The organism is Nonomuraea sp. WAC 01424 (assembly GCF_003947315.1).
Classification (GTDB): domain Bacteria; phylum Actinomycetota; class Actinomycetes; order Streptosporangiales; family Streptosporangiaceae; genus Nonomuraea; species Nonomuraea spiralis.
This window is the reverse complement of record NZ_QHHZ01000019.1, coordinates 115344-173014: the sequence shown is the minus strand read 5'-3', so window position 1 is coordinate 173014 and position 57671 is coordinate 115344. Positions and strand designations below refer to the sequence as shown.

Below are 57671 nucleotides of genomic sequence, written 5' to 3'. Positions count from 1 at the left end.
TTGACTGGCTGCTGGACGCCTCCTGACGCGGTCCGCCGCTGGACGGCGAGATCCGTCGGCACCTGGCCCCGGCCCTGCTGGAGGCGAGCGGCGGACCGGACGGGTTCAACGCCGCACTTGCCGCGGTGGGCGCTGGGGTCATTTCTCCACCCCGGTGCTCATGATGCCGCGCACGAACGTGCGCTGGAAGCAGATGAAAAGGATCACCGGTACGGCGATCGTCATCATGGCGCCGGCCTGGATGTAGGCGGGTTTCGTCGAGTACAGGCCGTTGAAGGCGGCCAGGCCCACCTGCAGCGGCTGGAGTTCGGGCCGGCCGGACAGGTAGATGAGCGGGGTGAAGTAGTCGTTCCAGGTGTAGACGAAGTTGAACAGGGTGACGGCGGTGATCGCCGGCCACGCCTGCGGCACGATCACCGAACGCAACGTGCGCAGCGGTCCGGCACCGTCGATCGCGGCCGCTTCGTCCATCTCGCGCGGGATCGTCAGGAAGTACTGCCGTAGCAGAAAGACGCTGTAGGCGTTGGCGAAGAAGGTCGGTACGAGCAGCGGCAGCCAGGTGCCGACCCACCCGATCTGCGCGAAGATCGCGTAGGTCGGGATCATCGTCACCGCGGCGGGCAGGAAGATCGTGGTGATGAGCAGGGTGAACAGCGGTCCGCGGCCGGGGAAGCGGAAGCGGGCGAAGCCGTAGGCGACCAGCGTGCACGACAGAACGGTCCCGATCGTGCTGATCACCGCCAGTGCGATGGTGTTGAACAGCAGCCGGGGGAAGTCGATGAGTTTCCAGACCGCGGCGTAGTTCGACCATTGCGGCGCCAGGGTCCAGCTGGGTTCGAGGGTGCGCCAGGAGCCGCGCCAGGTGACGGTTCCCTGCTCGGGCGCCGCCGGGTCGACGAACTCGCTCTCGGCGCGCCCCTTCTTCACCAGGGCGAGTTCGCGGACCGCGCCGTCGAGCGGCACCTGGTACACGTCGTACCGCCGGCCCTCGTGGGTGAAGGTGCGCGGGTCGGACGGCAGCAGCGGCGCGTGCGCCTGGCTGACCTGCCGTTCGCTCTTCAGCGACGACAGCGTCATCTGGACGAGAGGCGACAGGAACGCCGCGACGATGCCGAACATCACGATCGTCATCAGCGCTGCCCGGATGCGGCGGGCCGCGTACGGGGTCACCGGGTCACCTTTCACTCGTGTAGTGGACCCAGCGCCTGGACAGCCGGAACAGCACCAGGGTCACGACGAGGGTGATGACGAACAGCAGCCACGCCAGCGTCGAGCCGTAGGACATCTCCTGATAGGTGAAGAAGGTCTGGTACAGGTAGAGGTTGAAGAAGCGGGTCGCGCCGCCGGGGTCGCCGCTGCCGTCGAAGAGCACCAGCGGGACGAGGAAGTACTGCATGACCTCGACGACCGCGAGGATCATCGTGTAGAAGATCACCGGTGACATCATCGGGATCGTCACGTGCCACAACTGGCGCCACCATCCGGCGCCGTCGAGGCGGGCGGCGTCGTACAACTCGGTGGGGATGCCGCGCAACCCCGCCAGGTTGATGATGATGCCCGAGCCCAACCCCCACAGGCCGATCATGACGAGCCCGGGGATCACCCAGGCGGGGTCGCTCAGCCAGCTCGGCGGGTCGCCCACGCCGAGCAGGCGCAGCGCGGTGTTGATCCATCCGTCGTCGACCAGCATGTTCTGCCAGATCAGCGCGCCGGCCACGAACGGCACCACGTACGGCATGAACAGCAGCACCCGCAACAGCCCGGCGCCGCGCACGTACTTGCTGTTGACCGCGACCGCGAGCAGGAACGGCAAGGCGATGACCAGCGGCAGCCAGAGCAGGGCGAAGCGGGCGGTCACCCACAGCGAGGCCCACGCCTGCTGGTCGGCGAAGAGCCGCTGGTAGTTCGCCAGGCCGACGAACATGAGCGGCTCCTGCTCGGCCAGCGAGATGTTGAGGAAGGTGAAGACGAACGTGGCCGCCATCGGAAGCGCCGTGAACGCGAGGAACCCGATGATCCACGGAAGGACGAACAGGAATCCGTACCGGGCCTCCCGGCGGGCCACCCGGGACATCGCCTCGCCTCTCATGAGCGGTTCCACGCCGCCTGGATCTCCTCGCGCATCTCCTTGAGCTGGGCGTTCATGTCGAGCCCGCCCTTGGTCATCCAGCGGCTCCGGTAGGTGCCGAGGATGGTGAGCGTCTGGTTGTACTTGGGCGTGTACGACTCCGAGTGCGGGTTGTCGGCGAACGCCACGCTGTCCTTGACGACCTGCCAGTCGACCTTGTTGGTGAACTGCCCGGCCAGCTTGGCGAAGAAGGCGTCCTGGTAGGCGGTACGGGCGGGCATCGCGCCGTACGCGGAGAGCAGTTCCTGGGCGGCCGGTCCGACCAGGTACGTCAGGAACTCGAAGGCCTCGGCGGGGTGCTTGCTGCCGGCCAGGATCCGGAAGGTGTCCGCGCTGGTGGGTGAGGTGGTCCTGCCGTCGTACGAGGGCATCGCGGCCAGGTCCCAGTCGTCGCCGGCGCCGGCCACGCCGTAGGTGGACCACAGGAAGTTGACGCTCATCGCGACGTGCCCGGAGAAGAAGGCGGCGCCGTCCCCGTTGAACTGCTCGGAGTCGAAGACGGGGCCGGTCATGATGAACCGGTCCTTCCACATGCCGTCGTAGAAGAAGCGCCAGGCGTCGGCCCAGGCGTCGGGGATCTTCACGGTCTTGCCGTCGCCCGTGTCCAGTGATCCGGCGGCGAAGGCGGCGCCCTGGTAGCGCAGGTCGTCGCGGGCCGGCTCGAAGCCGTACTGCACGATCTCGCCGGGGTTGAATCCCGCCTGGGTGGCGTCTTTCCCGTTCTTGTCGACGGTGAGCCTGAGGGCCAGTTCCCTGAGCGTGTCGTAGTTCCACTCGCTCTGGCGGCCGTCGGGCCAGGTGTACTTCTCGCCGTACTTGTGCGGCGGCTCGGCCAGACCGGCCTCCTCGAACATGTCGGCCTTGTAGTACAGGGTCGACGGGTAGATCGCGAACGGGATTCCCTCCTGCACGGAGCCGATCCGGTAGAGGTCGGCGCTGCCCTTGGCGTACGGGCTGAGGTCGAAGCCGCTGGACTTGATGAGGGGAGCCAGATCGAGCCACTGGCCGTGGAAGGCGGCGGCGCCGCCGACACCGACGGGACCGGCGAGGTCGGGCCCGTTGCCGGAGGCGATCTGGGTGGCGAGCGTGTCGCGGGCGGAGTTGTACGGGACGACCTCGAGCTTCACCCTGATCCTGCGCTGGCCGGCGTGGAACTTTTCGATCACCTTCTGCTGCGCCTTGACCTGTTCGGCCTGCTCGCCGGTGCCGAGACAGCAGTACCAGCGCAGCTCCACCGCCGCGGCGTCACCGCTCGGCGGGGAGGCGGATCCGCAGGCGGCCAGTGCCACGGCTAAGACGATCGCGACCAGGGCGCGCGACAACCGATTCACATGTCTCTCCCGATGCTGGGGTCTGGGGGGCGAGCGATGGAGAGTTCGAAGGAGAGGCGGGCGCGGTCGCCTCTCACGTAACTGCGGGTGAATTCGATGGGCTCGTCGCCGGGGCCGAAGGCGACCCCCTCGACGAGCATGGCGGGGCGTTCCACCGGCTGGTCGAGCAGGTGGGCCTCGTGGGCGCGCAGCCGTACCGGCTCGATGACCTCGCGGGCGCGTACGATCCTGGCCCCGTAGTGCTCGGCCAGCAGGCTGTAGAGGGAGTTGCGTTCGAGGTCATGGTCGAGCAGCCCGGCGAAGCGGTCGGCCGGCAGGTAGACCTGCTCCAGAATCAGCGGCTCGCCGTTGGCGATGCGCAGGCGCTCAAGGTAGATGACCTGCGCGCCGGCGGCCAGGGCCAGTGCGGCGGCGACCATCTCCCCCGGCCTCTCGATCCCGGACCCGACCAGCCTGGTGTCCGGGTCCATGCCGTGCATGTGCATGAGGTCGGCGAAGCTCTGGCTGGTGCCCATGTCGACCTCCAGCCGGGAATGCAGGACGAACGTGCCACGTCCGCGGGTGCGCTCCAGGCGGCCTTCGCGGGCCAGTTCGGCCAGGGCCCGCCGTACGGGGATGAGGCTGCATCCGTAGCGGCGGGCCAGCTCTCTTTCCGGTGGCAAGCGGTCTCCCGCCTGCCATTCCCCCTGGTCGAGCGCGGTGCTCAGGTCCAGGTAGACCTGGTGGTGGAGGGGAATCGGACCGGCCTCAAGCCGATAGCGCGCCATCGGGTGTTCGCTTTCTTCCGGAATCTGCCAAGCAGTTGTTTGATGACAATGTTGTCAGCAACACTGATCACAGCCGCTACCTCTGTCAAGCTCCGTCAAGGCGGCACCCCCCGAAGCAGAGGCAGGTACAAGGCGTGACGAAGTCGCCCCGAACCCGACCGGCGCCCTGGCGAGTGGCGCTGACCTTCGACGTCGAGCACGGCGACCGGCCCGCCCACCCGGACGGCACCCGGCACGTGCTCGAAACGCTCACCGAGCGCGAGGCCGTGGGGACCATGTTCGTCCAAGGGCGCTGGGCCCAGGCGAACCCCTCGCTGGCCGAGGACCTGGCCGCCCGCGGGCACCTGATCGGCAACCACTCCCATCACCACGCGCCGATGAGCTGGCTGTCGCCCAAGGCCTTCAAGCAGGACGTACAGCTCGCCCAACGCGCCATCCGCCGCGCCACCGGCCACGACCCGCGTCCCTGGTTCCGCTGCCCGTTCGGCGACGGCAGCGAGGATCCGGCCGTCCGGTCCGCACTGGACCGGCTCGGCTACCAGGAGACGAGCTGGCACGTGGACCCGTTCGACTGGCGCGGAAAGGCCACCGGACCGAGCGTCGCCCGCCTGGTCATCGAGCAGGCCACCGCGCACGGCGACGGCACCGTGGTGCTGCTCCATCCATGGACCAAGGCCACCGGCCGTGCTCTGCCGCTGGTCATCGACGGGCTGCGCGCGGCCGGCGCCCGCTTCGTTCGCATGGACGAACTCGCATGAACCGCCCACGCGCGAGCGCGGGCCGCGGGCAGACCGGACACTTTGGGAGGGACCAATGAGGTCGTTGTTCGTGGAGTTCCCGAAACCGGGCGAGGTGCGAGTGGCGCGCGAGGACGTCACCCCTCCGGGCTTCGGCGAAGTGTTGTGCCGCACCACGCTGTCACTGATCAGCCCCGGCACCGAGCTGGCCTGCCTGCGCGGCGAGTTCGACCCGGACACCAACTGGGAGGAGTGGGTGCGTTACCCGTTCCGGCCCGGGTACAGCATGGCCGGGATCGTGGAGGCGGTCGGCGAAGGCGTCACGTCGTTGCGGCCCGGTGACCGCGTGCAGAGTTACGCGCCCCACCAGGAACTGGTCACACTCACCGAGCGCGAGGTCCGGCTGCTGCCCGGCGGCGTGACGGACGAGGAGGCGGTGTGGGTCCCCCTCGTCGTCACCGCGGCGGCGGGCACCGCCAGAGCCGCGATCACCCTGGGCGAGACCGTCGTGGTCCTGGGACTCGGCCCGGTGGGTCAGCTGGTCGTCCAGTACGCGGTCGCGCATGGAGCCGCCCGCGTCGTCGCCGTCGACACCGATGCCAGGCGGCTCGACCTGGCGCGAGCGAGCGGGGCGAGCGACCTGCTCGCGGCCACCGCCGCCGACGCCCGCGCCGCCGTCGCCGACCTGACCGGCGGCCGACTCGCCGAGGTGGTCTTCGACGTCACCGGCAACCCCGCCGTACTCTCCCAGGCGGTACGGCTGGCCCGCACGCTGGGCCGTGTCGTCCTTCTCGGCGACACGCCCACGCCGTCCCGGCAGATGCTCGGCCCCGGCGTGGTCAGCAACTCGCTGACCATCCTCGGGGCGCACGCCGACCTCGTCTCCGACGACCCGTCAGCCGGCCCGCTCAACCGCGACGCGGTGACCGGGTTGTACTTCCGCCGCCTCGCCTCCGGCACGTTCCGAACCGCCGGAATGATCTCCGAACGGGTGTCCCCCAAGGACGCGGCAGCCGTCTACGCACGCCTGCGGGACGGCGGCGCACCGGCCGGAGCGCTCTGCTTCGACTGGACCGACACGAAGGGAGAACAGTAACCGTCAAGATCCTGGTTGTCGCCGGCGCCGGCAGCAGTCATCGACCGCACCACCGGGGCGCGGCTGACCGGCGATCCGCAGAGTGTCGAGGCCGTGGGCTACACGGGGTCGGGACCGAGGTCGAGTGCCGGTTCGAGGCCGGGGAAGTCCCGGACGGCGGTGGCGAACTCCTGGAACAACAACCACTGGTCCCTGGTGATGATCCAGTCCTTGGTGATGCTGCCCGTAACCGTGCCCATCGCGCGGACCTGGGCGTCGCCGCCGGTCAGCTCGAAGACCGGGCCTCCGCTGTCGCCGCTGTTGGAGCTGTCGACCCGCTGCTTGGCCGAGACCATGTTGCTGTAGCACTCCTGGTTGCCGTAAGTAGGTGAATCCCCATCCGACCACCGGCTTGGTGAAGTCATTGACGCCGGGGGTGCCGTCCCACATCCTGCCCTTGCCCTTGCCCGTGCCCACGAGGCCGGTGATGCGGATGAGCAGGAGGTCGTGGGCGACGTTCTCCTGCTCGGCGACGCCGATGACCTGGCCCGCGCCGTCACTGAACACGTCGCCGGGAGCGCCGCAGTGCCCGGCCGTCAGCAGGTAGCGGGTCGAGCCGATGTACACGGGGAAGCCGCCGGTGCAGTTGTAGCGCAGGACGGGGCTCCCGCCGCAGCCGGCGACGCCGCCGAAGGTGTCGTTGGCGATCGCCACGCCGCCGTACCAGGGGACGTTGTCGTCACAGCGGGACGTGAGCTGCAGCGGCTCCTGCGCGACCACCTGGACCGGGACCCCCACGTCCGGCAGCGCCTGCCGTACGAGGGACTTGTCCTTCTCCTCGACCGCCGCGGTGAGGCCGCTGCCGTCGAACGGCATCTGGACGGCGTGGACGCGGCCACCCTTCCCGGTGCCAGAGGCGGCCCAGAGCCGGTCGGAGGCCGCGCTCAGTTCGCTCTCCGAGTACGCGGCCGGGCGTACCTCCACCGGGGCGATCTTCTCGGCCCGGTGGATCGCGGCCCGGATCGGGCCGGGGACCTTGCCCTTCCACGGGTTGGGTGCCGGTCCGGACGTCTTCACCGACGGCCGCACGGCGGCGTGTGCTCATGCCCGGGTCAGCACCCGTCGGTCCGCGCTCCGGGGACGGCGGTGGCAGGGGCCGCGGGCAGGCCGGGCTGGGCCCAGAGCAGGTAGGAGACGGCACCGGCGTCCGCGGCGGAGCCGATCCAGAAGACGTCGGTCTGCTTCGGAACGGCGAGGCCGTAGTGCCCGGCGTTGGTCCTGACGCACCAGGAGCGGTCCTGGGTTCCCGACTGCCAGTCCTGGAACTCGTTCGTCCAGGCCGTGGAGGGCATGGACATGCAGGCGTGCAGCGTCGGCCGGCCGGGCCCGGCGAACCGGGCGGCCGCCGCCCCGTTGACCAGCTTCGGACCTACGTCGAAGCCGAACGTCTCGACCCGGATGTCCGCCGCTCGGGCTTCGGGCGAGTCGTCCGGCGAGGTGTGGCCCGTGTCGAGGTCGAGGGAGCCGTCCAGGTCGCCGGGGACGGTGCCGCGCACCGCGACCTCGTCGCCGTTCCCGGCGTCGGTGACGGTGACCTCCGCCGCGGTGCCGCGCGGGATGATCACCTTGATCTGCCGTTCCTTGACGTAGAGGTCCACGTGCTTGAGCTGCGCGCCGTTCACGCTGACCTTGAGCTCGTGATCGGTGCCGAGCTCGAACACGCTCGTCCGCCGCTGCCCGTGGAGTGTCTGCTCGATCAGCAGCCACGTCCTGTCCTTCGGTACCGCGTGCTCGATGAGGTATCGCGCCAGGGCGTCCGCCGCGAACAGGCCGAGACTGACCGCGATCCCCGGGATCGCCTTCGGCACCACCTCAGGCAGGACGGCGAGCACGATGGGCGAATAGGCCTCGTAGACGCCGGCGATCGCCTTCGAGGCGCAGTCGCTCTGGTCGCAGCCCGAGATCAGGCCGCCGATCAGCACACAGGTGACGGCTACGGATGCTGTGTGTCGAGACATAATTCGTCCCCCGCCGGTCGCGCGGCCCCGCTCCAGGATCGGCCTGCGTCCGCGCCCTGGCAAGAGCAGGCGGCTCCGCTGTCGCGCGAACCCTGGCGGCCGAACGTACGTGTCAGATCGACCGCGTGGACGACAGGCCTTGGAACCTCACCCGAATGCGAAGGACATGCCTCCATCAGACGTGAGGTACCCCTTCATGCTGACACAGCACGCGGAAGATCGTGAGAATGCAGGCATGAGTTCATCGCAGCCCCTCGCCGCCCCCGGGTCCGAGCCGGACCACCGCTATCTGCTCGACAACGCCCGGGTGGAGGCGGGCGAGCGGTTCACCTGGCTGGCCGAGTTGTTCGACGGTGTCACACGAGGGCACTTCGACCGGCTCGGAGTGAAGGCGGGCTGGCGCTGCTGGGAAGTCGGTGCCGGAGGCCCCGGCATCCCCGAGGCACTCGCCACGGCCGTCGGACCGACCGGTTACGTGCTGGCCACGGACATCAATCCGGCCTGGCTGGACCCGCACGGCCGGTACGAGGTGCGCCGGCACGACGTCGTCGGGGACCCGCCGCCGCAGCCAGGCACGTTCGACCTGGTACACGCCCGGCTCGTGCTCGTCCACGTACCCGACCGTGCCCGGGCGCTGGCGACGATGGTGGCGGCGCTGCGTCCCGGTGGCTGGCTCTTGGTCGAGGACGCCGACACCGAACTGCAGCCGCTGGCCTGCCTCGACGAGGTCGGCCCGGCGCAGCAGCGCGCCAACCGGCTGCGGCGCGCCGTGCGGGAGTTGCTGACCCGCCGCGGCGCCGACCTGCGCTACGGCCGTACGCTGCCGCGGGCGTTGCGTACGGCCGGCCTGGTCGATGTCACGGCGGCCGGCTGCTTCCCGGTCGGCGGGGTGGCCTGCGACCGGCTGGAGACCGCGACGGTGCGCATGGTCCGCGCCGAGCTGCTCGCCGCCGGGTTGGCCGACGACGCCGAGATCGACGCGCACCTGGCCGCCGTCGATGCCGGCGAGCTCGACCTCACCCTCGCGCCGCTGATCTCGGCATGGGGACGCCGCCCGGGACAGCCCGCGGCCTCCGGGCCGCGCTCAGCCACAGGCCGGTGAAAACGGACTCTGGACCGGCTGTTCATGCCCGCTCGCTGCCGAGCAGCCGTTCCAGCTCGGCCTGCGTCCGGTCCGGGTCGTAGCCGGGGACGGCCTCGCGCATGAGGTCGTGGGTGCGCCGCCGGCCGTCGGCGGCCGCCGCCCGTACCGCCGCGAGTGTCTCCTCGGCCAGGTCCTGGCCGCCCAGCCGCAGGGCGCGCTGGTCGTAGCGCACGTCGAGGACGCGTCCGTCCGCGTCGACGGTCACCCGTACGTGGCCCGACGGCCCCTCTCCGGTGCCGACGACGGCCCGCAACTCCTCCTGCGCCGACTCCAGCCAGGCCAGCATGCGCTCGCCTTGGCGGGCGGCCTCGTCCAGCTCACGTTCGCTGATGTTGGCGGGGTCGATCTCCGGCCCGAACACGCTCGGCCTCCTAGTAAAGGTCGTTGATTGCCTGCTCGACCCGCGCACGTACGAAGGTCTCGTCCAGAGGCGCCGGAACGGCGCCGGTGGCGTCCCGCACCCCGTCGGCGATCTCCCGCGCCTGCCGCCCGGCGTCGTCCTGCGCGGCCCGCAGCACCTCGGCGGTCTTCCTGCCGAGCGCGGCCTCGTCGAGCCGCAGCGCCCGGGGGTCGATGCGCAGGCGGGTGGGGACGCCGTGACCGTCGGCGGACGCCTCGACCAGCCCGTCGTCGCTCTGCGCGCGGCCCTCCACCTGATCGATGGACGACCGGGCGTCGTGCAGCGCCTGGATGGCACGGCGGCTCTGGGCGACGTACTGGTGCAGGTACTCGGCGTCGTCCTGCGGCGCTGGTGAACGCATGTCGACCTCCGGCAGCCAATCGAGTGAACGTTCAGTGTAGAGGTAAACGTCTGTGCCGGATTTGACTGGATATGCTTTCTGGACATGACGGGATTTGAGATCGCCACGGGGGCGCTGGGACGGGACGGCACGTACGTCACCGGACATGGGGCGAACTACGACGCCGCGGTCATGCGGCTGCAGCAACGAGGGAGCGGCGCCCGCACCTTCGGCGGCGAGGGACTGTTCGCCACCATCATCGCCTCCTACAACGAATGCCTGCAGACCTCGCTCGGCGCGCTGACGGGGATCGGCGGGCAGATCGCCGAGACCGGCGAAGGACTGCGTACGGTGGCGAGGAACACCCAGGCGGCGGAGAGCGCCACCATCGAGAGCTTCGAGAGCCCCGCATGGCGGTGACGCTCGACCCGCACGTGGCGGGCTTCCTCAACCTCATCGGTTTCCCCTGGCCGAACGACAACGAGGACGAGTGGCGCCTTGAGGCGGACGACTGGCGCGTCGTCCTCGCCGCGTCGTCGACCCAGGGGGCGTCGGCCGACGAGCGGATTCGCGGCGCGCAGCAGGTCTACCAGGGCGACTCGGCCACGCAACTGGCGAGCCATTGGAACCAGGTCGGCGACGGCGGCGGCCACATCTCCCAGGCCGCCTCCGCGGCGAAGGTCGCGCCGACCGTCCTCGACGGCACCGCGAACGTGGTCAGCGCGGTCAAGGTGGCCGTGGGCACGCAGGCCGCGTACGGACTGACCGCCGCCACCCAGGCGCTGCTGTTCGGCGGCGCGGCGGGCGGCCTGCTCGCCCTCGCACGCATGCAGATGACCCGCCACGCCGTGGGCAAGGTGGCGCTCGAAGGCGCCGAGGGCACCGCCAGGGGGCTGGCCCCGGTGCTGAGCGGCCGGGTGACCGAGACCATGCGCCGCATCATGAAGGAGATGGAGAAGCGGCCGCACGCCCGCGACGGCATGCTCCAGATCCGGCGCAGACGCGGAGGCGGCGGCGGTGGCAACAAGGGCGGGAAGGGCGGCGGCTACGACGCGAACGCCTCGGCGAGCTACGACTCCGCCGCGCAGCGCATGCACGGCAGGTTGCCCAACAGCAACGACGTCAGCAAGATGACACCGGAGCAGGCCAGACAGGCGGCGGCCGAGGTCAAGGACAGCATCCTGACGCGGAAGATGAACGAGGCCCGTCTCGGCCGGGACCCCGGACACGCCGCCCGGCTGGAGAACGAGCAGAAGCTCCTGAACGACCTTGAGCGCAAGGCCAACGAGGGGAAATAACGCGAGATGCAGACACAGACGGGCGACGACCTGATGGCGCGCGTCCTCGCCCGCCCCATCGACGACGAGGCTCTCGGCCAGGCCGCCAACGACCTGCTCGACGAGCTGCTCGGCGGGTATCCCGTCGAGAACCTGCGCATCCTGTTGCGCAGCGGCGACGACGACGCCGTGCAGACCGGGGCCTGGCTGCTTTCGGAGCTGGGTGAGCAGGCCGCGCCGCTGCTGGACGAGGTTCCCGGACTGCTGGCCCACGAGCGGCATCAGGTGCGGTTCCACGCCGTCGAGTTCGTGCTGCTGGCCGCGGACGAGCGGCACGCCGACCTCATCGCCCAAACCCTCACCCTGAGCCGGGCCTCCGACACCGCCATCCGGTGGAAGGTCCTGCACTTCCTGGCGATGGCCTCGACCGAACAACTCATGGCGGGGCTGTCACGGCTGGCCGACCCCGAGATCGGACGGCTCACGGCCGGGCTCGTCGCCTCCGACACCGAAGATCCCGACCCGGGCGAGGTCGTCGCCGCGCTGGAGGGCGACGACCCGGTGGCCCGCCTGTTCGCCGCGGCGATCGCGACGCGCATGGCCGAGGACGACGGGGCGCTGCTGCGGCTCGCCGCCAGGGTGGCTGACGAGGAGGTCAGCTCGTTCGCGCAGTGGCAGCTCATGAGGCTCCAGGAGTAGCGCCTAGACATGACCTGACATATGAGCATGGGCCTACTCATGCGCATATGCGCCCGTTCCCTGACCCTGAAGGCCGGTAGCAGCCGACGCAGGGAGCAAAAGATGGGAACCTGGGCGCGACGGGGCGGGCCGCTGGCCGCCGCCTGGCTGGTGGTGGCGGGCCTGGCGGCCCTGCCGGTCGAGCACGCCGAAGCGGCGGCGGCCACGCAACCCGTGACGATCCGCATCATGTCGGTCGAGTGCGCGTCCGCCTGCGACGGCACCGGCATCGAATCGGCCGGCATGGGCCCGCCGGACTTCTACGGGGTCCTGTCCATCGGCTCGCAATCGATGACGACGCCGGTCGTGCCCGACAAGGCCCAGGTGTTCGCCCCGCAGGGCTGGACGCTGACCGCCGACGTCCCCACCTCCCTGCCGGAGGTCGAGCTCGTCGTACAGATCAAGGACGAGGACCCGGGCGTGGACCCCAACGGCGACGACGTGGCCGACATCTCGGCCAGGAGCGGCGACACCTCCGCCCGCATCAAACTGAACCTGGTGAACGGCAAGCTGTCCGGCGACCTCACCGACCCGACCGGCTGCACCAGAGGTGGCGGCGACGGCCACCCCGTCCAGGTCTGCTACGACATCCGCCCCTACAGCTTCGAGGACGGCGACGGCGACAGCTTCACCGACTACGCCGAGTACCGGGGCCTCGACTTCGACAACGACGGCACCATCGACCTGCACCTGGAGCAGTGGGCCGACCCGCGGCGGCGCGACCTGTTCGTGGAGATCGACTGGATGACGGGGTTCGCACCGCAGAACGGCGTGCTGCCCGCCGTCGAGCAGGTCTTCGCCCGTGCCCCCGTCACCAACCCCACGACCCGCCAGCAGGGCCTGGCACTGCACCTGATCCCCGACGAGGAGGTCCCCTACAGCGAGGCGCTGCGCCTGGAGAACGACCGCGACCCCAACGTGACCGACTTCGACGATCTGAAGTGGGGCAGCCCCGACCTGACCTGCGCGCACGGCGGCGAGGACGGCCACTTCGGCACGTCCGCCGACCGCTCCAGCCCGCTGTGCGAGCAGATCCTGCTGTTCAAGCGGCTGCACTTCCGCTACGGCATCTTCGCCAACGGCCTCTACCCGCCCACCGTGCCGGGGCCGAACAACACCCCGGTGCCCAACACCTCCTCCGGCCGGGCCGAGCTGGACGACCGCGGCGCCAACCTCTTCACCGTCACGCTCGGCCGGCTCGCCGCGCAGATGAACCTGGCCGACTTCGGCGGCCGCGCCGCCACGGAGGAGGCCACCCTGCTGCACGAACTCGGCCACACCTTCGGCCTCGGGCACGGCGGCCGTACCGACAACGGACGCGTGGACCTGATCAACTGCAAGCCCAACTATCTGAGCGTGATGAACTACCCCCTGCAGTTCGCCACGGCGGCGTCCCTGCCGGCCAGACAGCAGCTCGACCCCAACCGGCCGCTGGACTACCAGCGCCTCGACAACGTCCAGACGCTGAACGAGGCGGCGCTGGACGAGACGGCCCTGCCGGGCGTGGCGGGCGCGGGCTCGCGGCTCATCATCTGGGGCGGCAACGGGGCGAACCTCTGGTTCCACGACCCGGCCAACGGGCAGCTCAACTGGAAGGTCGACCTCCTGCCGAGCGGCGGCCCCCGGCTGGAGCGCTCGGTCGCCGTCGATCTCAACCACCTCACCATGTTCACCGGGTGCGACCAGCCCACGCCGGGACAGCAACTGGTCAGCCGTCCCGACTGGGACCGTCTCGTGTACGACTTCAGCAGCAGCCCGCTGTTCTCCGACGGCGTCCATGGCACGCCCCCCGACGAGATCGACGCCGTGGACCTGCGGCGGCTCACCGCGGCCGACCTCAACGTGACCAAGACCGTCGACAAGAGCGACGCCCTGCCCGGCGACGAGCTCACCTACACGATCACCGCGGGCAACGCCGGACCCGGCGCCGCCACCGCCGTCTCCGTCACCGACACCCCGCCCACCGGCCAGGACGTCACCCGTACCCTGCCCGACCTGCCCGCCGACGGGCACGCCGAGCAGAAGGTGACCTACACCGTGCCGTGCGCGGTCACCGACGGCCAGGTGCTGACCAACCGGGTGAAGGTCACCGGCAAGGACGCCGCCGGACAATCCGAACCCGACTGGATGCTGACCGACAACAGCGCCACCGCGGACACCACCGCCCACACCCCCCGCCTGTCGCTCGCAGTGGAGGGCACGCCGTCGGCCGGCGCGGGTGAGACGCTCACGTACACCGTCACCTACCGCAACACCGGCTCCGCCCCGGCGACCGGCGTGGTCCTCACCCTGGAGGCGCCCGACGGCGTCTCACCGCGTACCCTGCGCCAGGAGGTGGGCACGGTGGCGGCGGGCGCGTCGGGCACCGCGCGGTTCGCCGTCCGTACGAGCCTGCTGACGGCGGGCGGGAGCGCCGTCACGGTCGGGGCCTCGGCCGCGTACGGCGGGGCGGGCGGTTGCGCCTACCCGGCCGCGAACGCCACGGCCACCAGCACCGTCACCGAGCAGCCGCCCGGCCGCAACCCGCAGATCTCCGCACTGTGGCTGCTGCGCACCGGCAGCCTGCCGGCCGAACTGCTGGCCCGCGTCCAGGCCACCGACACCCGGTTCGACGGCGCCGACGGCTCTGCCGCCGACGGCGTGCTGACGCCCGCCGAGGTACGCCGGGTACTGCTGAACCCGGTGACCCCGCTGAGGGCCGAGCTCCTGACCGTCTACCTCAACCTGGGGGAACGGCGGGTCAACGCCTCCACCCGCGTCGAGTCCCTGATCGCGACCAAGCTGGGCACCGCGACGGTGGCCGCGGCCGCCAGGCACGCCCAGGCGACGCTGGCCCTGCCGGGCACGCCCGCCAACCTGCCCGCGTACGCGACGGCCGAGACCCTGCTGACCTCGATCAACCTCAACCTCAGCCCGCGCTACTGACCTGACGGGCAACGGCAGCCGCGACGGTGTCGCGGCTGCCGTTCCCCGTTGAACGCGCGCCACCGCCCGCTGCGCCGCCCTCAGCCGGTGAACTCGCTCGCCAGCAACCCCATCATCAGGTAGTCGTACAACTTGCCCCCGGTCAGGAAGGACTCCCGCTTGCGGCCCTCCTGGACGAAGCCCACGCGCTCGTAGGCTCGGATGGTGGCGGCGTTCTCCGCTTCTCAAGTGGAACAGGTTCTATTACGCTCCGCTTCTATGCGGTTCACCTATGCCGAGTCCATGACCGACCCGTCGTACTACGTCCCGCTGGCCCAGGCCGCCGAGGCGGCGGGATACGCGAGCGTCACCGTGGCGGACTCGATCGTCCACCCGAAGGAGTCCGACGCGAGCTACCCGTACGCCCTGGGCGGCGATCGGGAGTTCCTGGAGGACAAGAGCTTCATCGAGACGTTCGTCCTGGCCGCGGCCATGGGAGCGGCGACCTCGACGATCCGGTTCACGACGTTTGTGCTCAAGCTGCCGATTCGCCCGCCGGTGCTGGTCGCCAAACAGGCGAGTTCGATCGCCTGCCTGACCGGCAACCGGCTGGGCCTCGGCGTGGGGCTCAGCCCATGGCCCGAGGACTTCGCGGCGATGGGGGTGCCGTGGTCGCGGCGCGGCAGGCGGATGGACGAGGCCATCACGGTAGTCCGCGGCCTGACCAGCGGCGACTACTTCGAGCACCATGGCGAGTTCTACGACCTGCCGCCGGTGAAGATGTCCCCGGCGCCCAGCGAGCCGATTCCGATCCTGGTCGGCGGGCACAGCGAGGCGGCACTGCGCCGGGCCGCCCGGCTCGGCGACGGATGGATGCACGGCGGCGGCGACGCCGACGCGCTGGACGCGCTGCTGGCCAGGCTGGCCGCCCTGCGGGCCGAGGAGGGAACGGCCGACCGGCCTTTCGAGATACACGCGATCTCCTCCGAGGCCTACAGCGCGGACCGGGTCAAGCGGCTGGCCGACAAGGGGATCACCGACCTGATCGTCGGTTTCCGGTGGCCGTACGTGAAGGGTCCCGACACCGAGCCGCTGGCCAGGAAGATCGAGAAGCTGGAGCGCTTCGCCGAGTCCGTGATCTCCAGGATCAACCCCTAGCGGCAAACGAGAACAGGTTGTAGACACGCGGCCGGGCAGCTTGAGAGCGGCGTCCATCACGGACGAGTATCGAGGCGATCACGCGGCATTCTCGGAGCTAGCAAACCGACTGATCAGTCAGTAGGCTCGCCGACGAAATTCATGGCAGCTTCGAGCAAGGGACACCGCGATGCCTGGATCTGATCAACTCGCCGGCCGTACGGCGGTCATCACCGGTGGGGCCAGCGGCATCGGGGCCGCGCTCTCGGCCGAACTCGGCGCGCGCGGGATGTCGGTCGTCGTGGCCGACATAGACGGCGCCGACGCCCGGCGCCTCGCCCGCGAACTGGGCGAGAGCGGGATTCCCGCGCTCGGCATTCGCGTCGACGTCTCCGACCCCGAGTCGGTCGACGCCCTCGTGCAGGCCAGTTACGCCGAGTTCGGCTCCGTCGAGGTGCTCTGCAACAACGCGGGCGTGCTCGCCTTCGGCACGGTCGCCGAATCGTCGCTCGGTGACTGGCGCTGGCTCTCGTCGGTGAACATCGAGGGCATGCTCAACTGCCTGCATGCCTTCCTGCCGAGGATGCGCGAGCGGACCGGGTGGCGGCACGTGATGAACACCGCGTCGACCCATGCCTTCCTGCCCGACCCGCAGGGCACGTCCCTCTACAGCGCCACAAAACACGCCATCGTCGGCCTCTCACTCGGGCTGCGGGCCGAACTCGAGCCCGACGGCATCGGCGTCACGATTCTGTGTCCCGGCCAGGTGGCGACCCGCATCCTCGACTCCCAGCGCAACCGGCCCGACGTGTTCGGCCCCCCGGCGGCCGAGTTGTTCGGAACGGGCACCGTCCCGATGGCCATCGAACCCGGTGAGGTCGCGCGCGACGCCGTCGAAGGCATGCTGCGCGGCGCCCCCTTCGTCTTCTCGCTTCCCGCGCACGACCACGACCGGTTCCGGTCCCAGGTCGAGGAGCTGTGGCGGCTCGCGGGCGATGCCCTGAACGACAGCGTCGAGCCGTAGGGACATCACGATGGACGAGCGGCTCCCGCACCAGTCCCCGCCGCAGACTCACGCGGCCGGCGTCTCTTCGACCGCGCCCGCGCCTCCTGAGTCGTCCGGACCCGGCGATCGGCGCCGGGAGGACCGCGGTCTGCGGCGGCTGTTCGTCACCGTGCCGTTCGTCAGCGCCGCCGCACCACTGGGCTACGCCGTCTCGGCCTACTTCCTGGCGCTTCAGGTGCAGGCCATCGACAACGCGGCCAAGGTCGAGAACCTGACCATCGTCAACACCATGAGCGCGCTCGCCGCGATGATCATCCAGCCGCTCGTCGGCGTCCTGTCCGACCGCACCCGTACGCGCTTCGGCGCACGCGCGCCATGGATGCTGGCCGGAGCCCTCATCGGCGCCGTCGGGCTGATCACCGCGGGACTATCGACGACTGTGACTCAGCTGGTCGTGGTCATGATGGCCGTACAACTCGGCTTCAACGCCTTCCAGGGTCCGCTCGCGGCGATCCTGCCCGACCGCGTGCCCTCCCGGCTGCGCGGACGGTACTCGACGCTCACCGGGCTCGGCGCGATCGCCGCGGCGATCGCGGGCCCGGTCCTCGCTTCCGCCTTCGCCACCCGCATCCCCGTCGGCTACGCCGGCTTCGCGGGCGTCATCCTGCTGATCATCGTGGTGTTCGTCGTGGTCAATCCCGACACCGACAACCGCGGTGTGGCACGGCCGGCGTTCTCCGTCCCGGCGTTCCTCAAGGCGTTCTGGGTCAATCCCCTGCGCCATCCCGATTTCTTCTGGGCGTTCCTGGGCCGCGTGCTCATCTTCGGCGGCTACTACATGGTGCAGACCTTCAACATCTACATCGCCCAGGAGTACATCGGCCTGAGCCTCACCGAGGCCGCGCGGCTGGTTCCCCTGATCGGACTGATGGGCCTGCCCGGGTTCATCATCGCCATCGCGGTGTCCGGGCTCCTGTCGGACCGTGTGGGCCGGCGCAAGCCGATCGTCCTGGTCGGCGGGCTCATCATCGCCGCATCGGCGCTGTTCCCGCTGATCTTGCCGAGTGTGGCCGGTCTGATGATCTCGACGGTCGTCCTGACCATCGGCTTCGGCGTCTTCATCTCGGTGGACCAGGCCCTCGTCTCGGAGGTCCTGCCCAGTGAGGACGACCACGCCAAGGATCTGGGCGTGATCAACATCGCCGCGACCCTGCCGAACACGATCGCGCCCGTCGCCGCCGGCGGCATCGTCACGATCTTCGGAGGGTACGCGGCGTTGTATCCCGTGGTGGCGATCGTCGCGGGCGCGGGCGCTCTGGCGGTTCTTCCGATCAAGAGGGTGCGCTGACGGGGCAAGGCGCCCTCCCGAGCGGCCGGCCACACGGGTGAACGGTAGGCTGGCGCGGAAGAAATTGGGCCTTGCGCAACCATGTCCGCCTGCGTCGAGCGAGGCACCCGGACGACAGGAACGACGGATGGCGAAGACGCATGACGCCGAGCGAGCCGGTGCCGCCCGGCGCGCCAAGATCGTGAGCGCCGCCCTCACGCTGTTCGCGGTACAGGGCTACCGGGGGACCTCCCTCGCGGCCATCGCCAGGGAGGCCGGGATCACCCAGTCCGGCCTGCTGCATCACTTCCCCACCAAGGAAGCTCTGCTGGCCGAGGTGCTCGCCGAACGCGACCGGCAGACCTTCGACGCGGTCGAGGTCGGCCGCGAGTACGAGGGGCCGGCCATGGTCCGCACCCTGGAGATCGTGTACGACATGGTCACGCGGAGCCGGCAGAACCGCGAGCTCACCCGCATGGGCCATCTCGGCGCTTTCGGCTCGAACGACATCCCGGAGATCGCGCTGGAATGGGCGCGGGAGCGCGTCCGCACGTTCCGCGCCCATCTGGCCGCCGTGGTCAAGGAAGGCGTCGCGGCCGGCCACGTACGCGCGGATGCCGACCCCACCGCGGTGGCATCGCTCATCATCGGCACCATCACCGGCCTTGAGGAGCAGTGGCTGCTCGACGAGTCCTTCGACATGGTCGCGGCGATGGGCGCGTTCACCCGGATCCTGCGCCGCGACCTGATCATCGAGGGCTAGCGCCGCCCTGGCCCGAACCGTGGGCGAAGCCCGTGCGGCCTCGCCCACTTGATCGGGTGTCAGACCTTGACGGCGTTCCTGGAGTCGTCACGCTGCCGGTCGGCCTCGTTCCCGCGCAGGCTCTCGCCTTCGATGTCGAGATTCGGCAGGACCCGGTCGATGGGCCGGGGCAGCCACCAGGCCGCGCGGCCGAGCAGCGACATCGCGGCGGGCACCAGGGTCAGGCGGACGACGAACGCGTCGACGAGCACCCCGACGGCCAGCGCGAAACCGATGGACTTGATGATCGGATCGTCCATGAACACGAAACCGCCGAACACGGCCGCCATGATCCCCGCGGCGTCGGTGACGACGCGGGCGTTGTGGCCCAGGCCGTTGACGGTGGCCTGCTGCGGGCTGTCGCCGTGAACGAAGTCCTCACGCATGCGGGAGACGAGGAAGACCTCGTAATCCATGGCCAGCCCGAACAGGATCCCGATGAGCAGGATCGGCAGGAAGCTCACCAGCGGCCCGGGAACGTCGACGCCGAACAGGTCGGCCAGGTGTCCCTGCTGGAAGATGGCCACGGTGATGCCGAACGTGGCGCCGACGGTGAGCAGGAAGCCCAGCGCCGCCTTGAGCGGCACCAGCACTGAGCGGAAGACCAGCATCAGCAGCAGGATCGACAGCCCGACGACGAGCAGCAGGTAGACGGGCATCGCCTCGGCGAGTTTCGCCGACACGTCGATGCCGATGGCGGTGGCACCGGTCAGGGCGATGTCGGCGCCCCGGACACCGGCCACGCGCTCCCGGATGGAGCGCACGGCCTCCTCGGTGGCCGCGTCGGTGGGGCCGGCCTTGGGGATGACGGTCATCAGTACGGTGGTGCCTTGCTGATTGGGCTGCGGCGGGGAGACGTGGAGCACACCGTCCGTGCTCTCGATCAGCCGCGCGGCCTGCTCGGCGGCCGTGCCGGTGGCCTCGGCGTCGTCGCCGGAGACGACGGCGATCAGCCGGCCGTTGAAGCCGGGCCCGAATCCCTCGCTGATCAGGTCGTGGGCCTCGCGGGCCGCCGAGCCGGAAGCCGCGGTGCCGGCGTCGGGCAGTGCCAGGCGCATGTCCTGGGCGGGCAGGGCCAGCGCGCCCAGCCCCACAACGCCGGCCAGCAGAATCGGGACGCGCAGCCGGGTGACGAACCGGCCCCAGCCGTACCCGAAGCCCTCGCGCCCGTGGCCGGGCATCCGCCCGCCACGCTGCCCGCGAGGCAGGACGCGGGCGCCGGCGAAGCCGAGCATCGCGGGGAGCAGGGTGAGGGCGACCAGCACGGCCAGGGTGATGGTGCCCGCCGCGGCCAGGCCCATGACGCTCAGGAAGGGGATGCCGACCACGGCGAGGCCGGCCAGGGCGATGACGACGGTGGCGCCGGCGAAGACCACGGCGGAACCCGCGGTGCCGATCGCACGCCCGGCGGCCTCCTCCGCCTCCATGCCCTCGGCGAGGTATTGCCGGTAGCGGAAGGTGATGAACAGCGAGTAGTCGATGCCCACGGCCAGCCCCAGCATCAACGCCAGGATGGGCGCGGTGCCGGTCAGCTCCAGCACCCCGCTGAGGGCGAACAGCCCGGCCATCCCGGCCGCGACGCCGATCAGCGCGTTCAGCAGCGTCATGCCGGCGGCCACCAGGGAGCCGAAGGTGATGAGGAGGACCACCGCGGCGACCAGGACACCGAGCGCCTCAGTGGAGCCGATCTCCCCTCCGGCCTTCATGATCTCGCCGCCGTGCTCCGCCCGGAGCCCGCGCGCGGAGGCGCCGACCTGCTCGTACGCCGTACGCTGCGCCGCGCTGACCTCGTCGGCCGGGGTGTCGAACTGGACCTGGACCAACGCGTAGCGGCCGTCCGGAGTGACCGAACCGGCCGTGAAGGGATCGATGGCGGCGATCACACCGGGGACTCCACCGGCCTCCCGCACGACGGCCGCGACCGCGGCCTTGTCCAGTTCCCGTCCTTCGGGCGCGGCGAGGACGATGGTTCCGGTCACGCCACCGGCCTGCGGGAACTGCACCCGCAGGGAGTCGAGCGCCCGCTGGGACTCCGTGCCGGGGATCGAGAAGTTGTCAGTGGTGGGACCCATGAAGGCGGCGGCCGCCCCGCTCAGCAAGGCGAGCAGAAGCAGCCAGACGGCCAGCACACGCCCTCGGCGGCGGAAGGAGAACCGGCCGAGCCGATACAGCACAGAAGCCATGAAGGATGTCTTTCCTCGAAATTCAACGGGGGTCGTGGCCGAGCGTGCGCAGGGCGCCGTCGACCAGCTCGGCACGCAGGTCCTCGTCCGGTACCGGCACGTCACTGGCGCAGGTCACCGATACCGCGCCGATGACCATGTAGGCGGTGACCAGGCCCCGGGACTCGGTCGAGCCGTCCACCATCGCGGCCATCAGCCGCCCCACGACGGCGGGCACGGCACCCAGAGCCGGATGGCCGGCCAGCACGGGAATGTCCTGGAACAGGACCTTGACCTCGCGCCGGAACCGCATGGCCAGATCGACGAAGCCGGTGACGGCCGCCTCCACCGCTTGGTCTCCCTCCAGTCCGGAAAGCCGGGCGTCCAGCTCTCCCAGCCCTTCACCGGCGGGGGTCAGCAACTCGGCGAGGATTGCCTCCTTGCTGACGAAGTAGTAGAGCAAGGACGCCTTCGAACAGCCGACCACCTGAGCGATGTCGTGCAGCGAGGTGCCCTTGTATCCACGCGTGGCGAACAGACTCAACGCCGAGTCCAGGATGTGGCCGCGCAGGGCGGAAGCGGGACGTGCCATGCCCTTCACCATAACTGTCCGATCGGTCAGCTCTGACCGATCGGACAGGATTCGACTGTGGCCTTCCTCACGACGCGACATGGGTGGTTTATCGTCGGTGACTCTTGGTAGTCAGCTATGTCAGGTGTGCCGCCTCGCTACTACCGGTCTGGGCGGGACCGGCCGGCGCATGCAGTTCCTGGAAGCCTGGGGCCGGGGCGGGAAGGGATAGCGCCGTACAGCCCATGAGTCAGTTGCGGGATGCCGCGACACCGATGGTGGCCGGATGAGGCCACACGAGGGCGGTGTTTACGGCTGTCTTGTTCCGAGGCTGGTGGGACCGGGGTGACAGGGCCGATGATCTCCCCTCTTGGCGGCCAGGTCGAAGGTCGGGTGCCCGGCGTCTTGGACCTGCGGCTTCGCGCCGAGGCAGAGGAACGGGCGCTGGCGCTGCCGATCGTGGCGCGACGGGACGCCAGGGCGAGGGCGAGGGGTAAGAGGGGATCCGTAATAGAAAGGTGAGTCCTGCTCCGGTTGTTTCGGTCCAACCTGACAAGTTGTGATCCTCTCTTGATCATTGTGGGCGTCAATGCGCTCTTTTAGCGTCATCGGCGTGGGCCCGCAGGGCCTGACCGGGAGGCGAACGATGGCGTTTATGCGGGCCAAGACCACAGGATTCACCGGGATCATCCCGACCCGGGAAGCCCCGTGGAGGGCGATGTTCCTGCGGGGCGAGCGGGTCGCGCAGATCAGCGAGACGGCGCTGGTGTGGGAGGGTCCGCTGACAGACATCCACCAGGGGGCGCTGAGGCTGCCCGAGCCGTACGCCAGCTGCACCGAGGCAGCGCTCGACCTCCACGTGCCGTACACCAGCACGCGGATGGTGTTCATCGCCGGCGACCGGTGCCTGGACTGGGAGTGGAACGTCGGACAGAAGTACGAGGGGCCGATCACCGGCCTGCCGGACTTCGGGCCCCACCTCCCGGCCGAATACCGCAGCGACGTGGACGCCGTGATGCAGGTGGCGGGCACACCGTGGAAGACCCTCCTGATCAAGGGCGAGCGGTGCGCGCTGCTCGTCTGGGGGCGGGGCGTCGAGTACGAAGGGCCTCTGATCGGACGAGGTGAGGCGGGGTGGAAGCTGCTCCCCGCGCACATGCGCGGCGACTTCGACGACGCCCTGATGCTCTACGCCGGAGGCAACAACCGGACCGTGTTCATCAAGGGCGACCAGGCGATGGACTTCCACTGGATCGACGGCCCCACGAAGATCGGCACGTGGGCGCAGGTCCTGCCGGGGCTCGGCGCCCTACCCGCCGCCTACCGGACTCCCCGGCTGCCCGCCGCCGGACGTTTCTCCGGGACGGCCGACGGCGAGCGGATCGATCTGCGCATCGACCTGACGGGCGCGCTGCCGGTGATCTCCGGTGACACGTTCGACGTGGCTGACGACGCCTACGTCAACTCCTTCGTCCTGCAGGGCAACCAGGCCGTCACGCTGCCCGCCACCGTCTCCGGCACCGCGACCTTCGCCAACCCCACCCAGATGCCCAAGATCTCGGTGCAGGTGGACAAGCTCGCTCCCGGCGGCACCGCCGTCCTGACCCGCAGCACGGCCGACGAGACCGGTTCCACCACCACCTACACCTGCACGTACGTCTCCCGGTTCCTGCGCACCATCGACTGGGAGGTCGACGCCATGGCCGGCACCAAACCGGCCGCCCAGTACGCCACCACCACCCACCCCCGCCCGACCGGCCTGGCCAAGAAGATCGTCACCGTCCAGTCGGCCTTCGCCGAGGCCGGGATCGAGCTGCGCACAGCCGGCACCGTCGTCAACGAGGTCGGCGTCCAAGGGGCGGGAGCGGACCTGATGTGGTCCAACGCCGAGCTGCACGCCGCGATGGAAAACAACTTCAGCGGCCACAAGAACACCGAGCAGTGGAAGCTGTGGAGCTTCATCGCCACCCGCCACGCCGACAACGACAGCACCCTGGGCATCATGTTCGACCGCGAAGGATCCCCGCGCCAAGGGATGGCCATGTTCTGCACCGACCTGGAACAGACACAGATGGCCGGAACACGCGGGGAGCTGCACACCTGGGTGCACGAGATCGGCCACGCCTTCAACCTGGTGCACAGCTGGGACAAGGAGATCGCCGAGCCTCGGCAGCCGCTCGGGCCGCGGGGCGGCTACGGCGACCTGTCGTGGATGAACTACGAGCATAGGTATCAGGGGCCGAACGGAGAGAAGGGCGAGGACGCCTTCTGGGCGGGCTTCCTCTACCAGTTCACCGACAACGAGCTGCGGCATCTGCGCCACGGCTTCTACCGCAACGTCGTCATGGGCGGTCTGGGCTTGAAGGTGGGCGTCGGGGGCGCCTACCGCGTTCCTCTGAAGGAGTTCACTCTGCCCCCTGCCGGCCGGTCGGGACTGCGGCTGGAGCTGTACGGACGCGAGTCCTTCTCCTACGGCGAGCCCGTCGTCACCGAGATCAAGCTGTCCCTGGACGGCACCACCGGCCAGGCCGACGCCTTCCCCAACCTCAGCCCCCGCGGCGAGAACCTGACCATCCTGGTCACCGACCCGGCCGGAGCCATCCACCCCTTCCTGCCGATCGCCCGCGGCTGCGGCAGCCGCCACCGACGCGTCACCCTCGACGCCGCCACCCCAGCCCTGTACGACAGCGCCTACATCGGCTACGGCGCCGACGGCCTCACCTTCCCCACACCCGGCACCTACCGGCTGCGCGCCCTGTGCAAGGTCCCCGACGGCTCCACCGTCGTCTCGGCAGAGCGCACCATCCAGGTCAGCTCCCCGCGCGACGAGCAGGACCGGCAGGCCGGTGACCTGCTGATCGGCTCACAACAGGGCACCCTGCTGGCCCTGCTCGGCTCCGACGCACCCCAGCTGTCCGACGGCAACGCCGCCCTGGACCGGCTCATCGCCACCCACCCCGACCACCCGCTGGCCGTCTACGCGCTGATGGTCAAGGGCACCAACGCCGGACGCCACTTCCAGACCCTCGGCAAGAACGGCATCACCGTCCGGCCCGCCGACACCGCCACCAGCATCGAACAGCTCGGCGCCGTCGTGGAGACCACCCTCGACCCCGGCACCGACGCCGGCGTCGACAACATCACCCTCAACGAAGCCATGCGCAGCCTGGCCCGCGCGCACGCCCGCGCCCACGACCTCAAACAGGCCGACGCCGTCCTGGACCAGATGGTGGAGACATTCCGCGAGAAGGATGTCCCGCCGCCGGTCCTGGCCACCATCGCCGAACAGGCCGAAACCACCCGCACCCAACTCCACGACCAGGCCTGACACCCGGCCGCGACCATCCGCGCCGCCCGCCTGAGCGCTACCGCCGATGGTGGCGCTCAGGCGGGCGGCCGTGTCGGAACCTGCTACCGGCGAACGCGTCGCGCCGGCGCAAGTTGCACAGTCCGGGCCGGGGCCGGCACAGAAGGGGAAAACGGGTCCGCGTGGCTGAGTCTCCCGCCGACGGGGTCACGCCCTCAAGAACCCGTGAGCCTGCATGCCTGACATGACTGACAGGCCTTCAACCGGATGACCAGCAGGTTCGCTTGATAAGCCTAGATGAACTGTTAGTTCAGCAGGAGACACGGTGCATCAGGCGTCGGACGCGAACCTGTGAGGGCCGTTGAACCCCGACCTGCTCAAGTGAACCCCGACCTGCTCAAGCGTGATCATCGCAGGTCAGGGATATCCGTTGGATTTTCCGCCATTGCTACCGGGACCCCCTGAGCTTCTCACCCGCGCAGCATTACCTGACCAGAAACCGGCGTCGACCTGCGGGGAAGCACTACCAAGATCGGGTCATGGCCCCTTTCTCACGTATTCAGTTCCCAGCCCAGAAAGAGCTGCGCACCCGGGCGCGGACCAGGCTGCGCGGCTCCTATTCCCACCACTACCGGCGCGGCCTGCCCAAGCTGCTCACGCAGGGGAACGTGGTGCGCGAGGCGGTTATGTACGACGCTCCCCCCGTGCCGGGCGCGCCCCATCCGGGCAGCCTCATGGTGGGGCAGCAGTTCACCGAGGCGGCCCTGCGCGAGAAGCTGGCATCGCCCGGCACCCGGGTGGAACTCGGCGGCGAACTGGTAGAACTCACACAGGACCGCGACCAGGTCACGGCATCCGTCCGATTCGACGGGCAACACCAGGACATCCGGGCGCGCTACCTCATCGGATGCGACGGCGGCGGCAGCACCGTGCGCAAGCAGGTCGGGATCGACTTCCTCGGAGAGACGTGGGAGCAGCAGCGGATGCTGTTCGGCAATCTCCGCGTCGGCGGACTGGACGCCTCGGTCGCGCACATGTGGGCCGCCGGCCCCGGCGGCGGCATGCTGACCCTGGCCCCCATGCCGAGAAGCGGAACCTGGTTCTTCACCGCGCCGCTGCCGCCGGATGACGGCCAGGGGACCTCCCCGGTCTCAGTGGAGACCTTCGCCGACATCTTCTCGCATCGAGTCGGGACGTCCGGGGTGCGCTTCCACGATGCGGTCTACCTTTCGGTGTACCAAGTCAACATCCATATGGTGGACCGGTATCGGGACGGCCGCGTCTTCCTGGCGGGAGACGCCGCCCACGTGCACACGCCTGCCGGCGGCCAGGGCATGAACACGGGCGTACAAGACGCCTACAACCTCGGTTGGAAGCTCGCGCACGTCCTGCGCGGAGCGCCCGAACCGCTGCTGGACACCTATGAGGAGGAGCGTCTGCCGATCGCCGAGCACGTGCTGGCCTCGACCACCGCTCGGGGCAGGTTCTGGACCAGCGACGACTCCGCACGCGTGTCGGAGCGCATCGTCGGCGCGTTCCAAGGCCGGGACCCGTTCAGCGACGTCAGCCAGCTGAGCATCACCTACCGAGGCAGCAGCCTGGCCCGCGACTTGGATGAGGCGATCGGCATCCGTGCCGGCGATCGCGCCCCGGACGCTGGGATGACCAATCCGTGGCCGACTACCTCGAACGAGTGACCGGTGATCGAGCGCACCGCTTCGAACGTGGGCGGCATGCTCTGGGGACTCCGTCCTGATGCGTGGTGTGGCCGCGGCCGCGAGGTCTGCGTCGACCACGTCGCGGGCGGATCGATGCCGTGACCAATCGACTCCGGCACTTCGTACGTCTTCAGGAACGCATCCGGCAGGCTGAGACCAAGATCGCCATGAGTCCTACGGCGGTTCCTGCGGCAGACGTGAGGCGTGCGAAGGGTCCGGCTCTCCGCTTCGAGCGATCTGTCGCTCGCCGAGGCCGCTCGCGCAATCAGCTGTTGCGGTCATGACCTTGGTGTCGGCTGACAGGGCCTGAGAGTGGGGACGGGTCTTGCGCGCGGCAAGATGAGAAGCGCGACCCGCTCATCCGCCGTACAGAAAGACCCGTCCATGCATCGCCGTCATGCCCAGCTGTCCGTTGAGGGCTGCGCCAGGCATAAGGCGCCGTAGATGGATGAATGGGCGGCAGCGGCAGTAAAGTGACCATGCGCCCACGCCGAATAGGCGCACGCCCATGCGTCAATTGCTCGCAGGAGGACTCATGCCGACGGGTGTAGCCCTACGCGATGCACGGGCGCGGCTGTTCGCCGCCGCCGAGCGGGTCCTGATGCGCGACGGCGCCCGAGGGCTGACCAGTCGCGCCGTGACGGAGGAGGCAGGGGTCGCCAAGGGAGTACTGCACCGTCACTTCGCGGACTTCGACGACTTCCTGGCCGAGCTCGTCCGCGACCGCATCGCCCGGTTCGGAGCAGAGACCGACGAACTGACCGGGGCGGCCGGCTCGGCCACCCTGGTCTCCAACCTGGCTGAGGCTCTGACCCGCATCTTCACGCCGGTGAACCTTGGCCTGGTGGGCATCGTGATCGCCCGGGACGATCTGCGGTCCCGATTGCGCGCGACGACTCCGTACGGCATCCCCATCCTCACCGAGGCCGGCGCCGGCCTCGCGGCCTACCTGGATGCTGAGCGCCGCGTCGGTCGTGTCACGGCGGACACGGATGCCCGCACGCTTGCCCTGACCCTGATCGGCACCGGTCACCTGCTGTTCGCCGGGGAACTCGGCGCGCTGCCCGACGCCTCGGCCGTCCGGGAGATCGTCGAGGCGATCACCGTCGGTGCGGAGCCAGGAATTCGTCCCTGACGGCCCGTCGTGGCCGCGTTCGCGGCACCAGGTGAGCCGGAAGCCCACCGCGGCGCGGCGCGCGTTCCAGGTGTCGACCGCCCTGGGACGTTCTGGGGCTCATCGCCTGGACCCGGGTGGAGCACCATCGAGGCGTTCACCATTGGTGGATAGATCTTGGTGCAATCGCACCGCCGACGGCCCCGACTTCATGTTCCTGCACGAAGCACTGCCGGGTGACGTGATGGAGGGTTGCTGGAACATTGATCTAGCTCCGGAGGCCTGTGAATGAGACTTGCCGAAGGCACGTCCACCTTGGCGCCCGCGCAAATACGTAAAACGGCTACCGTCACCGTCGGCCTGCTCATGGGCGTCTGGGTGATCGACTACGTCGATCGAGTGATGATGGCCGTCGCGTTGCCGTTCATCGGCGAGGAGTTCGCGCTCACCAAGACCGAGCAAGGCTCGCTGATCACCGCCTTCTCCCTGGTCTATCTGCTGTGCCAGGTGCCGGGTGGCATCCTCGCCGACAAGTTCGGCGCCCGCCGCCAGCTCATGGTCTCTCTGTTGCTCTGGTCGGTCTTCACCGCCCTCACGGGTATCGCCTGGGGTCTGGCATCCCTTCTCGTCATCCGTGCTCTCTTCGGCGTCGGTCAGGGCCTCTTTCCCGGCGCGTCCTTCAAGGCCATCGCGGAACGCACCACCCCTGCCGTCCGCGCCACCGCCGCCGGCGCCATGCTCGCCTCCAACCAGCTCGGTGCCGGCGTCGCCCCGCTCATCGTCGCGCCGCTCATCCTCGCCCTCGGCTGGCGCCACACCTTCTGGGTCACCGCCGCCGCCGGCGTCGCCATCGGCGTTCTGCTCTGGAAGCTGCTGCCCAAGGCGCTGCCGGCCCACCTCAACGGCTCCGACGTCGTTCAGGACAAGGGGACCAGCCTCGGCGCCGTCATGCGCTCGCCATCGGTCTGGAAGTTCGCCGCCCTCTTCTGCACCACCAACATGCTCGGCTACGGCTTGATCACTTGGGTGCCCAGCTACCTGCTGGAGGAGCGCGGCATCTCCCTCATCAACACCGGTGTCATGTCCGCCATCCCCGGCCTGGTCGCGTGCGCGACCGCCTTCCTCGGCGGCTGGCTGTTCGACCGCTTCTTCCACGACAGGGCCCGGCTCTACGTCATTCCCCTGCTCCTGGTCACCGCCGTGCTCCTGGTGCTCATGCTGATGGCCGACTCCGCTGTCGGGTTCACCGTCTACCAGACCCTCGCCATGGGCGTGGCGGGTCTTTCCACGATGGGCATCCTCGGCATGCCCGTGCGTGCCCTGCCGCCCGCCTTCATCGGATCCGGCATGGGCGTCGTCAACGTCGGCGGCCAGATCGCCGGCGTCCTCGCCCCCGTCCTCATGGGCTTCCTGGTCGACAAGTTCTCCTACACCGCTGCTTTCGGCCTGCTCATCGCCACAACCGTCCTCGGCGCGCTGATCGCGTTGATCGTGCCCCAGCGCCCTGAGCAGTTCAGCCTCGGAACGAAGGAGCTCGCGTGACGACATACGATCTGGTCCTCACCCGCGGCCGGGTCATCGACCCCGAGACCGGTCTGGACGCCGTACGCGACGTCGGCGTCAACGGCGGGGTCATCCAGGCCGTCTCCGACCAGCCGCTCGACGGCGTCACCATCGTCGACGCGACCGGCCTGGTCGTCAGTCCGGGCTTCATCGACCTGCACAGCCACAGCATGGACGTCGCCGGCCACCGCCTGCAGGCGCTCGACGGCGTCACCACAGTCCTGGAACTCGAGGCCGGCGCCTACCCGGTCGCCGCCGCCTACCGCAGGGCCGAGATCGAGGGCAGACCCCTCAACTACGGCTTCGCCACCTCCTGGGCCGTGGCCCGTATGTCCGTCCTCCTCGGCCTCGACACCAGCGGCGACCTGAGGGATGACTTCCTCGCCAACATCGGCCGCGAGGAATGGCAGCGCGCCGCTCCGCGAAACGTCGTCGACCGTATCGTCGGCATGCTGGAGCGCGACCTCGGCGATGGCGCGCTCGGCATCGGCATCCTCGTCGGCTACGCGCCCCGCGTCGATCCCTCCGAGTACCTCGCCGTGGCCGCCCGCGCCGCCCGCGCCGGGCTGCCCACCTACACCCACGCCCGCGAACTTGTCGAGATGGATCCCACCACTCCCGTCGACGGCGCCGAGGAGGTCGTCCGCGCCGCCGCCGAGACCGGCGCGCACATGCACTACTGCCACGTCAACAGCACCTCCATCCGCCATGTCGACCGCGTGCTCGGCCTGGTGGAGAAGGTTCGCGCCGAAGGCTCGCGCGTCACCACCGAGGCCTACCCCTACGGCGCGGGCATGACCGGCGTCGGCGCGGCCTTCCTCGCCCCGGAGCTCCTCCACCGGCGCGGGCTGACCCCGCACTCCATCGGCCTGCTCGGTGCCGAGGGCCGTATCCCCGACGCCGACACCCTGCGTCGAATCCGCGAGAGCGAACCCGGTTCGGCGGCTTTCGTCCACCTGCTCGACGAGGATGACCCCGCCCAGTTCGACTACATCCAGCGGGCCCTCACCTTCACCGACGCCGCTGTCGCCACCGACGCCGTCCCCCTCCTGTGGCGCTCGGGGGCGCCCGACCCGCTCTCTTGGCCGCTTGGGCCCGGCGCCGTCACCCACCCTCGTACGGCCGGCACCTACGGCCGGACGCTACGCAGGCTCGTCCGGGAGAACGGTGTCCTGTCGCTGCCCGAGGCTGTGCGCCGGTGCACGCTCGTCCCCGCCGACGTGGTGGGCTCGGGTGTTCCGGCGATGCAGCGCAAGGGCCGTGTTCAGGTGGGCTGCGACGCCGACCTGACCGTTTTCGCCCCCGAGACCGTCAGCGACCGTGCCACCTACACCGAGACGGTCAGGCATTCCTCCGGGTTCGTTCACGTCCTTGTCGGCGGCCGGTTCGTGGTCCGCGACGAGCATCTGTTGCAGACCGCCCTGCCCGGGCGCGCTGTCAGAGCCTGATGCATGGTCCGGGTCGTCTGGTTGACGGCCTCGACCGCCGTTTCGGGGCCGGGCTCCGGTCCAAGCCTCAGCAGGCCGTGACCCGGCCGGGTTCCGAATTGGTCAGCACGACCTTCTCTGCGTCTTGCCGCGCGCCCATTCCACCTCAGCCAGCGACGGGGTGAACACCTCCGCCAACTCCCGAGCGGACACTGCCCGCGCGAACCTCGGGTAGGCCGTCCGATCGATCGACGCCACACGAACCCCTGGAAACCGTCACCAATCAGCGCGAACCATCAGATCTTAACGACCGGTGATCAAGCCCGCGGCCCGTTTCTGTCGTATTCCGGAACCGCCGCATATTGGAGTTGCCCCGGTTCGGTAGACACGATGGTTATCTTGGGATGTTGGCCTGTTCTCGCAGGTCGGAGCGTGATGATCTTGTCTGGCACGTAAGGCACGTGGGCCAGCACTGACGGCGTGCTGTATCGAGGGCGTGCCCACGTGTCCGGCTGAGTTCGTAGTGACGGGCGGGTCGAGATCAGGGCTGGGGCCGGATCCGGTCAGCCGTCATGTTCGGCAGTCAGGTCTCCGGCATGAGGGGGCCGAGATCTCGGGCGACCTCGGCCAGGGCGCGGATGAGCTCGGTGTCCGACTCGCTGCGCCACACGAGTGCGTACGGCAGGTGCCCATGTCGGTGACCAGCAGGATCTCTCCTACGTCATCGATGATGACCTCCTGAGATCCTCGGAAGCGGGCGCCGCGGCGTACCGTCGAAGTCCAACCCTGGCCTCCTGCGGGGTCGCGCCCGGTTCGCCGTGCCGGTCGCGTTCGGGCGCGGTGGCCGGCACCTACCACACCGGCCGGTTCGCCAAGGTGCCCCGGCTGGCCGAGCTGCTGCGGGTGGCCACTCCCGCCGATCGGAACCCGGGCCGGCCCTGGCGGCCGGGCACGCCGCCGCCCCCGCCGCTCAGCGACGACAGGCCGACGGCCGACATCCGGATCGGGTACGCCCGCTGCTCTGCCCTCACCCAGGAACTGCAGTCCCAACTGGACGCGCTGGCCGCACACGGCATACCGCGCGAGAAGATCTTCGCCGAGAAAATCTCCACCCGGGTGAAGGTGCGTCCCCAGTTCGAGGCGGCGCTCGCGCTGGCCCGCCAGATCAAGGCGCACGCCCCGCACTGCCGCTTCATCCTGACCGTGTATGAGATGAAACGCCTCGGCCGCGACGCCGCCGAGCTCACCGCCCTGGCCGACCACCTCACCGCACACGGCCTGGTGCTGGAGATGCTCGCCGGGCCGCTCGCCGGGATCTACGACCCGTCCGGGCCAGGCCGGATGCTGTTCGCCTTCTTCGCCGCCATGGCCGAGACCGAACGCGAGGCCATCCGCGACCGACGACATGCTGCACACCGTGCTGCGTCGCAAGGCCGCCGGAGAACGCGTCGAAGACATCCGCAAGGACCTGATCATCCCCACCGGCAAACGCAAGGGCGAGAACCCGTCCCTGGCCAGCATCTACCGGGCCCTTGCCGAGCACGAGAAGATACAGGCCTACCCCGAGGCCGCCGAGCAGGTGCACATCGAGTTCGCCATGCTCCAGGCCGACGCTCGCCGTTGACCTTCATGCTCCATCATCACAACGAGCTTGATGGTCGCAAACCCTTCGCATCGCGCCGCGGGCACCGACCCAGTTCAACCGCCGACTGTCCCTTTCTTGGTCTGCTCCCTGCAACCACGGTGTCTTTCTGGCGTACTCCGGCCGTACCTCAACGGCGCGGTGCTTGCCGCCGGCGCATCCGATGGCGAGGCGCGCGGACGCGGACATGGCTCAAGACCGGGCGCTGACTCAAAGGCGTAAGTCGAGATGTCACAGTTTGGCGCAAGTACTGGATTGCCGTTGTGACTAATCTCACTATTGACGGCGTGATGTCCAAGGACGGGCTCATCCGCATCGCCGTCGCCGCAGGCTTCGCGCTGGCAACTTTCGGCATCTATGTCTGGGTCACCCTCGTGACAGCCCCGGCCCTGCAATCGCCGGACCCGCCGCCGCCCACGCCGTCATGCCTCCCCGTCACACTGGGCGAGTCCGCTTGGAGCATGCCTTCCGGCCCCACTCCCAGCTGCATCTCCGTCACTTCAGCCATCGACAAGGCGCATTTCTGGTGGCAGCCCGGACACCCCCGGCGGGTCGCGCACTCCGCGGTGAGCGTGACGCCCGCAACTAGTGCCGAGGTGGCCACGTTCCCCTTCAAGAAGGAGGCGAACAAAGATTCCACGGTCGGTCCGCCAGCACCTGGCGCGGCGTTCGCCAAGGTGAGCATCACGCACACGGTGCGGCTCGGCCGAACCGACCCAGTGCTCAAGGAGCTGTCTTCCTTCGCCGACGCCTCCGAGCTCACTAACTTCATCCAGTCCGCGTTCGGGAATATGGACACCGACTCCTCCTCCTACTACTACGGAACGTACTTCTATCCCCCGAAGCTGGACGCGGCCAGGCCCGACGGCAGTGTCCCCGTCACCTTCACCGCAATCGGATACAGCCAGTACCTGGAGAACAGTCCGCTGATCGGACTGGAGCTGACGCCCCCGGACACACCCAGTACCGCGTCATCCACTCCTCCCTTCAAGCGGCATACGGTCCACGTCTCGCTCACCGGCTGGAGCGTCGCAGGCGTCACCGGACAGGTCCCGTCCTCGCTCCGGCTCGGCTCCCTCGACCTGGCCGGGCAGACGAGCACGCACATCGCCCTGGTACTGACCGGCTCTGATCCCTCGCCCCCAGAGCTCGACACATACCTAACGGACGGCACGCTGCCGTCCGTGACTGAGCCTGAGACTGAGCCTGAGTCTGAGCCTGAGCAGCGAGAGTACGAGCTGCTCCTGGGTGAGCTCGTGGAGACCGTGCTATTGGGAGTGACCTCGCTCGCCCTTGCTTTCATGCTGGCACGGGCGCTCGGCCGCGCGTGGTGGCGGCGCCGCTCGAACTGGGCCCTGATAGCGACCTTCACAGTGTTCGCGGCGCTGTGGTTCCAGTTCACCCGAGATCTCAAGGAAGTGGGTGGGCTGCTGCTCCTGAGCGGGGTGGCCGTGCGTCACGCCGTCCAGCGGCTCGGCGTGCCGCGCTGGACAGCAAGCCGGTGGGTGTCGTACGCCTGCGCCGTCGCCCTGACAGCCGGGCTCGTGATGGCCGCCTGGCTCCTGTACGTCACGAAGGGTGCCGCCACCTGGGCAGCCGCGTCGCTGCTCGCGCTCGTCATGGCGCTGCTGTTCCTGCCTGGCCGGCGCGCGTGGGCGCTACCGTCCGCAGCGCTGGCCGCGCTCGGTCTCGCTGTGCTGCTCTTCCTGCGGGCTGGCATCTTGGCAGATTTCTCCGGCTGGCTCCTGCTCGTCGTTCTGCATCTGCTCTGGTGGCCCATACTGGTGTCGGGGCTGGCGGTGAGCACGCGACGTTGGTCCATCACGGACGCCCTCCTGTGCCTGGCCGCCCTCATCGCCCTCGATGCCATCTACGTGACGAGCCCACAACAATTCGTGACCGCCGAGTTCACCGACAACAGCTTCATCCCGCTCGCCGTACCGCTCGTCGTCATGACCTTCCTGGTCATCCGGCTCTGCCGGCTCGGCCGCAGCCCGGACGCGATCGGCAAACCGGAGGCGTACGCCACGGCCGTCGTCGTCCTGATGACGCTCTACCTGGCCCCGGCGACGGGCGGCGTGGGGGTCTCCTCGCTGCTGTCCTGGGCTGCGGTCGCCTGGCTACTGTCCGGGACCACCGCGCGGCAGCTGCCCAGCCTCGTCATCACCTCGCTGCCCGCCCACCGGTCGGCGATCCAAGCCGCCATCCGACGTAGATTCATGCGCTCCGCGGAGCGGACCCTCTTTCGCACCGGACGCGACCGGATCGCCTCCGGCGAGCTCACCGTTACCGACTACGAAGGGCAGTCCAGAGCTCTGGAACAGGCCATCGCCGACGAGCGCGGAGCCGCGGTCGATCCCGATCTGGCCTTCGCTACGACCGCCGCTCGGCCCCCATGGGAGAGCGGACTGATCGGGGCCGGCGTCGCCCTCATCCTCACTGTGCCGCTGGCCCTGATCCACCAGTGGCCACTCGGCAGCAACTCGTTCGCCATCCTGTACGCCTCGCGCTCCCTGCTCACACTGCCCGCGTTCGGCTTCTTCTTCGGCTACTTCTACCCCCGCGTCCGCGGCACCCGCCCGCTGACCAAGGCGCTGCACCTGCTGCTCGCCGCAGCCGCGGTCCAGATCTCCACCAAGCTCACACAGTTCGCTGGCACCGAGTTGGACACCATGGAGAAGCTCGCCCTCCTGGGCGTGGTGGCCGGTGATACGGCACTGTTCGCCATCGGCCTCGGCCTGTTCTGGGAATGGCGCCTGATGCGGCTGGCTGAGGAGCCATGGAACAAGATTCGCAACGTACGGAGCATCCGAGCGCTGGCCGCCCCGCTCTCCGCGGTGCTCATCGCCGCGGTGACCGCGGTGACCACCAACTTGGCGAGCGGCATCACCGACTCCTTCAGACCGGCGCCCCTGCCGCCACCTTCCTCCGCCGCGCCCCCGACCACTGAGCAACTCAGGCACAAGTAAACAACGCCAAACGCTCGTCCGCACAGTAGCCAGGGCGGTGCTGGTGAGCTCGGGAATTAACCTGTAGGAAAGCCGAAAATCCATCCCGTGGTGGGTGTGGGGGCGCGTCTGCGCGTTGAGCCGCCCGGAAAGCGGCGGCGGACGTCTTCGACGCGGTCGGCCTCGGGCGGCGGGCCGTGCAGGTAACCGAACGAGATCAGCGTGGCATCTGTCTGCGGAGACCGAAGCGCGCCCCCTTGACCTGCGTAATCTCAGTTCCGTGTCACTTGCGTGCCCCATAGGACATCGCAGATGAGAAAGTGTCACGGAGCCTGAGACCCTACAGGTCCGGTGTCTAGAGCAGGTCGTCCTCCGCCGACTCGGCCCAGCGATCGACGTCTTGTTCGAAATAACCCCACAAGACCGTGGAGTTCTCCTTCCAGCCGCCGCGCCGGGCGATGGTGAGCGGGTCGACGCCGGCCGCGCGGGCGGCGGAGGCATAGCCACGGCGTAGCGAGTGCCCGGAGAACTGGCGGCGCAGGCCCTCGATGCGGTCGGCGTCCAGCCCGGCGCGCTCGGCGGAGCCGGCGACGATGTCGTCGACGGCGCGTACCGACAGCCGCCCCTCGGTGTCGCCGATCGCTCGGCCGGCCCGGCGCATCGCGACGCCGAGGTTGCCGTGCTGGTCGATGCGGACGAACAGCGGGCCGCGGGTGCGGCCACGCGCGGCGAGGGTGGCCATCCAGGTGGTCAGGGCGTGCACCACGCACACCTCCTCCTCGCTCTTGTGGCGCTTGAGAGCGTGGTGCTGTAGCTGTTTGGTCTTGCTGCGATACAGCCGCACGGTCAGGCCCTTGCCCCGATGGTGGGTGACGTGCTGGATGTCGACGGCGAGGAGTTCGGCTTCGCGGGCGCCGAGGCGGAAGCCGAGCAGCAGCAACGCAGCGTCGCGCTGGCCGGCCGCGGTGGCGCGATCGAGGGTGGCCAGCATGGCGCGCAGGTCATCGGGGGTGGCGGCGACCGCGCGGTGGGGGTCGGCTTTCGGGTCGCCGGTGCGGGCCAGGTGGTCACGGTAGCCGGTGAGGATCCGGTTGGCGGCGCTCCGATCGGGCGCGTCCAGGCCCGCACCGGCGTGCCGGACCCGGATGGAGGACAGCGCCTGGCTGATGGTGCCGGGCGCGAGACCTCGGGTGTAGGCCAGGTGAGTGGCGTACTCGGCGAGGGTCGCCGCCGTGGCGGGCAGCGGGGTGCGCCCGACGTCGGCGCACCAGCGGGTGAAGGCCGACCAGTCGCGCGCGTGTGCGGCGCGGGTGTTGTCGGCGACGCCGCGTTCGATCGCCGCGGCGGTGGCGGCCGAGACGGTGTGATCGAGCTCCGTGTATCCGGTCGGCGCGGGTGCTCGGCCGCCGGGCGCCGTGCCGCGTGTGCTCGGCAGCACCACTGCGCCCGGCGCGGGCGACAGCGCCGCGGCAGAGGCTTGCCCCCCTGCCCGGTGCCCCCCGGCGTCGTCGTTGATCATGAAGTTGACACTCCCGACTCTCACTTCCGATATGGAAACAATATCGGAAGCGAGCCCGATCAACAATAAGCATATGATGATGTTTATGCAGTAATCGCATACGCCTATGCTGATTCTGATGTAAGCTCTGATCATGGATGAGACCATCGCCGGCGGCGAGCCGCCCCGGGTGGCGCCCCCCTCCGAGGCCGTCGGGAACGACCCCCGTGCGCCGCGCGACGCCGAACCGCCCGCGGAGGACAGCACCCCCGCAGGCGCCCCTCGCGGGGGACCCGGGCACACGGGCGACTGCCTGACCGTGGAGACGGACGACCCGCTCAAGCAGTGCAAGCGACTGAGCTGCCGCCGGGTCCTGCCCGGGCGGGCGCCGGGCAAGGGCGGGCCACCGCGGCTGTACTGCTGCAAACTGTGCGCCAACGCCGCCGCCCGAGACGTCGAGGCCGCGCCCGAGGCGGTCACAACGCACGCCGCGGTGACCGCCTTCGCCGCAGCCGCCGACGAGGTGCAGTCCCGCCTGGACGCGCGGCACGCCGAGCTGACCGCCGAACGGGAGGACCTGCGCCGCCTGGCCGCAGAACTCGATCAGGTACGCCGCACGATGCAGCAGCAGCTGGCCCAGGCCGACCAGCGGGCCCGCACGGCCGAGGAGCGGCAGCCCGCGCCCGAGGACGACCGGCGACAGGCCTATGAGCAGCGCGAGGAGGCCGCGCGGGAACGACAGGCCGCCATTCGCGGCCACGAAGAAGCCGTCACCGCCCAGCGTGAGGCCGAGGAAGTACGCGATCGCGCCAAGAACGAGCGCGACCGCATCGAGAACCAGTGGCGCGCCGACATCCGCCAGCTCGGCTTCCAGGTCGGCGAATTCGTCAACGCCCAGCGGTCAGCCGAAGAGCACGCCAAGGAGCAGGCCGACCAGATTCAGACGCTGCGCACGGAGCTCGGCGAGGCCGCCGGCCGGGCTGAGAGCACCGCCGCCATGCTGGCCGAGCGGGAGGGCGAACTGCGTCTGCTGACCGACCGGCTCAATGCGGCCGAACGGCGCCGCGATGAACTGGTCACCGAGCTCGCCACAGCCAGGACGGCGCTGGAGGAGGCGACCGGCAGACTGGAAAACCTCCGAGAAGAAGCGGCGCAGGAGCGCCGCCGCCTGGAGAGCGTACGCGAGCAGATGCGCGAGGAACGCGACCAGGAGCGCCGGGCCCGGACCGAGGCCGAGACCACGGCGGCCAAACATGTCACCGCCGCCGAGACCCGCCTGGAGGTCACCCGCGAGGAGCTGCAGCAGACGCGCCACCGGCTCGCCGCCGCTCAAGCCGCCACCAGGCTGGCGCTGCCCGAGCCGATCGACCTGAGCGCTGACTTCGGTGATGGGGTGAGCGGTGTGGTTCTTCCCGATGTCGGCATCGAGGCCGTTACTCGGGGACTGGACGGCGCCATCGTGCTGCACCACCAGGACGTGCGCATCCCACTCGGCGATCCCGAGCACGCTCCAGCACACGGGCGAGCCCTGGCCGCCGCGCTGCTGGCCCTGTCCTCCGAACGGCTCTGATCGTCTCCGGCACAACCGATACGCCCGTGCGCCGCACGGGATGGGCGATGCCGAGCTTGACGCACTCGGCCGACCGTCCCCTGCGCCCGCGGGTCGCATCCGCCCAGACCCAGAGCATGATCGGATGCAAACGACCGTCCCCTGCGCCCGCGGGTCGCATGAAGGATGCGGGACTGACTACTCACTGTCGATCGACCGTCCCCTGCGCCCGTGGGTTGCACTGTCCCATCGTTATCTTGGGTTATCGGCTCCTTCTCGCAGGTCAGGGCTAGATGATCTCTTCTTTCACGTGCGGGACGTTAGCGGATCTTCACATCATGTTGCGACGAGAATCTCGATCTGGAGCTCCGCCACGCGCGAGTCACCGGCAAAGGGCAGCACCATCGAGTAACGAGCTGGGCCGGTCGCGTCCCGGCCGCGAGGGCGGCAATCGCTGTACCGCTGGACGGTGCTCATCGGCTCACCGAAGACGGTGTTGATCGTCATTTGAGGCAACTCCGGTGCCGGCAAGACCACCGTGGCCCGCACTGTGCGGGAAACATATGGTCAGCGCGGCATGGCTCTCATCGGTCAGGACGTCGCACGTCGGGAGATCCGGCGCGAGCACGACCAGGCGAACGGCGTGAACGTCGGGCTGTTCGACGTGATGTGCCGCCACGCCCTGAACGCCGGCTATGAGGCGGCAGCGCAGGAACGGGCGGCTCGAAAAGCCGTCGCCCTGGACCTGAGCCCCGAGTGCGACGTCGGCCACGGCTGGCAGGGACGGGCCGAGAGTCGGGCCCAGGGAGGTGTGCGGGGCTATCGCTGCAGGTGCAGGATCTGGCCGCTGGTCTTGCTCAGCCAGATATCGGGGTCGCCGGGCAGCGAAAAACCGACCGTCACCGGCCGGTCCCATCAGGGGCCAGGTCGACGCCGACAGAGATCACGGCCCGGCGCATCGGACACCAGGACCGCCTTGAGCGGAGATGGAGCTCGGCGCGCCACCGCGCTCGCCATGCGTGTAGCAGGGCCGCCATCGGCCGAGTATGCCTGCCCGGCGGGCGACGTCCTCGCGGACGCGGGCCCCAGACATGGGTCCCGGGCATCGGCCAGGTCGCCGAGCCGAGCTGACCCGATCGGTCACGATTTCGCATGGTGGTCGTCGTCGCGTCTGGCTCCGGCCATGATTGCGGAGTGAGGCGAGGCCCGACACGAACACGGATCGCGGCTGCCGCGCTGGCCATCACCGCGCTGGTTCTCACGGTGGTCGTGGTAGCGCGTGCGGTGAACCTGCATGACCAGGTCAACCTGGCCGACGTAGCCGCGGTCGCGATCGCCGCGGCCGTGGCCATCGCCACCGCGGTGGCCTGGTCCCAGCGGCGCCCAGCCCCTGTGATTCAGGCCGACGCTGCGGTGATCACCGCCGTGCTGGCCGCTCTGCTGGAGCGGCAGTGGCAGGCTGAGGCCCGGCATCGTTCTCTGGACGACCCCGTACCGATCCCAGTGCGCTGGCAACTGTCGGCCAACCAGGCGGTGAGGAGCCCCTCCCACCTGATCAGCAGCCAAGAGGAGTTCATCTTCGCCGGACGCGGCGACGACATCGCCGCCCTGGCCCGCGACTTCCGCGCGCTGAAACACCGCCGGCTGGTCATCACCGGCGGACCCGGTATGGGCAAGACCACGCTGGCGGTGCAGCTGCTGCTGCAACTGCTGGCCACCCGCGCCGCCGACCAGGCCGCCGCCGATGCGGCAGGACACGGCGAGGTGGTTGCCAGTACCCGTGCTCCTGCCGGTCTCCGGCTTGGGACCTGCAGGCCCACCCCGGCCTGCAGGAGTGGCTGATCGACCGCCTGACCGTCGACTACCCGGCCCTTTCCGCCCCCGAACTCGGCCCCGGCGCAGCCGCGGCGCTCGTCGACGGCGGGCGCATCCTGCCCGTACTGGACGGCCTGGACGAGATCGGCAAGGACGATCGGGGCAAAGTGATCGCCGCGCTGAACGCCTCGCTGCGTTCTGGCGCCCAAATCATCGTGACCAGCCGCACCACCGAGTTCGCCGCCGCCGTCGCCGGCGCGGGAAGGCCGCTGACTGGCGCCACCGTCATCACCCCGTCCTGCTCACCCCCGAGACCGCCACCGACTATTTGACCTCCTGCCTGGTCGGCGACCCGTCTCCCGTCTGGCGGCGGGTCCTGAACGCCCTGCGATCGCAGGCCGCCCCTGGCCTCACCGAACTCGCCCAGACCCCGTTGGGTCTGTGGTTGATCCGCGCTGTCTATCTCAACCCCGGCGCCGACCCCACCCCGCTGGCCGGGCCACTGGCCAGTGACGCCGCGGCGCTGCGCGCCCACCTGCTCGACCGGCTCATTCCCGCCCTCATCCCGGCGCGCCCGCCCAGCAGCGATCCCGCCAACCATTTCCAGCCCCGCCGCCGGCTCGACCCAGACACCACCCGCCGCCACCTGACCTACCTCGCCCACGCATTCCCCCCAGCCGCCACCCGCGACATCACCTGGTGGCACATCGCCCGCGCTACCTCCCACATCCAGCTCGTGGGCGGGCTTGTGTTCGGGATCGTGGGCGGGCTCTTGGGCAGGCTCGTGGACGCATTTATGAGCGGATTGCTCGAATGGGCAGAACAACCCACCCTCACATCAACGAGCACTCCCCGCTCCACCTGGCGAGCCGACAGAACCCTCACGGTCTTCCGCATGCTCGTGGTCGGGCTCGTGGTCGGGCTTGTGGGCGGGTTCGTTGTCGGGCCCCTCAAGGGCAACCGTCATGCTTGGCTGGCGTTCACCATCGCGACCGCATGGTTGGCGCTGAAACGGCGCCTGCCCTGGCGAATCATGGATTTCCTGGACGACGCTCACCGGCTCGGGCTGCTGCGTGCAGTCGGGCCGGTCTACCAGTTCCGTCACGCCGCGCTGCACGATCATCTGGCTGTCACTGACATCCAAGCGGGGGACGGATGACCGGGTAACGTCCAGCATGCCGACAGCCGATCATGCGACGGCCTGGGAACGTTACCTACCGGTGCCGCATCGAAGGTCTCGAGGAGCGACCGGCCATCATCTGCACCGCCCTGGAGCCCCCGTCGCTTACGGTGCCTTCTTCGCCAGCAGGGCGGCTTGCATGGCCCACAGCTTGGCCAGCCGGGCTAGGCCGGTGTTGACCTCGGGCCGGTCCCACGTGGCGGGGTCTCAGATGGTGGTGCCGAACAGGTGCTTGGCCTGGTACTTCCAGCCCTTGCGGTGCCGCAGCGCGCCCAGGTGCTCTGCGTAGCCTTCGGGGCCGCCGCAGTCTTCGGGCGGGCAGGCTCGGCCGCCGCCGCTGCAGCGCGGGTAGAGGGTGTTGCAGGCGGCCTGGTGCACCTTCTCCACGACCAGGTCGTGGTCCCAGCAGTCGCCCATGTCGTAGCGGTAGCCGAGCCAGTCGCCGGCGTCATCGCCGTCCTGGCCTCGACCGGTGCCCGCCGCGCCGAGCTGGCCGGCGCGCGGCGCGAGCACTACGACCCCGGCGAGCGGTCGCTGCGCATCGTCGGCAAGGGCAACAAGGAGCGGGAGGTCTACCTCACCGAGGAGAGCGCGGTCTACGTGGGCGCGTGGCTGGCCCGCACGGTCTGGCGGACCGGGCCGCTGTTCCTGCCGATCGACCGGTGGGGCATCGTGGCCAGGCGGCACCTGACGACCAAGGCCGTCGCCGACACGGTCAACACCGCGCGAGACGCCGCCGGGCTGCCCCGGCTGACCGCGCACGACTTCCGCCGCACGTTCATCGGCGAACTGCTGGACTCCGGCGCCGACCTCGCCACCGCCCAGGCCCTGGTCGGCCACGCGAACCCGACGACGACCGCCCGCTACGACCGCCGCCCGGCCGCCACCCGGCGGGCCGCCGTGGCGCGGCTCCACATCCCCCGACCCGAGGACCTGGAGGCCCCATGACGACCTCATCTCCGAGCGCACCAGCGAGGGGCCCCAGAATTCGGGGTTAGACGAAGCTCAGGGCGCCGTCCGCGGCACCCCGCGCGCGGACCCGCAGCCGCCCATCCGGCAACAGCTCAGAGGCCGTTCGCATACGTTCCTCCCACGCGGCCGTGGGCCACCGGGTCCGCTCACTCCAGATCACGCCAGCCAGATGTGCGCCGCCCAGATTCGCGTGGGTCAGGTTTGCGCCCGTCAGGTCCGCGCGAATCAGGCGCGCGCCGGGCAGGTACGCGTCGGTCAGGTCCGCGCGGGTCAGATCCGCGCCGCCCAGGAACGCGTCTCCCAGGTGCGCGTGGGTCAGGTCCGCGTCGGTCAGGTCCGCGCGGCCCAGGCGCGCGCCGGTCAGGAGTGCGCCGCTCAGGTGCACGCGCGTCAGGTTCGCGTGGGTCAAGTTCGTGCCGGTCAGGTCCGAACGGGTCAGGTTCGCGCCAGTCAGGTGCGCGCCAGCCAGATTCGCGCCGGTCAGGTGCGCGCGCGTTAGATTCGCGCCGGTCAGATCCGCACCCGTCAGATCCAAAATGCCCCACGGGTAGCTGAGGGGCGAGCGCGCGAAGGCCGGAGCGAGGCGCATCCAAGCCTGCCGGAACCCCCATCCAGCCCGGTTGTCCCCGGACGGGCGGAAGGCAGGTGAAGTCCGGGCGAAGGCGCTGACGATCCGGCCCGTCAGAGAACCAGCGCGTGCCATTACGCCCCTCCTCCCGGGCCGGTGACCTCGGTTTGCCCCGAGAGACGTTCTGGGCGAGCGGGTGGGTCTTGAAGGAGCGCCGGAGCGCCGGCAGCGACGGACGGGGACGCGGCCGCCGGGGTAGCCATGGGCAGGTCCGCGTGCACGGGGATCTGCTGACTGAGCTTTTCCAGGATGAGCGGGGCGGCCGCCCCCAGCGACAGGGCGACGAGGGGCGTCATCCCATTGACCGACGCGCCGGCGGCCCCGGCCACCACGGCACTGGCCACCACGCGGCCCAACACCGAGACCAGATATGGGCCGCCGCCCGGCCCGTACGGATAGCGCCAGGGCCAGCCGTGGCCCACCCGGCGCACCGCCTTGATGAAGTCCAGCGCCTCGATGGCCAGCCCACCGCCCAGCCCCCACAGCGCAAACACCCAGCCGTCCATACACCGACCGTAGTCTTACGACTCCGAACTGCCTATCTAGTCGGGACACTTGGTGGTACCCGGGCGGTTGATTCTCGCAAGCGTGAACTCAGCGCGGCGGCCCCGGCCGGTGAGCAGAGCGTGGAGGTGCGCGCTCGCACAGCTTACGGGGACATCCGCATCCGGCGGGCTTGCGCCTCAGATCATCAGGCCGCCGGAGACACGCAGGTTCTGACCCGTGATCCATTGGGAGTCGGGCCCGGCCAGGAAGGCCACGACGTTGGCGATGTCCTCCGGGCGTCCCAGCCGTCGCAGCGGCGTCAGGGACACGGTGTGCTCGATGGCCTGCTCCAGATGCTCTCCGGCGGCGGCGCGCATCATGTCGGTCTCGGTGGCGCCAGGGGACACGCTGTTCACGGTGATGCCCTTGGGGCCGAACTCGCGGGCGGCGACGGCGGTGATCGACTCCAGTGCCGCCTTGCTGGCGAAGTACAGGGCCAGACCCGCCACCGCGCCGGTCGAGGAGATGTTGACGATCCGTCCCCCTTGGCCGAGCCTTTCGGCGGCGGCCTGGATCACGAAGAACGGGCCCTTGGTGTTGACGGCCATCACCTCGTCGAAGTCGCTCTCGGTGGCGTCGCAGATGTTCCCCATCGGATTGATCGCCGCGTTGTTGACCACCACGTCCAAGCCGGTCAGGTTCCGGTCGACCTCGCCGAACAGGTGCTTCAGGTCCTGCAGGCGTCCCTGGTCCGCTCGCACCGCGATCGCCCGGCCGCCGAAGGCCGCCACTTCGGCCACCACGTCCTCGGCCGCCGCCTGGTCGCGCTTGTAGCTGAAGACCACCGCCGCGCCTTCACGAGCCAGCCTCACCACGATCGCTCGCCCGATTCCCCGCGATCCGCCGGTCACCAGGGCCGACTTGTTCTGCAACGTTCCCATGCCAACTCCTTGCCTTCGGCCGCTTCCCCGGTGGGAGCGCCTCTTGGCAAGGAGTCGTAGCACGCGTGTCGTTTTTGACATCGGCGCCAAAACAGATCTGGGAAAGGGCTGGCGGCTGGTTCAGGCGCGGTGTGCGGCAGCGCGGCCGGCCGGGCGTGCGGCTCTTCTGCCGGTCCCGGCCGCCGCCCGCCAGGCAGCGCCACGATCGCCTGCGGTCACCGTGGGACGAACACGCTCTGGCCGAACTCGAAGACGCGGGTCTGACCGGGAGGCAGGACGTCGAGGAGTTGGCCGTCGCAGTTGCCGCCCTCGAAGACGTAGGGCCTGGAGGATCAGCTGGGCAGTCTGGGGTTGGCGTTGAACGCGGTCATCTGGTGGAACAGCTTGTATCTGGACGCAGCCATCAAGCATCTGCGCGCTCAGGGCTTTCCTGTCACGGACGAGATGTGCGCGCACTTGTCGCCGATCCAGTACGAGCACATCAACTTCCTGGGCCGTTACGCCTTCTCTCACGCGGACGTGGCCGGCGGCCTGCGCCCCTTCCATGACGGCGGTCACGAGCCGAGCTGACCCGGGGTCGACATCGACGTGCGGGGCGGCTTGGACCCGCTGGGGGTCCCCCAGCCCGGTCAGTCGTGGCGGGGGATGCCGGAGACCTCGTGGTCGGCGTGGAAGAGGGCCTCGTTGATGATGGCCCGGACGTGGGCGTCACGGGCTCGGTAGAGCACGCGACGGCCGTCGCGCCGGGTCTGCACGAGACCGGCGAGGCGGAGCTTGGCCAGGTGCTGGGAGACCGATGGCCGGGCGACATCGATGGCGGCCGACAGGCTGCTGACGTCGTACTCGCTGCCGGACAGCAGCCACATCAGCCGCAGCCGAGTGGCGTCGCTGAGCATCCGGAAGGCGTCGACGGCCGTGTCGACTTGCGCGCTTGTCGGTTGCTCTTGCGGCTGTGACGCACCTGATTGATTGTCGCGTGCATACATGACTACATATAATCCCGGCAATTGGGTCACAGGCAAGCGAGAGGTACGCGATGGCTGAGGTTGATCCCCCGCAGCACGGTCACGGACATGGTCACGGTCACGAACAGGCCAGGGGCAGTCGGTTGCTGTCGAAGCTTCGCCACGTCATCACGCCGCACAGCCATGACAGCGCGGACAAGACCGACACCGCGCTGGAGTCCAGCAGCCGGGGCATGCGCGTGCTGGCCATCTCGTTCGCCGCGCTGATCGCCACCGCGCTCGTGCAGGCGGTCATCGTCGCGCTGTCCGGGTCGGTGGCGCTGCTGGGCGACACGCTGCACAACTTCGCCGACGCGCTGACCGCGGTGCCGCTGGCGATCGCCTTCTCCCTGGGACGGCGGGCGGCCACGCGCCGCTTCACCTACGGCTACGGCAGGGCGGAGGATCTGGCCGGGATTGTCATCGTGCTGCTGATCGGGGCGTCGGCGGCGCTGGCCGGTTACGAGGCCGTCAAGCGGCTGATCAGCCCGGCCGACATGCAAGCGCTGGGCCTGGTGGCCGCCGCCGGCGTGGTCGGGTTCCTCGGCAACGAGTGGGTCGCCCGCTACCGGATCAGAGTTGGCCGGGAGATCGGCTCGGCGGCGCTGGTGGCCGACGGCCTGCACGCCCGCACCGACGGCTTCACCTCGCTGGCCGTGCTGCTGGGAGCCGGTGGGGCGGCGCTCGGGTTCCCGCTGGCCGACCCCATCGTGGGCCTGCTGATCACCGTGGCCATCTGCTTCGTGCTGCGCGACGCCGCCCGCGAGATCTACCACCGGCTGATGGACGCGGTCGACCCCAAGCTGATCGCCCAGGCAGAGGAGATCCTGGTGGCGGTGCCAGGAGTGGAGCGGGTCGGGACGGTACGGCTGCGCTGGGTCGGTCACGCGCTCCGCGCTGAGGTCGAGATCAGCGTGCGGCATGACGCCTCGCTCATCGAGGCGCACGCCGTGGCGGTCGAGGCCGAACACCGGCTGATCCACGAACTGCCGCGGCTTCGTGCGGCGACGGTGCATGCCGACCCGGACGGCCCTGCCGGTATCGATCATCACGCAGTTCTCCTCACCCACCGGTAATGCCAGGTAAGGGCAGTTTTGTCGGTAGCTTGTGCCAGGATGACGCGCCAGCGATTCGGGGGGAGCGCGCATGCTGAGATCTTTGCCGGTGGCGGCCAGGACGCTGGTGTGGGTACGCATCCTCAACGCGCTCGGCGCCTATGCCCTGTCGTTCCTGGCGGTGCTGACCGGGCCTGAGCTGGCCGCAGTGGCACTGGCCTTGTTCGGGGTCACGGCGCTGATCTCACGGTGGGCGGGGGCGTTCCTGCTCGATCGGTTCTCACCGCGCACGGTGCTGGCCGCCGGGTTGGTGGCGACCGGTCTGTCGCTGGCCGGGCTCGCGCTGGCCCATGGCCAGGTGCAGGTGCTGGTGGCAATCGCGGTGGTGGGGCTGGCCTTCGAGGTGTACGAGCCGGCGTCGCAGGAGTTGCTGGCCCGGGCCAGTACGGGAGAGCGGCGGCATCACACGTACGCGGTGATGGGGGTGGCGCTGTCGGCGGCCGGGGCGGCGGCGGGGCTGCTGCCGCTGGGAGTGCGCTGGCTGGTGGCCGCAGACGCGCTCACCTGCCTGGTGGCGGCGGTCGTCGCGGTGACCTTCCTGCCCCGTGAGCTCGGCGGAGGCGGTGGCCGCAGAGAGCGTGCGGGAGCGGGTGGGCGGTGGCGGCCCCCGGTGGCGCTGATGCGGCTGACCGTGGCGGGCACCGCGTTCGCGGTCGGCTCCCTGGCCGTGATGATGTATCTGCCGCTGGCGCTGCTGGAGCGGGGCGCGCCGGCGTGGCTGCCGGGGTTGGCGCTCGCGGGTGCGGCGGTGCTGGCGCCGGTGGCCTTGTGGCCGTCCCGGCGGCTGCTGGCCGGGCGCTCGCATGCGGTGATCCTCGGCGTCGGCACGGTGCTGCTGGGGCTGCTTGCGCTGATCATGGCGGTCACGGCCAGTCCAGCGGTGACGATCGGTGCTTACCTGGCCTGTACGGTGGCGAACACTGTGCTGTTGGGCCGTTGGCAGTCTGCCGTGGCCGATGCCGCGCCCGAAGCCGATCGGCCACGCTGGTTCGCTTTCCAGGGATCGTCGTGGGGCGTGGCGCAGCCGGCGGTGCCGCCGCTGGCCGCGCTGGCCGGCACCGTGGCCGGCGCCATGGGGGCGGGCGCCTTCCTGGCAGCGGGCGTGGCCTTCCTGATGGTGCCCTTCATGCTGCGCCGCATCGCTGCCTGATCACGGCTGCCATCACGGCTGCGCCGCCAGCGCCACGCGCGCCGGGAACGACGGTGGCACGAAAGGCCACCTCCAGCTCGGCCGGAGTGGCGCTGTGATCTCCCCCATCGACCCATGTGGTGAGCCGGGCCATGAACGCCCCGACGACGCAGGCGACGACCAGGTCCAGCGACGTGGATGCCCGCACGCCACGGGCGAGCAGTTCATCACGGCGACCGGGCACCGAGCAAGGCGCCGCCGAGGTGCTGCGAACATGCGCCCGACCTCGTCACGATGGTTATCTAGGGTTATCAAGTGAACCTGCTGGTCATCCGGTTGAAGGCCTGTCAGTCATGTCAGGCATGCAGGCTCACGGGTCCTTGAGGGTGTGACCCCGTCGGCAGGAGACTCAGCCACGCGGACCCGTTTTCCCCTTCTGTGCCGGCCCCGGCCGGGCTGTGCAACCTGTGCCGCCGCGACGCGTTCGCCGGTAGCGGGTTCCGGCACGGCCGCCCGCCTGAGCGCCACCATCGGCGGTAGCGCTCAGGCGGGCGGCGCGGATGGTCGCGGCGCGGTGTCAGGCTTGGTCGTGGAGTTGGGTGCGGGTGGTTTCGGCCTGTTCGGCGATGGTGGCCAGGACCGGCGGCGGGACATGCTTCTCGCGGAATGTCTCCACCATCTGGTCCAGGACGGCGTCGGCCTGTTTGAGGTCGTGGGCGCGGGCGTGCGCGCGGGCCAGGCTGCGCATGGTTTCGTTGAGGGTGATGTTGTCGACGCCGGCGTCGGTGCCGGGGTCGAGGGTGGTCTCCACGACGGCGCCGAGCTGTTCGATGCTGGTGGCGGTGTCGGCGGGCCGGACACTGAGCCCGTTCTTGCCGAGGGTCTGGAAGTGGCGTCCGGCGTTGGTGCCCTTGACCATCAGCGCGTAGACGGCCAGCGGGTGGTCGGGGTGGGTGGCGATGAGCCGGTCCAGGGCGGCGTTGCCGTCGGACAGCTGGGGTGCGTCGGAGCCGAGCAGGGCCAGCAGGGTGCCCTGTTGTGAGCCGATCAGCAGGTCACCGGCCTGCCGGTCCTGTTCGTTGTGCGGGGGGCTGATCTGGATGGTGCGCTCTGCCGAGACGACGGTGGAGCCGTCGGGGACCTTGCACAGGGCGCGCATCTCCAGCCCGGATGCCCCGTCGAACAAGGCGTCGCCTGAGAAGGTCGCCTCGCCGAACATGGCGGCGCTGGAGAAGGTCGCCTCATCGAACAGGGCGTCCAGCGGTTCCTCCGCCCGATCGCCTACCAGGACACCCCGCAGCGGCTGCTCCCGCCCGAACTGCGCGACGACAACCCCCTCGGGGTTCCCCGCCGCGTGGACGGAGTCCTGGACGTGAAGGCGACGGACACCGCCGATCACGGCACGGAGTTCGACCCCGATGGGTCCCCCCGGGTCGCCCGCGGTGGCCGCGGCCCCTGGGGCCAGCCGTAGGCGAGGTGAGCACGAGAGCCCGTCCCAGACGCCCGGCCGACAGCAAGGTCACCCGCAGCACTGCCACCTTGTGCCGAAGTACCATGAGCGCGGCGTTCTTGGCCTCCTCACTTCCGCTGAAGCGATGCAGGGCTCCTGCGCGACTTGGGACGGTTGTCGCCCTCGGTCAGTACCGAGGCGCTGCCGCGGTCGGCCCGAGATCGGGCGCAGCCCGCAGCTCGACGGTGAGCGGCTTGTCGGTTCCGGCGAGGTCGAGCATCAGGACCTCATTGGTCCCCGCACGCCACAGTGGCGCCGGGGCGTAGAGAGTGACCTGGGGCCCCTTCTCGGTCCGCAGGCGGCCGAGAAGGAAGCCGTTGACCCAGACCAGAGTGCGGTCGCTGCCCGGGACGGCGACGAACGCGTCGGCCGCTTCGGGCATCCCCACGACAGCGCGGTGGAAGGCCGGACCCGCGGTGGTGTCAGCGGCCGAGGCGGTGGGCAGGGCGGCCAGGTCGTCGAGCGGCAGCACCCGGATGGTCCACCCGAACAGGTGCTGGTGGTCCAGGCGCACACCGCCGATCAGGCCCTTGCGGTCGGCAAGGTGGGGGCCGTAGTTGACCCGCCCGTACGGCTCGACGAGGATCTCCAACTCCGCGCCGCCCTCGGGGACGGTCAGTTCCACGGTCGGGGCCGGGGCATCCCGCTCCAGTACGCCGACCAGGTGACCGTCAAGGAAGACTTGCGCCAGGTCTCGAATGCCGTCCACGGTCAGCGTGGCGGGGCCCGCGGGGCCGATGATCCGGTGCCGGTAGTGAATGAGCCCGCGGTGATGACCGAGCCTCTCCATCGGCTCCGGCGCCGGGCGGTGCGTCGCGACCGAGAGCAGGCCCAGGTGGTCGCGCAGGGCTGCGACGCGGGTGGCGGCGACGATCTGCGGCGCCACCCGCCGCTGTGGAGCGGGGAGTTCGGCGTCGGGCAGCGGCGCGTAGCGGCCGATGACCTCGCGGAAGGCGTGGAACTTCTCGGTCAGTTCGCCGGCTTCGCCGATGGGGGCATCGTAGTCGTAGCTGGTGATGGTGGGCATGTAGCCAGGGTCGGTGAGGGTCTTGCCAATGTGGTTGGCGCCGGCCCACCAGCCGAAGTTGGTTCCGCCATGGCCCATGTAGATGTTGACCGATCCCCCGGCGGCGAGAATGCCGTCGAGCACGTCCGCGGCGTCGGAGGCGTCGCGGACGTGGTGGGGGTCCCCGAAGTGGTCGAACCAGCCGTTCCAGAACTCCATGCAGACCAGCGGAGCTTCGGGCCGGAACTTGGCGAGGGCGGCGAAAGCCTCGTCAGGGCGCGAGCCGAAGTTGGCGGTGGCCAGCACGCCGGACAGGGTGCCGCCCGCCAGCATGCGCGGTTCGGGGCCGTCGGAGGTGAAGAGCAGGCAGTCGATGCCCCGGGTGACCAGACCCTCCTTGAGGTGTTGCAAGTAGGCGTGGTCGTTGCCGTAGCTGCCGTACTCGTTCTCGACCTGGACCGCGACGATCGGTCCGCCACGCGAGGCCTGCAGGTCGGCGAGCATGGGGATCAGCTGGTCGAACCACTCGTCGACGGCCGCGAGATAGGTCGGGTCGCTGGTGCGCAGCCGCAGGGACTCGTCGGCGAGCAGCCACGCCGGCAGCCCGCCCATGTCCCACTCGGCGCAGATGTAGGGGCCGGGGCGGGCGACCGCGACGAGGCCGAGGGCGTCGGCCTCGCGGATGAAGGCGGCGACGTCGTGCCAGCCGTCGAAGCGGGGCGGGCCGGGGACCGGCTGGTGGAAGTTCCAGGCGATGTAGAGCTCGACCGTGTTGCAGCCCATGGCGCGCAGTCGCTGCAGCCGGTCGTGCCACAGTCCGGGGTGGATGCGGAAGTAGTGCACGGCGGCGGAGACCACGCGGTGCTCGCGGCCACCGCGCAGGAAGCGGTGGCCGTCAACGGTCAAGGCGGGTCGCGCGCTCATATGTTCACTGCTCTCGGGTCGTGGTGGTTCGGTGGGCGAGGACTGGTGCGCGGCATGGTCCGGTCGCGCCGCCGGTGCAGCTCCACAGCTCCATGGCGGTGCCGTCGAGAACCAGGAGCGCGGTACCGAGCCGCGCGGCGCAGCCGGTATGCGCGCGTGGTCTGTGCATGCCTTGTCCGTTCTGAGGTGTGCAGAAGATGCCTGGAGCGCGGCTATTTGACGGCGCCTGCAGTCAGACCGCTGCGCCAGAAGCGCTGCAGCGCGACGAAGGCAACGAGCAGGGGGAGCAGCGAGACGAACGCTCCGGTGATCGGGAGCATCGGGGAGACGCCGTTGGCGAACTCTGAGCGCCACTGGACCAGACCGACGGTGACCGGCAGTTTGGATGCGTCGTTGAGCATGAGCGAGGGAAGCAGATAGTTGTTCCAGACGCTGACGAACTGGAACAGGAAGATTGTCACCAGCGCGGGCGCCATCACGGGCATCGCGATGCGGAAGAAGGTCCGCTTCTCGCTGGCGCCGTCGATGCGCGCGGCCTCCAGCAGTTCGTCGGGGACGGAGGCCGAGGCGTAGACGCGCGAAAGGTAGACGCCGAACGGGCTGACGAAGCTGGGGAGCAGGACGGCCCAGTAGCTGTCGGTGAGCCGGAGTTGAGCCAGCATCAGGAACAGCGGCAGGGCGAGCATCGGCGCCGGGATCAGCACCGAGGCCAGGATCGTGTTGAAGACCGTCTCCCGGCCTCGGAACCGGTACTTGGCCAGGGCGAAGCCCGCCATGACCGACAACAGTGTGCTGACCCCTGCGCCGACCAGGCTGTAGAGCGCGCTGTTGGCGAGCCAGGAGGAGAAGATCCCGTCCTGGAAGGAGAAGACGCGGCCGAGATTGTCACCGAGGTCGAAGTGGGAGAACCAGAGTGGGTTCCCACGGTGAAGATAGCCCTCGCCCTTGGTCGCCGAGACGAACAGCCACCACAACGGGATGAGGGTGTAGAGGGCCATCAGGCCGAGCAGTGCGTTGACGGCCAGGCGGCCGGCGAGCGGGCTGCGGGTGCTGGTCATGCGTCGGCCATCCTTCGCTGCGTGAACTTCAGGAACCCGAAGGAGAGAACCAGCGTCATGAGGGCCAGCAGCACCGACTCAGCAGCGGCCAGGTTCGGGTCCGCCTGGGAGGCGGTGAGTGTGGTGTTCATGATCGGGCTGAACTTGTTGGAGGCGCCCGGGATCCGTGCGGCGGCGAGCACGGCCGGCTCGGTGTAGAGCTGGGCGGTGCCGATGACGGAGAAAACCGTCGTCAGCACGAGGGCGGGCCACACCATCGGGATCTTGACGTACCAGGCCAGCCGCCAGCCGGTGCAGTTGTCGAGGGTGGCGGCTTCGAGCACCTCGCCGGGCACGGCCTGCAGCGCCGAGTAGATGATCAGCATGTTGTAGCCGGTCCAGCCCCAGGTGATCATGTTGCCGATCGACACCGGGATCCAGTCGGCCGACAGGAAGTCGGCGTGGACGCCGATCGCCGCCAGCGGCCCGGTGAACGGCGAGAGGTTCTTCACCAGCAGGAACGACCACATCACCACGGCGATCGCCCCGGGCAGCGCATAGGGCAGGAAGAAGGTCAGCCGGAACATCTTCCGGAGCCGGGCCGAGCGAGAGTCCAGCAGCAGCGCGAGGCCGAGGGCCAGCCCGAGCATCACCGGCACCTGGACGACGCCCAGCAGCGCCACCCGGCCCAGCGAGGCCATGAAGTCGCCGTCCTGGAGAGCGCGAGAGAAGTTTCCGAACCCGGCGAAGTGCGTGGTCTGACCGCCGCCGAACAGGCCCTGACGGCGGACCTGGAAGAAGCTCTGGTAGATGGCGTAACCGATCGGCGCGAGCATCATCGTGGTGAACAGGATGCCGAACGGGGCCAGGAATCCGGCGGCGTAGCGTGCGGTCCGGCGGCTGCGGCCAGCTGTCACGGGCGTGGGCGCCGGTGCAGGCGGTGTTGTTGTCTGGGTGCTCATGGTCTTCCTCGCGCGGTTGCGGTACGGAGGGGGCGGTTCCGCGGTGCCGCCCCCTCAAGCCGGCACTGCGGAACCCTCGGACGACGTGGTGTCACGTCGGGCATCAGCTGCCGGACACGGAGAGCCCGAGACTCTTGATCTTGTCGATCGTCTTCTGCTGGACCGTGGTCGTCGCCTGTGCGTAGCCGCCCTTGCCGATGGCGTCCGAGTAATCGGCCTCGACCTGGCCGAAGGTCGGCCCGACGACCCAGGTGGCGGGGATGTTCGCCGCGGATTCCTTGAAGACGTCGTAGATCTTCTGGCCGCCGAAGTACGGGTCGCCCTGCGACAGCAGAGGGTTCTCCAGGCCGGTCTTGGACGCCGGGTACAGGCCGCCGACCGTGATGCCGGTGCTCACCGCTTCCGGGTCGCTGGACAGGAAGGCGGCGAACTGCTCGGCCTCCTTCGGGGTCTTGCAGCCGGTCAGCACGGAGGTGGCGGAGCCGCCGGAGTTCGCGCTGGTGTGATCGCCGGCGGTCCAGGTCGGCAGCGGGGCCACGGCCCACTTGCCGGCGAGATCCTTGAGGTCACCTTTGATGCCCGCGGCCGCCCAGGAGGCGTTCACGAAGGTCATGACCTGGCCCGCCTCGGACGCCTTGTCGAAGTTCGGGTCCCAGGCGTTGCCGTTGTTCATCACCAGCTTCTTGTCCTTCAGGCCCTGCCAGTACGTGGCGACCTGCTGGGTGCCGGGATTGTCGATGGAGACCTGCCAGGCGCCGCCCTGCGTGCCGAACCAGGACTTGCCGGTCTGCCAGGTCAGCGCGGCCATGTCGTAGGCGTCCTGGGGCGCGGTGCCGAAGGCGACGGCGGGGTCGGCCGCGTGCACCTTGGCGGCGTCCGCGGCGTACTCGTCCCAGGTCGCGGGGGGCTTCGCGATGCCGAACTTGCGGAACAGGTCGGTGCGGTAGTAGAGGGCCATCGGCCCGATGTCGACCGGGAGGCCGTACACCTTGCCGTCGGCCGACGACGCCGCGACGGTCCAGTCCAGGTACTTGCCGGTGTCGCTGGACGCGTACGGGGTGATGTCCATCAGCGCGTTCTTGACCAGCATCGACGGGATGTCGTTGTAGGTGACCTGAGCCAGGCACGGCGCCTTGCCCGCGGTGATCGCGTTGGTCATCTGGTCGTAACCGCCCTTGGCGCCGGACGGAATCTGCTTGAACGTCACCTTGATGTCCGGGTGGGCGGCGTTCCACTGAGCGGTGATCTTGTCGTAGCCCGGGGCCCAGCCCCAGAACTCCATCGACACCGGCCCGCTCGGAGCTGCCGCATCGTCGGCCGAGCCGGAGCTGGAACAGCCGGCCACCAGCAGGGCCAGGGAGAGGAACGCCGCACCGGCGGCTCTGGACGCGGAGGTGCGCATGGGGGGACTTCCTTTGCAGAGAGTGAATTGGAACGCGATCGGGAAGCCGGCCGGAGGACGCGGCGAACAGTCGCATTCGGGAATTGTCGAGGGTTGTTCGGCAGGTCGAGGGAGAGGCGGTCACTACCCGTGCACCCCGGTTCTCCGGCTCGACTCAGCAGCATTGATTTCGGGCGCGGGTCCCCAGGCCACCGTTCCGACCTGCTGGTTCAGGAGAGATGAGGCGCGGCGGAGAACCACCCGTCCGATATTCGGGCGGATGACATGAAGGTTCAGGCGGATTATCCGGCACGGGAATTCATGGTTTGCGGCAGCCCCGGCCGCCACCGCATACCCAAGCTTTATCGACCGCGCATGGCGGCTCCGGGATTTCGCCTGGCGAAGGCGGAACCGGTTGGGGACTCAGGACAGCCGGGCACGGACGCTCTCCCTGATGACCAGACAGGCGGCGCCCCGCGCCCACAATGTCTCGCTGGCCTGATCTACCTTGATCACACAGTCGCGGGCGGCAGAGGAGACGGCGTGGCGCTCCAGGGCTCTCGTCATTGCTGGGCCGAAGTGGTCGTAGGCCACCACGCCTTCGCCCGCGATCACGATCAGTCCCGGGTTGAGCAGGTTGCACAGGCAGGCCAGTCCGCGCCCCAACGCGGCCCCGGCCACGGCGAACGCGTCGAGCGCGGCCTGCCGCTCGGGTTCCGTCCCCGAGCGCGCGAGCTCGGCGACGGCATCATAATCCGCCTCGGGACGGCCGCCGAGCTCCCGGAACGTCCGCAGCACCGCATCGGAGGAGGCAAGCGCCTCCACGCAGCCGCGGTTGCCGCAGGCGCACTCCGGCCCGTTGGGCTCGATGGGCAGATGCCCGAACTCGACGGCCAGTCCGCCGGCACCGGAGTGGAGGACTCCGTGCAGCATGAGCGCACCGCCGACACCGCGCCCGACCGAGATCACCGCGAACGAGTCGACGTCCCGGCCCTCACCGAACCAGCGCTCGGCGATGACCAGGGCGTTGACGTCGTTGTTCACCACCACCGGAAGCCCGGTGGCCGCGCTGAGCGGAGCGGCGATCGGGACATCCGTCCAGCCGAGCCGCACCGCCGAGCGGCACACCCCGCCCGCCGCGTAGACGTGACCGCCGACGCCGACCCCGATGCCCAGCACCTTCGCCTTGGCGGACGGCGCCCCGGCGATCAGGCGGCCGGTCAACTCCGCCGCCACCGAGAGGACATGAGCCGGTTCCACGGAGTCGAGCGCCTGCTCCAGACGCAGCAGCGGACGGGCTCCGAGGTCGGTGAGCACAGCCGCGACATGGGTGCGCGCGATCTGGATCCCGACAACCAGGTGCTGCTCGGTGTTGACCCGCAGCAGGCGCTGGGGCCGCCCCAGCCCCGCCGCGCTCTGCTGTCCGGTCTCGCTCAGGTAGCCGCCCTCGATCAGCGGCGACAGCAGCCGGGTCACCGTGGAGGGCGACAACCCGAGCCGCTGTGCGATCACCGTCCGGGAGATCGGCCCGGCGGTGAGCACCTGCGCGAAGATCTCGGCTCCCGTCTGGTCCGGGACCAGAGTCGTCAACGCGTTCACGTCGTACCCCATCTCATGACTGCACGCACTGCGTCGCCCAGAGTCTGGCGGACATATTTTCTTGAGTCAAGAAAATAAGTGGGTCAACGTGATCCCGGCCTTGGGAGCAATGGAACGGGAGCCTTCTCGCCGGGTAGCCCCGGTGCATTGCTGCACCGGGGCCCCCTCAGAACCGTGCGTGCCACTCGTCGCGGCACACGGCTCAAGCAAGCCGCGAAGGGCGGTTCAGGTGTGCTGTGCTGGGCTCCTGCGCAGGCGTGAGCTCGGCGCCACCGAGATGGACGAGCATCTCGCGCAGAGCGTCCCGGGCGGTGCGCGCCGATTCGGGCACCGCGAAGGCGGCCACCCGAGCGGTCCGGCGGTCCGGCCCAGCGCAAGGCCCCGCCGCGAGTACGAGAACGGGGTAGACGTCCTCGCGCCGACCGGACCTTGATGAGCCCGTCCGACGACGTGTTCATGGAGCCGACGGTCCGTGACGCCTATCGGAGGACCGGTCAGGTGCGGGTGCTGGGCCGCCGCAGCACCGTGGCCACCAGGAGCGCGCCCGCCGCTGCCAGTGCCGCGCAGACGACGGCCAGGATACGGGTCTCGTGTGCGAAGGCGGCAAAGGCGCTGTCGCGCACGGCCGCCGCGACCAAGTGCGGAAGATCCACAGCGAGGTCGACGGCACCGCCGAGGGTGGCAGCTGCCGCCTCCAGTTGTTGCGGGTCGAGTGAGTCGGGGGCCGTCGCGGTGACGTCGGCCCGATAGAGGGCGGCGCCGATGCTGCCGAGGATCGCGATGCCGAGGGCCCCGCCGAACTCGGCGGAGGTTTCGGCCATCGCGGAGGCGGCTCCGGCTCGTTCGGGCGGAGCGGCGGAGACGATCACCTCGGTGACAACGGCGGAGACGGCGGCGATGCCGATCGAGACGATCCCCATGCCTGTGACGATGTGCAGGGAACCGCTGTGCGCGCCGGTGAAGGCGAGCTGGATGAACCCGGCGACGGCAATGGTCAGTCCGGCGGCGATCACCCGGTCCTTCCCGAGGCGTGGAGCGGCCATGGTGGCAAGTGCGATGCCGACCGGCATGACGAGGAAGGTGGGCAGTGTCCACAGGGCTGCCGTGAACGGCTCCATGCCGAGGACCAGCTGCAGGAACTGCCAGCTGAACAGGGAGAAGCCGACCATGCCGAAGGTGGCGAGTGCGTCGATGCCGAGCGCCACGCTGAAGCGGCGCTCACGGAAGAGCCCCAGGTCGAACATCGGGTGGGGGCTCCGGCGCTGGTGGCGCAGGAAGACGTAACCGAAGGCGAGCCCGGCGGCCAGGGACAGCAGTGCCGGAGTGCCGAAACCGTGTTCCGCACCTGACTT

52 protein-coding genes and 1 pseudogene (1 of these 53 only partly in view) are annotated in these 57671 nt (G+C 69.7%); 26 read left to right on the top strand and 27 right to left on the bottom strand.

Annotated features, from left to right (window positions below):
- Positions 1-138: 138 nt before the first annotated feature.
- From DMB42_RS42360 to DMB42_RS42345, 4 genes are read right to left on the bottom strand one after another with little or no spacing between them, the layout of a single operon-like run.
- A complete protein-coding gene (locus DMB42_RS42360; RefSeq protein ID WP_221762592.1) occupies positions 139-1170 on the bottom strand; it encodes a carbohydrate ABC transporter permease in 1032 nt (343 codons plus the stop codon).
- Positions 1171-1174: 4 nt separating this feature from the next.
- On the bottom strand, positions 1175-2101 hold the full coding sequence (locus DMB42_RS42355) for a carbohydrate ABC transporter permease (RefSeq protein ID WP_125645000.1): 927 nt from the start codon (positions 2099-2101) through the stop codon (positions 1175-1177).
- Complete coding sequence (locus DMB42_RS42350; RefSeq protein ID WP_185845154.1) at positions 2086-3459, bottom strand: ABC transporter substrate-binding protein; 1374 nt, start codon at positions 3457-3459, stop codon at positions 2086-2088. The genes DMB42_RS42355 and DMB42_RS42350 overlap by 16 nt, the downstream gene beginning before the upstream one ends.
- Positions 3456-4226, bottom strand: a complete 771-nt coding sequence (locus tag DMB42_RS42345; RefSeq protein WP_125644996.1) for a GntR family transcriptional regulator — start codon at positions 4224-4226, stop codon at positions 3456-3458. The genes DMB42_RS42350 and DMB42_RS42345 overlap by 4 nt, the downstream gene beginning before the upstream one ends.
- A gap of 134 nt (positions 4227-4360) precedes the next feature.
- Between DMB42_RS42345 and DMB42_RS42340 the strand changes: the two genes are divergently transcribed.
- The gene (locus DMB42_RS42340) at positions 4361-4984 is read left to right on the top strand and encodes a polysaccharide deacetylase family protein (RefSeq protein WP_185845153.1); all 624 of its coding nucleotides are present in this window, start codon (positions 4361-4363) and stop codon (positions 4982-4984) included.
- A 55-nt stretch (positions 4985-5039) separates the two neighbouring features.
- A complete protein-coding gene (locus tag DMB42_RS42335; RefSeq protein WP_125644992.1) occupies positions 5040-6059 on the top strand; it encodes a zinc-binding dehydrogenase in 1020 nt (339 codons plus the stop codon).
- 3 nt (positions 6060-6062) lie between these two features.
- Here DMB42_RS42335 and DMB42_RS42330 read toward each other — a convergent pair whose 3' ends face one another.
- Both DMB42_RS42330 and DMB42_RS42325 read right to left on the bottom strand, forming a co-directional pair.
- Positions 6063-7127, bottom strand: coding sequence for a hypothetical protein (locus tag DMB42_RS42330; RefSeq protein WP_125644990.1), 1065 nt, complete (start codon positions 7125-7127; stop codon positions 6063-6065).
- A 23-nt stretch (positions 7128-7150) separates the two neighbouring features.
- Entirely contained in the window at positions 7151-8056 is a 906-nt protein-coding gene (locus tag DMB42_RS42325; protein WP_125644988.1) for a hypothetical protein, read from the bottom strand.
- A gap of 235 nt (positions 8057-8291) precedes the next feature.
- Between DMB42_RS42325 and DMB42_RS42320 the strand changes: the two genes are divergently transcribed.
- The gene (locus DMB42_RS42320) at positions 8292-9158 is read left to right on the top strand and encodes a methyltransferase domain-containing protein (RefSeq protein ID WP_125644986.1); all 867 of its coding nucleotides are present in this window, start codon (positions 8292-8294) and stop codon (positions 9156-9158) included.
- Positions 9159-9180: 22 nt separating this feature from the next.
- Here DMB42_RS42320 and DMB42_RS42315 read toward each other — a convergent pair whose 3' ends face one another.
- Both DMB42_RS42315 and DMB42_RS42310 read right to left on the bottom strand, forming a co-directional pair.
- Entirely contained in the window at positions 9181-9561 is a 381-nt protein-coding gene (locus DMB42_RS42315; protein ID WP_125644984.1) for a YbaB/EbfC family nucleoid-associated protein, read from the bottom strand.
- Between the two features lie 10 nt (positions 9562-9571).
- Positions 9572-9961 (bottom strand): YbaB/EbfC family nucleoid-associated protein, encoded by a 390-nt coding sequence (locus tag DMB42_RS42310; RefSeq protein WP_185845152.1) that lies wholly within the window; start codon positions 9959-9961, stop codon positions 9572-9574.
- An 84-nt stretch (positions 9962-10045) separates the two neighbouring features.
- On the opposite strand from DMB42_RS42310, the gene DMB42_RS42305 reads away from it, so the two are divergent.
- From DMB42_RS42305 to DMB42_RS42270, 8 genes are all read left to right on the top strand, one after another.
- Positions 10046-10360, top strand: a complete 315-nt coding sequence (locus tag DMB42_RS42305; protein WP_185845151.1) for a hypothetical protein — start codon at positions 10046-10048, stop codon at positions 10358-10360.
- On the top strand, positions 10351-11238 hold the full coding sequence (locus DMB42_RS42300) for a hypothetical protein (protein WP_125644978.1): 888 nt from the start codon (positions 10351-10353) through the stop codon (positions 11236-11238). Before DMB42_RS42305 ends, DMB42_RS42300 begins: the two co-directional genes overlap by 10 nt.
- 6 nt (positions 11239-11244) lie before the next feature.
- Positions 11245-11916: a hypothetical protein gene (locus DMB42_RS42295; protein ID WP_125644976.1), complete on the top strand. Its 672-nt coding sequence runs from the start codon at positions 11245-11247 to the stop codon at positions 11914-11916.
- A 102-nt stretch (positions 11917-12018) separates the two neighbouring features.
- Positions 12019-14880, top strand: coding sequence for an NEW3 domain-containing protein (locus DMB42_RS42290; protein WP_125644974.1), 2862 nt, complete (start codon positions 12019-12021; stop codon positions 14878-14880).
- A 258-nt stretch (positions 14881-15138) separates the two neighbouring features.
- The gene (locus tag DMB42_RS42285; protein WP_125644972.1) at positions 15139-16017 is read left to right on the top strand and encodes a TIGR03619 family F420-dependent LLM class oxidoreductase; all 879 of its coding nucleotides are present in this window, start codon (positions 15139-15141) and stop codon (positions 16015-16017) included.
- Between the two features lie 169 nt (positions 16018-16186).
- A complete protein-coding gene (locus tag DMB42_RS42280) occupies positions 16187-17020 on the top strand; it encodes an SDR family oxidoreductase (RefSeq protein WP_125644970.1) in 834 nt (277 codons plus the stop codon).
- A gap of 10 nt (positions 17021-17030) precedes the next feature.
- Entirely contained in the window at positions 17031-18350 is a 1320-nt protein-coding gene (locus DMB42_RS42275) for an MFS transporter (protein ID WP_125644968.1), read from the top strand.
- Between the two features lie 127 nt (positions 18351-18477).
- Positions 18478-19092: a TetR/AcrR family transcriptional regulator gene (locus tag DMB42_RS42270; protein WP_125644966.1), complete on the top strand. Its 615-nt coding sequence runs from the start codon at positions 18478-18480 to the stop codon at positions 19090-19092.
- 59 nt (positions 19093-19151) lie between these two features.
- On the opposite strand, the gene DMB42_RS42265 is transcribed toward DMB42_RS42270, so the two are convergent.
- Both DMB42_RS42265 and DMB42_RS42260 read right to left on the bottom strand, forming a co-directional pair.
- Positions 19152-21314 carry an MMPL family transporter gene (locus DMB42_RS42265; RefSeq protein WP_125644964.1) on the bottom strand — a complete coding sequence of 721 codons (2163 nt, stop codon included), beginning with the start codon at positions 21312-21314 and terminating at the stop codon, positions 19152-19154.
- 22 nt (positions 21315-21336) lie between these two features.
- On the bottom strand, positions 21337-21885 hold the full coding sequence (locus DMB42_RS42260; RefSeq protein ID WP_125644962.1) for a TetR/AcrR family transcriptional regulator: 549 nt from the start codon (positions 21883-21885) through the stop codon (positions 21337-21339).
- A 634-nt stretch (positions 21886-22519) separates the two neighbouring features.
- On the opposite strand from DMB42_RS42260, the gene DMB42_RS42255 reads away from it, so the two are divergent.
- The 5 genes from DMB42_RS42255 (at position 22520) to DMB42_RS42230 (ending at position 31014) form a co-directional block, all read left to right on the top strand.
- Positions 22520-25192 (top strand): hypothetical protein, encoded by a 2673-nt coding sequence (locus tag DMB42_RS42255; protein WP_125644961.1) that lies wholly within the window; start codon positions 22520-22522, stop codon positions 25190-25192.
- Between the two features lie 518 nt (positions 25193-25710).
- A complete protein-coding gene (locus DMB42_RS42250) occupies positions 25711-26868 on the top strand; it encodes an FAD-dependent monooxygenase (RefSeq protein ID WP_125644959.1) in 1158 nt (385 codons plus the stop codon).
- Positions 26869-27397: 529 nt separating this feature from the next.
- Positions 27398-28024, top strand: a complete 627-nt coding sequence (locus DMB42_RS42245) for a TetR/AcrR family transcriptional regulator (protein WP_260478263.1) — start codon at positions 27398-27400, stop codon at positions 28022-28024.
- Positions 28025-28291: 267 nt separating this feature from the next.
- Positions 28292-29545 (top strand): MFS transporter, encoded by a 1254-nt coding sequence (locus DMB42_RS42235; protein WP_125644957.1) that lies wholly within the window; start codon positions 28292-28294, stop codon positions 29543-29545.
- Positions 29542-31014: an amidohydrolase family protein gene (locus DMB42_RS42230; RefSeq protein WP_125644956.1), complete on the top strand. Its 1473-nt coding sequence runs from the start codon at positions 29542-29544 to the stop codon at positions 31012-31014. Before DMB42_RS42235 ends, DMB42_RS42230 begins: the two co-directional genes overlap by 4 nt.
- 830 nt (positions 31015-31844) lie before the next feature.
- On the opposite strand, the gene DMB42_RS55525 is transcribed toward DMB42_RS42230, so the two are convergent.
- A complete protein-coding gene (locus DMB42_RS55525) occupies positions 31845-32024 on the bottom strand; it encodes a hypothetical protein (protein WP_260478262.1) in 180 nt (59 codons plus the stop codon).
- On the opposite strand from DMB42_RS55525, the pseudogene DMB42_RS56500 reads away from it, so the two are divergent.
- From DMB42_RS56500 to DMB42_RS42215, 3 genes and pseudogenes are all read left to right on the top strand, one after another.
- Positions 31990-32367 (top strand): annotated as a pseudogene (locus DMB42_RS56500) (recombinase family protein); the annotation flags it as partial. The gene DMB42_RS55525 and the pseudogene DMB42_RS56500 sit on opposite strands and share 35 nt — an antisense overlap.
- Positions 32368-32410: 43 nt before the next feature.
- Positions 32411-32617 (top strand): hypothetical protein, encoded by a 207-nt coding sequence (locus tag DMB42_RS55520; protein WP_260478261.1) that lies wholly within the window; start codon positions 32411-32413, stop codon positions 32615-32617.
- Positions 32618-32922: 305 nt separating this feature from the next.
- On the top strand, positions 32923-35604 hold the full coding sequence (locus DMB42_RS42215) for a hypothetical protein (protein WP_125644954.1): 2682 nt from the start codon (positions 32923-32925) through the stop codon (positions 35602-35604).
- Between the two features lie 334 nt (positions 35605-35938).
- On the opposite strand, the gene DMB42_RS42210 is transcribed toward DMB42_RS42215, so the two are convergent.
- On the bottom strand, positions 35939-37126 hold the full coding sequence (locus DMB42_RS42210; RefSeq protein WP_125644952.1) for a tyrosine-type recombinase/integrase: 1188 nt from the start codon (positions 37124-37126) through the stop codon (positions 35939-35941).
- Positions 37127-37235: 109 nt separating this feature from the next.
- Here DMB42_RS42210 and DMB42_RS42205 point away from each other — a divergent pair, with 109 nt between their 5' ends.
- Positions 37236-38651, top strand: a complete 1416-nt coding sequence (locus tag DMB42_RS42205; protein ID WP_125644950.1) for a hypothetical protein — start codon at positions 37236-37238, stop codon at positions 38649-38651.
- 315 nt (positions 38652-38966) lie between these two features.
- On the opposite strand, the gene DMB42_RS53755 is transcribed toward DMB42_RS42205, so the two are convergent.
- The gene (locus DMB42_RS53755) at positions 38967-39137 is read right to left on the bottom strand and encodes a hypothetical protein (RefSeq protein ID WP_185845150.1); all 171 of its coding nucleotides are present in this window, start codon (positions 39135-39137) and stop codon (positions 38967-38969) included.
- A complete protein-coding gene (locus tag DMB42_RS42200) occupies positions 39112-39402 on the bottom strand; it encodes a hypothetical protein (protein WP_125644948.1) in 291 nt (96 codons plus the stop codon). The genes DMB42_RS53755 and DMB42_RS42200 overlap by 26 nt, the downstream gene beginning before the upstream one ends.
- Before the next feature lie 380 nt (positions 39403-39782).
- On the opposite strand from DMB42_RS42200, the gene DMB42_RS42195 reads away from it, so the two are divergent.
- Together DMB42_RS42195 and DMB42_RS42190 are read left to right on the top strand one after the other, a co-directional pair.
- Positions 39783-40472 (top strand): hypothetical protein, encoded by a 690-nt coding sequence (locus tag DMB42_RS42195; RefSeq protein WP_125644947.1) that lies wholly within the window; start codon positions 39783-39785, stop codon positions 40470-40472.
- Positions 40473-40890: 418 nt separating this feature from the next.
- Complete coding sequence (locus DMB42_RS42190; protein WP_125644945.1) at positions 40891-41604, top strand: hypothetical protein; 714 nt, start codon at positions 40891-40893, stop codon at positions 41602-41604.
- 228 nt (positions 41605-41832) lie between these two features.
- Here DMB42_RS42190 and DMB42_RS42185 read toward each other — a convergent pair whose 3' ends face one another.
- Entirely contained in the window at positions 41833-42042 is a 210-nt protein-coding gene (locus DMB42_RS42185) for an IS1096 element passenger TnpR family protein (protein ID WP_125644943.1), read from the bottom strand.
- On the opposite strand from DMB42_RS42185, the gene DMB42_RS42180 reads away from it, so the two are divergent.
- A complete protein-coding gene (locus tag DMB42_RS42180; RefSeq protein ID WP_185845149.1) occupies positions 42022-42573 on the top strand; it encodes a site-specific integrase in 552 nt (183 codons plus the stop codon). The genes DMB42_RS42185 and DMB42_RS42180 overlap by 21 nt on opposite strands.
- Before the next feature lie 46 nt (positions 42574-42619).
- On the opposite strand, the gene DMB42_RS42175 is transcribed toward DMB42_RS42180, so the two are convergent.
- The 3 genes from DMB42_RS42175 to DMB42_RS42165 all read right to left on the bottom strand — a co-directional run bounded on the left by DMB42_RS42175 (position 42620) and on the right by DMB42_RS42165 (position 44652).
- A complete protein-coding gene (locus DMB42_RS42175) occupies positions 42620-43186 on the bottom strand; it encodes a pentapeptide repeat-containing protein (RefSeq protein WP_260478260.1) in 567 nt (188 codons plus the stop codon).
- Between the two features lie 113 nt (positions 43187-43299).
- On the bottom strand, positions 43300-43731 hold the full coding sequence (locus tag DMB42_RS42170; RefSeq protein WP_125644937.1) for a hypothetical protein: 432 nt from the start codon (positions 43729-43731) through the stop codon (positions 43300-43302).
- Positions 43732-43908: 177 nt separating this feature from the next.
- Positions 43909-44652, bottom strand: coding sequence for an SDR family NAD(P)-dependent oxidoreductase (locus DMB42_RS42165; RefSeq protein ID WP_125644935.1), 744 nt, complete (start codon positions 44650-44652; stop codon positions 43909-43911).
- Between the two features lie 324 nt (positions 44653-44976).
- Between DMB42_RS42165 and DMB42_RS42160 the strand changes: the two genes are divergently transcribed.
- Positions 44977-45222: a Tn3 family transposase gene (locus DMB42_RS42160; RefSeq protein ID WP_125644933.1), complete on the top strand. Its 246-nt coding sequence runs from the start codon at positions 44977-44979 to the stop codon at positions 45220-45222.
- Positions 45223-45281: 59 nt separating this feature from the next.
- Here the strand turns inward: DMB42_RS42160 and DMB42_RS42155 are convergent, their stop codons facing one another.
- Positions 45282-45638 carry a metalloregulator ArsR/SmtB family transcription factor gene (locus tag DMB42_RS42155; RefSeq protein ID WP_125644931.1) on the bottom strand — a complete coding sequence of 119 codons (357 nt, stop codon included), beginning with the start codon at positions 45636-45638 and terminating at the stop codon, positions 45282-45284.
- 122 nt (positions 45639-45760) lie between these two features.
- On the opposite strand from DMB42_RS42155, the gene DMB42_RS42150 reads away from it, so the two are divergent.
- Both DMB42_RS42150 and DMB42_RS42145 read left to right on the top strand, forming a co-directional pair.
- On the top strand, positions 45761-46732 hold the full coding sequence (locus DMB42_RS42150; RefSeq protein WP_260478259.1) for a cation diffusion facilitator family transporter: 972 nt from the start codon (positions 45761-45763) through the stop codon (positions 46730-46732).
- 70 nt (positions 46733-46802) lie between these two features.
- Positions 46803-47921 carry an MFS transporter gene (locus DMB42_RS42145; RefSeq protein ID WP_125644927.1) on the top strand — a complete coding sequence of 373 codons (1119 nt, stop codon included), beginning with the start codon at positions 46803-46805 and terminating at the stop codon, positions 47919-47921.
- 556 nt (positions 47922-48477) lie between these two features.
- On the opposite strand, the gene DMB42_RS42140 is transcribed toward DMB42_RS42145, so the two are convergent.
- From DMB42_RS42140 to DMB42_RS42110, 8 genes are all read right to left on the bottom strand, one after another.
- Positions 48478-49299: a pentapeptide repeat-containing protein gene (locus DMB42_RS42140; RefSeq protein ID WP_125644925.1), complete on the bottom strand. Its 822-nt coding sequence runs from the start codon at positions 49297-49299 to the stop codon at positions 48478-48480.
- A gap of 238 nt (positions 49300-49537) precedes the next feature.
- Entirely contained in the window at positions 49538-51340 is a 1803-nt protein-coding gene (locus DMB42_RS42135; protein ID WP_125644923.1) for a beta-galactosidase family protein, read from the bottom strand.
- 212 nt (positions 51341-51552) lie between these two features.
- Positions 51553-52398, bottom strand: a complete 846-nt coding sequence (locus tag DMB42_RS42130; RefSeq protein ID WP_125644921.1) for a carbohydrate ABC transporter permease — start codon at positions 52396-52398, stop codon at positions 51553-51555.
- Positions 52395-53339, bottom strand: a complete 945-nt coding sequence (locus tag DMB42_RS42125; protein ID WP_125644919.1) for a carbohydrate ABC transporter permease — start codon at positions 53337-53339, stop codon at positions 52395-52397. The genes DMB42_RS42130 and DMB42_RS42125 overlap by 4 nt, the downstream gene beginning before the upstream one ends.
- A 103-nt stretch (positions 53340-53442) precedes the next feature.
- Positions 53443-54741, bottom strand: coding sequence for an ABC transporter substrate-binding protein (locus tag DMB42_RS42120; protein ID WP_125644917.1), 1299 nt, complete (start codon positions 54739-54741; stop codon positions 53443-53445).
- Positions 54742-55143: 402 nt separating this feature from the next.
- Complete coding sequence (locus DMB42_RS42115) at positions 55144-56319, bottom strand: ROK family transcriptional regulator (protein WP_185845147.1); 1176 nt, start codon at positions 56317-56319, stop codon at positions 55144-55146.
- A gap of 202 nt (positions 56320-56521) precedes the next feature.
- Entirely contained in the window at positions 56522-56665 is a 144-nt protein-coding gene (locus DMB42_RS56495) for a hypothetical protein (RefSeq protein WP_396985391.1), read from the bottom strand.
- Between the two features lie 148 nt (positions 56666-56813).
- A protein-coding gene (locus DMB42_RS42110; protein ID WP_125644913.1) for an MFS transporter crosses the window boundary here: on the bottom strand, positions 56814-57671 show its 3' portion. It continues 675 nt past the right edge of the window; only the last 858 of its 1533 coding nucleotides appear in the window; its start codon lies off the right edge, out of view — the gene reads right to left on this strand; its stop codon occupies positions 56814-56816.

What these genes read in the sequence shown, in the direction of transcription:
- DMB42_RS42345 (WP_125644996.1), bottom strand. Translation starts at nt 4,226, where the DNA reads ATGGCGCGCTATCGGCTTGAGGCCGGTCCGATTCCCCTCCACCACCAG.
- DMB42_RS42335 (WP_125644992.1), top strand. Translation starts at nt 5,040, where the DNA reads ATGAGGTCGTTGTTCGTGGAGTTCCCGAAACCGGGCGAGGTGCGAGTG.
- DMB42_RS42325 (WP_125644988.1), bottom strand. Translation starts at nt 8,056, where the DNA reads ATGTCTCGACACACAGCATCCGTAGCCGTCACCTGTGTGCTGATCGGC.
- DMB42_RS42320 (WP_125644986.1), top strand. Translation starts at nt 8,292, where the DNA reads ATGAGTTCATCGCAGCCCCTCGCCGCCCCCGGGTCCGAGCCGGACCAC.
- DMB42_RS42310 (WP_185845152.1), bottom strand. Translation starts at nt 9,961, where the DNA reads ATGCGTTCACCAGCGCCGCAGGACGACGCCGAGTACCTGCACCAGTAC.
- DMB42_RS42305 (WP_185845151.1), top strand. Translation starts at nt 10,046, where the DNA reads ATGACGGGATTTGAGATCGCCACGGGGGCGCTGGGACGGGACGGCACG.
- DMB42_RS42300 (WP_125644978.1), top strand. Translation starts at nt 10,351, where the DNA reads ATGGCGGTGACGCTCGACCCGCACGTGGCGGGCTTCCTCAACCTCATC.
- DMB42_RS42295 (WP_125644976.1), top strand. Translation starts at nt 11,245, where the DNA reads ATGCAGACACAGACGGGCGACGACCTGATGGCGCGCGTCCTCGCCCGC.
- DMB42_RS42290 (WP_125644974.1), top strand. Translation starts at nt 12,019, where the DNA reads ATGGGAACCTGGGCGCGACGGGGCGGGCCGCTGGCCGCCGCCTGGCTG.
- DMB42_RS42285 (WP_125644972.1), top strand. Translation starts at nt 15,139, where the DNA reads ATGCGGTTCACCTATGCCGAGTCCATGACCGACCCGTCGTACTACGTC.
- DMB42_RS42280 (WP_125644970.1), top strand. Translation starts at nt 16,187, where the DNA reads ATGCCTGGATCTGATCAACTCGCCGGCCGTACGGCGGTCATCACCGGT.
- DMB42_RS42275 (WP_125644968.1), top strand. Translation starts at nt 17,031, where the DNA reads ATGGACGAGCGGCTCCCGCACCAGTCCCCGCCGCAGACTCACGCGGCC.
- DMB42_RS42270 (WP_125644966.1), top strand. Translation starts at nt 18,478, where the DNA reads ATGGCGAAGACGCATGACGCCGAGCGAGCCGGTGCCGCCCGGCGCGCC.
- DMB42_RS42265 (WP_125644964.1), bottom strand. Translation starts at nt 21,314, where the DNA reads ATGGCTTCTGTGCTGTATCGGCTCGGCCGGTTCTCCTTCCGCCGCCGA.
- DMB42_RS42260 (WP_125644962.1), bottom strand. Translation starts at nt 21,885, where the DNA reads ATGGCACGTCCCGCTTCCGCCCTGCGCGGCCACATCCTGGACTCGGCG.
- DMB42_RS42255 (WP_125644961.1), top strand. Translation starts at nt 22,520, where the DNA reads ATGCGGGCCAAGACCACAGGATTCACCGGGATCATCCCGACCCGGGAA.
- DMB42_RS42250 (WP_125644959.1), top strand. Translation starts at nt 25,711, where the DNA reads ATGGCCCCTTTCTCACGTATTCAGTTCCCAGCCCAGAAAGAGCTGCGC.
- DMB42_RS42245 (WP_260478263.1), top strand. Translation starts at nt 27,398, where the DNA reads ATGCGTCAATTGCTCGCAGGAGGACTCATGCCGACGGGTGTAGCCCTA.
- DMB42_RS42235 (WP_125644957.1), top strand. Translation starts at nt 28,292, where the DNA reads ATGAGACTTGCCGAAGGCACGTCCACCTTGGCGCCCGCGCAAATACGT.
- DMB42_RS42205 (WP_125644950.1), top strand. Translation starts at nt 37,236, where the DNA reads ATGGATGAGACCATCGCCGGCGGCGAGCCGCCCCGGGTGGCGCCCCCC.
- DMB42_RS53755 (WP_185845150.1), bottom strand. Translation starts at nt 39,137, where the DNA reads ATGACGATCAACACCGTCTTCGGTGAGCCGATGAGCACCGTCCAGCGG.
- DMB42_RS42195 (WP_125644947.1), top strand. Translation starts at nt 39,783, where the DNA reads ATGGTGGTCGTCGTCGCGTCTGGCTCCGGCCATGATTGCGGAGTGAGG.
- DMB42_RS42185 (WP_125644943.1), bottom strand. Translation starts at nt 42,042, where the DNA reads ATGGGCGACTGCTGGGACCACGACCTGGTCGTGGAGAAGGTGCACCAG.
- DMB42_RS42175 (WP_260478260.1), bottom strand. Translation starts at nt 43,186, where the DNA reads ATGCGCCTCGCTCCGGCCTTCGCGCGCTCGCCCCTCAGCTACCCGTGG.
- DMB42_RS42170 (WP_125644937.1), bottom strand. Translation starts at nt 43,731, where the DNA reads ATGGACGGCTGGGTGTTTGCGCTGTGGGGGCTGGGCGGTGGGCTGGCC.
- DMB42_RS42165 (WP_125644935.1), bottom strand. Translation starts at nt 44,652, where the DNA reads ATGGGAACGTTGCAGAACAAGTCGGCCCTGGTGACCGGCGGATCGCGG.
- DMB42_RS42155 (WP_125644931.1), bottom strand. Translation starts at nt 45,638, where the DNA reads ATGTATGCACGCGACAATCAATCAGGTGCGTCACAGCCGCAAGAGCAA.
- DMB42_RS42145 (WP_125644927.1), top strand. Translation starts at nt 46,803, where the DNA reads ATGCTGAGATCTTTGCCGGTGGCGGCCAGGACGCTGGTGTGGGTACGC.
- DMB42_RS42135 (WP_125644923.1), bottom strand. Translation starts at nt 51,340, where the DNA reads ATGAGCGCGCGACCCGCCTTGACCGTTGACGGCCACCGCTTCCTGCGC.
- DMB42_RS42130 (WP_125644921.1), bottom strand. Translation starts at nt 52,398, where the DNA reads ATGACCAGCACCCGCAGCCCGCTCGCCGGCCGCCTGGCCGTCAACGCA.
- DMB42_RS42125 (WP_125644919.1), bottom strand. Translation starts at nt 53,339, where the DNA reads ATGAGCACCCAGACAACAACACCGCCTGCACCGGCGCCCACGCCCGTG.
- DMB42_RS42120 (WP_125644917.1), bottom strand. Translation starts at nt 54,741, where the DNA reads ATGCGCACCTCCGCGTCCAGAGCCGCCGGTGCGGCGTTCCTCTCCCTG.